Source organism: Nocardia sp. PLKS1-43 (assembly GCF_059510335.1).
The window spans coordinates 1-57,671 of sequence record NZ_JCAJZQ010000012.1; the positions used below are offsets into that span (position 1 = coordinate 1).

Consider the following 57,671-nt stretch of genomic DNA (forward strand, 5'->3'; position numbering starts at 1 on the left):
GTTCAGCCCTCGAAGCGCATGGCCGAAGGCCGAGTCTCGAGGGCTGAACGACGAGCCTTAAAGCGCCGAAACCCGGCCGGAGCGAAGCGGAGGCCAAAAATCCAGCCGAAAATCCAGCAAAAATTACCGAGCGCGGCGGCCCAGTGGGACTCGTAGCACGGCGTCGGTGCCCACGTCTGCACCCGGATGCAGCCCGATCGAACCGCCCAGTTCGGCGGTGACGAGCGTGCGGACGATCTGCAGGCCCAGCCGGTCCGACCCCTCGAGGCTGAAACCGTCCGGGAGCCCGCGGCCGTCGTCGCCGATGATGACGTCCAGCCAGCGTGCCGAACGTTCCGAGCGGATAGTCACGGTGCCGTTCTCACCGGCGTCGAAGGCGTGCTCGATGGCGTTCTGCACCAATTCGGTCAGCACCATCACCAAAGGCGTAGCGCGTTCGGCGGAGAACACGCCGAGCGAGCCTTCCCGGCGCACCTTGATCCGCGCGGTGTTGACCGTCGCGACGTCGGCCATGATCGGCAGCAGACGGTCCACGACCTCGTCGAGATCGACCTCCTCGTCCACCGACATGGACAGCATCTCGTGCACCGAGGCGATCGAGGTGACCCGGCGCACCGATTCGGTCAGCGCGAGACGCGCCTCCTCGTTCTCGGTGCGACGCGCCTGCAACCGCAGCAGCGCGGCCACCGTCTGCAGATTGTTCTTCACCCGGTGGTGGATCTCGCGAATCGTGGCGTCCTTGGACAGCAGCGCGCGATCGCGGCGCTTGACCTCGGTGACGTCGCGCACCAGCACCGCGGCACCGGCCAGCTCACCGTGCGGGCGCAGCACCAGTGTGCGCAGCAGAACCGTCGCCCCGCGCGCCTCGACCTCCATCCGGCGCCCGGACTTGCCCGCCAATGCGGCCTGGATATCGCTGACGACCTCCTGGGCATCGAACGGGTCGGTGATCAGCGAACGTGTCGTCTGGGCCAGATCCTGGCCGTCCAGATCGGCCTGCAGCCCCATGCGGTGGTAGGCGGACAGCGCGTTCGGGCTGGCGTACCGCACGATGCCGTCGGTGTCGAGCCGGATGAATCCGTCCCCGGCACGCGGGCTCGAATGCGAACCGGTGCGATCCTCGAGGGTCGGGAAGGTACCGTCGGCCATCATCTGGCACAGATCGTCCGCACACGCCATGTACGCGCTCTCGAGATTGCCGCGAACCTTGGTGCGTTGCATCTCGATATCGCGTCCGAGCACCGCGATGACGTCCTCGCCGACGCGCACCGGAATCGCCTCCAGAATCACGTGCGCCGGATTCGGATGGTAGACGCCGGTCTGCTCCTCGTCGGTGTCCACGCGAACGATCGCACCGGTGCTCAGTGCCTGGAAGATGTGCGGATGGTCGGCATGGGAGGCCAGTGAGCCCACCAGATCCTCCGGATGCACGGTGGGCGCGGTGGTCGGGCGGCACTGGGCCACGCACACCACGTCGGCCCCGTCGGCGACCGGACCAACACCGACCCACAGTTGCAGGTCGGCGAACGACAGATCCGCCAGCAGCTGCCAGTCCCCCACGACGCGCTGCAGATGGTCCACCGCCGCACCCGGGAGGTCGGTGTGCTCGGCGAGCAGGTCACTGAGAGTGGACATGAACGAATTACGAGATCACTGCGATCAGGTCGCCCTTTTGCAGGACGTCACCCGGCTTGACATTGATCGAGGTGACCGTGCCGGGCCCCTCGGCGACCACGGGGATCTCCATCTTCATCGACTCCAGCAGGACCAGTGTGTCGCCCTCGGCCACGGCAGCGCCCTCCCGCGCGACGATCTGGAAGACGGTCGAGACCATCTCCGCGAGCACTTCCTCAGCCATGGCACCCTTCCGGAGTTCGACGTGATCGACCAGCTGACGATATAGCCAACCACACGTGGAACAATGTCTTTCGATCAGAAGGGAGAAATCATGGGAAAGCGTGGTCGTAAGAAGCGCAGCCGCAAGGGAAACGCGGCCAACCACGGCAAGCGTCCGAACAGCTGAGCCGGAATTCCGGCGTTGCCTTCGGCGCCGCGCGTTCGCGGCTCCGAAGGCTCGTCGTCCGAGCGTAGCTCGATGATTCGCCGGTTGTCCGCCGACGAGAATTCAGGACTCGGTAGAACTCTCGGTGATCGTGATCGATCGCCGGATCTCCACGGTCAGACGCTCACGCAGCGAATCCGGCGCGCGGTCGCCGCCGCACTTGCGGTTGAGCAGCCGCTTGAGCTTCTCCTCGAGGCCGTACGCGTCGATGCACGGTGAGCAGGTCTCCAGGTGGTGCTGCAACCGCTCGCGGGTGGCCTGATCGCATTCGCCATCGAGCATCAGCCAGACATCGGCGAGCACCGCCGTACAGTCCAGCTTCATATCCGCATCCCCCTCGGTACCCTGCTCGCTGTGCTCGTGCCCACTCACTGGGTGACCTCCTGACGCGCCCCGTCCCCCGCCTGGTTTCGATCGAACCCCCGCTCGTGGGCCACATCGGCGAGCAGCCCCTTGAGCTGCTTGCGCCCGCGATGCAGCCGGGACATGACCGTGCCGATCGGAGTGCCCATGATCTCGGCGATCTCCTTGTACGGGAAGCCCTCCACGTCGGCGTAGTACACCGCCATCCGGAACTCCTCGGGAAGTTCCTGCAGCGCGGCCTTGATGTCGTCGTCCGGCAGCGCCTCGAGCGCCTCCATCTCCGCCGAACGCAGACCCGTCGAGGTGTGCTCGGCCGTGGCGGCGAGCTGCCAGTCGGTGATCTCCTCTGTCGGGTACTGGGCGGGCTGACGCTGCTTCTTGCGGTAGGAGTTGATGTAGGTGTTGGTCAGGATCCGGTACAGCCAGGCGCGCAGGTTGGTGCCCTCGCGGAAGGACCGGAAGCCCTGGTACGCCTTGGCGAAGGTCTCCTGCACCAGATCCTCGGCGTCGGCCGGATTGCGGGTCATCCGCAGCGCCGCGCCGTAGAGCTGATCGAGCAGCGGGAGCGCGTCGCGCTCGAACCGCTGCGCCAGTTCGGCGGGGTCCGCGGGCGCGCCCGACTCCCGCGCCGCGTCGTCACCGCCCGAATCGCGAGTCTCGGCCTCACCGTCCAGGCGATCGGCCGCCAAATCGTCGTCGCTCGTCACGCCCATCCCTTCGATCGCCGTAGTCACAGAATCTACCGTGAGCGATGTGGGCAGCGAGAATCCGGTGACGGTAACCACCGGTATCGCGGTGAGCTCCGCGGACGACACGGTGCGCACGGGGCGTTCGTCGATCAGAACCGTCACCGGCAGACTCCTTCGGTTCTCACGGAATGGGATGCGTATGGCGTGCAACATGTGCGGGGGTCGCTGTGTTCCCGCGGTGTCGCAGCACACCGCTCGGCCGGCCCGGACGGGCCGTCCTAGAGTGACCGGCATGGCAGCCCCGACCCCCGCTATCCGTGCCGCGACCCAGGCCGAGGTCGCCCATCGCGTGCATACCTATCCGCACGACCCGCGCACCGATTCGTTCGGGGCCGAGGCGGTTTCGGCCCTGGCCGAACGGCTGGGCGTGCAGGCCGGGCAGATCTTCAAGACGCTGGTGATCGAGTTGTCCGGCGGATCGGGCGTATCCGGGCTGGCGGTCGCGGTGCTGCCGGTCCCGTCGACGCTCTCGCTCAAGGCCGCCGCGGCGGCGCTGGGCGCCTCGAAGGCGGTCATGGCCGACAAGTCCAAGGCCGAACGCACGACCGGTTACGTTCTGGGCGGGATCTCGCCGCTGGGGCAGAAGCGGGCGCTGCCGACGGTGGTGGACAGCTCGGCCCTGGAATGGGATCGAATGCTGTGCAGCGCCGGACGCCGCGGGCTGGAAATCGAACTCGCCCCGCGAGATCTCGTGCGGCTCACCAAGGCCGTCACCGCACCGGTCACCGCCGTCTGAACCCCGTCGGTGATCCGGACAACTCGGACAGCGTAGCCAGCTACCTGGGGCGATGGAATGTCACATCGCTCACCTTGCGAATCCGCCACATCCTGACACACACTTGCCAAGTACAACTAGTTGGAACTTTCAAGCAATTGGCTGTGTCAACCGCGTTGCGGTTCTCCGAGGAGGGCGTCCATGGACCACGACGAGGCGATCGACGTCATCGCTCTGCAACTGATCCGTCTGGGCCGAATCCGGGAGCGCACCAACGCTCAGATCGCGGCCGTCTCCGGAGGCGAGATCGAAGCCGCAGCTTACTCGATCATCTTCCGGCTGCTCTACGACGGCCCGATGCGCTCGGGCGCGCTGGCCGAACTGCTGTACTCCGACGCCTCCACGATCAGCCGCCAAGCCGCCGCTCTGGTCAAACGCGGGCTCATCGAGCGTCGCGCCGATCCGGCCGACGGCCGCGCCAGCGTCCTGGCCGTCACGGACGCCGGACGAGAACTGGCCGCGTCGCTGCGACAGCGCCGCAACGCCATGCTGGACAACGTCCTGAAGAACTGGAGCGACGAGGAACGCACAACCCTCGGGCAGATGATGCGACGCTTCGTCGACGACTACGAACAGGCGCGCGAGAGCATCCTCACCCTGCATCCGAAAGTTCCGCTGCCGGACAAGATGGCGGACGACCGCACCGGCGACGCCTAGCGCCGGGCTTGCCACGCGGGCCGGCCCGCTGGGAACACGCACGGCCACGGCGACGAATCGTGTCAATCACCGGCGTCACCGCGCGCAGTGCGTTTACTTGACGGGCCCGTTCCGTCGACCCGAGGATGTGATGCGCGTGTTCCACCGGAAATCCGTTCGCACCCTGATCATCGCCATGTCCGGCGGCGTGATTCTCACACTCGGCGCCGCCATCGCCGCCGCGGAGCCGCAGGGGAATCCCGACTATCCGCTCGGCGCACAGAACCAGCCCCCGGGACATCAGCAATCCGATGATCTCAACGACCAGGCCAAGCGAGCCGAGGACCTCGGCGGGGATATCGTCACGGACATGATCGATACGAGCGCGCATCTCACCAAGTGTGTCCTGAACCTGGTCGTGCCCAGCGTCCGCTGCGACTGATTCCGGCGGAGTCGGCGAATCACAGCAGGCTGATCTGACCGGGTTGCTCCTCGATCCCGCTCAGCAGCTCGGGCCCGTTATTGCGGACGCTGTTCACCAGAGGTGACACCTCCCGCACCACGATATCCGAAACCCGTTCCGGCCCAGGGGTTTCCAGGAGTTCATGCGGTGCGGGACGGTCCGGGTCCAGCCACGCGGACCAGTGTTCGCGCGGCATCATCAGCGGCATCCGGTCGTGGATCGCGGTCAGGTCGCCGACCGCGTCGGTGGTCAGGATCGTGCAGGACAGCAGCGGATCCATCTCCTCGGAGCGATCCCGCCAGATCGACCACAGACCGGCCATGTAGAGCGGCGAACCGTCGGCCCGGGACATGTAGTAGGGACGCTTGACCGCCTTGCCCTTGACCGTCGAGTCACCGTCCACGACCCACTCGTACCAGCCGTCCATCGGCACCAGGCAGCGGCGCTTCTTCACTCCGTCCCGGAACGAGGGCGCCTCGGCGGCGCGGTCCGCGCGCGCGTTGAACAGCGGCTTCCCCTTCGCGGGCACGCCCGGCTCGGCCGCCTTGGTCCATGCCGGGATCAGACCCCACCGCATGCGCCGGATACGCAGCCGCGCGGCGTCGCCGGGATGGTCGTGACCATGCCGCTCGACCACCGTCAGCACCTGATTCGTCGGCGCGACGTTGTAGTTGGGCGCGACGGGCGCATCGCCGGTCTCATCGATCGCATCGAGTTCGGCCGCCAGACGGCCCGGATTCACCGTGGTCGCATATCTGCCGCACATGCGGTCAATGGTACTGAGCCGCGAATACGCCGGAGCGGAGCGGAGGCCGATACAGTTGGCCGGAATTCCATGTGATGGCGGGTGACTTCATATCTAAGCTGTTCATATCTAAGCTATGAGAACTTCATGCAATCACTTTCTCACTAGGGGTCGCCGAAACATGTCCACCACCGAGCCGACAACCGCCCGACGGACCGTGCTGACCTCGGTCAACCCGGCCACGGGCGAGGTCATCGACACGCATCCGATCGCCGACGAGCAGGCCGTGGCCGCGGCGGTCGCCAAGGCCCGCACCGCCGCCGGCAGTTGGGGTGCGCTGAGTTATGCCGACCGCAAGCGGTATCTGCTGCGATGGGCCACCCGGCTGGTCGAGAAATCCGACGAGCTCTGCGATCTGATCCACGCGGAGAACGGCAAGACCCGCGACGACGCGTTCCTGGAATTGATGCTCACCCTCGAGCACATCTCCTGGGCCGCCAAGAACGCCGAGAAGGTGCTGAAGACCAAGAAGGTCTCCCCCGGCGCGCTGATGTCCAATTTCGGCGCGTACATCGAGCAGCGTCCCCTGGGCGTGGTCGGCGTGATCGGCCCCTGGAACTACCCGATCTACACCCCCAACGGCTCGATCGCCTACGCCCTGGCCGCGGGTAACGCCGTGGTCTACAAGCCGAGCGAATTCTCCACCGGCATCGGCAATTTCGTCGCCCAGGCCTTCGCCGAGGCGAATCCCGAACTGCCGGACGGAGTCTTCACCACCATCAACGGCTACGGCGAGACCGGTGCGGAGCTGGTGCGCGCCGATATCGACAAGATCGCGTTCACCGGATCGGCGGCCACCGGCAAGAAGATCATGGCGGCGGCGGCCGAACGGCTGACCCCGGTGCTGCTCGAATGCGGCGGTAAGGATGCGGTGATCGTCGCGGCCGACGCCGACGTCACCGCGGCCGCCGACGCGGTCGCCTACGGTGCGACGATGAACAGCGGCCAGACCTGCGCGGGCGTCGAGCGCGTCTACGTGGACGCCTCGATCCGCGACAAGTTCGTCGCGGAGGTCAAGCGGATCCTGACCGACGTGCACCCCGGCTCGGACGGCAAGGCCAGCTACGGCCCGATGACCATGCCGAGCCAGATCGATATCGTGCGCCGGCACATCGAGGACGCGCTGAACAACGGCGGCACCGCGGTGCTCGGCGGCCTCGACTCGATCAAGGGCCCGTTCATCGAGCCGGTCGTGCTGGTCGACGTGGACGAGAACTCCGCTGCCGTGCGCGAGGAGACCTTCGGCCCGACGGTCACCATCCGCACCGTGAAGAACATCGACGAGGCGATCGAGCTGGCCAACAACTCGACCTATTCGCTGGGTTCGACCGTGTTCTCCCGCAAGCACGGCCTCGAGATCGCCCGCCGGATCAAGGCCGGGGCCACCTCGGTCAACGCGGTGCTCGGATTCGCGGCGATCTCCGCGCTGCCCTTCGGCGGCGGCCGGGACTCGGGCCTGGGCCGCATCCACGGCGCGCCCGGCCTGCTGGAGTTCACCGCGCCGCATTCGATCGCGGTGCAGCGCTTCACGATTCCGGGTATGGCGTTGCTGAGCTACTCGCGCACGCAGAGCACGATGAAGCTGTTGCGCCGGGTCGTGCCGATCCTGCACGGACGGCACAAGTAGGCGGATTCGGGTGGCCGGTGGAAACCACCGGCCACCTGCGGTCCGGGCTATCATTTCGGCATGTCCGGCCCATCCGTCGAATCCAACCTCCCCGAGACCATGACCTGGGAGGAGCTGGAGCGTCTTCCGGAAGAGATCGCCGTGCAGATCGAGCTGTGGAATGGTCATGTGGTCTGGGCCAGACGGGGGCCCGGCGAGCATCAGATATTCACCGGACGCCTCTGGAGCGCACTCGAACGCTGCGCACGCAAAGACATGTCGACCCAGAACGAACACTGCTGGCGTGCCACTTTCGAGACCAACGTCTTCTTCGGTCGAACGGGGAAATCCGACTTCATGACCCCTGACTTCCTGGTGCACCGCTGCCTCGACGCGCCGTACCAGGATGTCCGATCGGGCGATGTCGTCCTGGTCGGAGAGGTTCTTTCCCCGTCCAACAGCGTCACGGAGATCGAGACCAAGCGTGCTCGTTATGCCGATGCCGGCATCCCTTGGTACTGGGAAGTCGAGCTGGCGGGTGACGTCAGCGCGATCAATACCGTGCGCGCTTTCGCACGCGAGACCCGCCCCGGACAACTCCCGGACGGAGTGCGAGCGCTGCACCCGTCCAACTACATCCTCGTCGGCGAATGGACCCATGCCGACGAGAACGGCGTGGAGATCACCCATCCGTTCCCCATCTCCATCCCGTGGTCCGAACTCGAGTTCTGAAAAAGCGGAGCCACGATCGGTGAAACCTCATAAGCCCGCGGCGATTTTCATGCCGCGGGCTTGTGCGTTTACTGCGAGTTCGTGACCATGCGCATCCCGGATCGGCCGATAGGCGAAGATGGTGGGGTGAGTCTCTGGCCAGCGCCCCATACCGAGCACCCCGTCCACGCGACCGTGACCCTGCCCGGGTCCAAATCCATCACCAATCGGGCCCTGATCCTCGCCGCGCTCGCCGATCGGCCCTCGACCATCGCCGGGGCGCTGCGCAGTCGCGACACCGACCTCATGATCGCGGCGCTGCGCGCGATGGGGGCCGAGATCAGCGGTGACGCAGATACTCTCGCCGTCACCCCCGCCGAGTTGACCGGTGCGTCCGTGGACTGCGGACTCGCCGGGACCGTCATGCGATTCCTGCCTCCGGTGGCGGCGCTGGCCCGCGGCGACGTCGCCTTCCACGGCGACGACCAGGCCGCGTTGCGGCCGCTGAGCACCATTCTGGACGCGCTGCGCGGGCTCGGTGTCGCCATCGACGGCGACACCCTGCCGTTCACGGTGCACGGCGCGGGCGCGCTGCGCGGCGGATCGGTGACCATCGACGCGTCGGGTTCCTCGCAGTTCGTCTCCGGACTGCTGCTGTCCGCGGCCCGCTTCACCGACGGACTCACTGTGCATCACAAGGGTGCGCCGCTGCCCTCGATGCCGCATATCGAGATGACCGTGCAGATGTTGCGGCAGGCCGACGTCGAGGTCACCGCGCCCACCGATCCGCGCCGCGAACAGGTCTGGACGGTCGCGCCCGGGCCGATCCACGGCGTCGACTGGGAGGTCGAACCGGACCTGTCCAATGCGACGCCGTTCCTGGCCGCGGCCGCGGTGACCGGCGGTGAGGTGACGATTCCGCACTGGCCGCAACTGACCACGCAACCCGGGGACGTCATCCGGGAGATCCTGGTGCGGATGGGCGCCGAGGCGCGCCGCGCCCACGGCAAGCTCGTCGTGCGCGGGCCCGAACGGCTGGCTGGGATCGATATCGATCTGCACGATGTCGGCGAACTCACCCCGACGGTGGCCGCCCTTGCGGCGCTTGCGGATTCGCCGTCGCGGCTGCGCGGGATCGCACATCTGCGCGGGCACGAGACCGACCGGCTGGCGGCGCTGTGCACCGAGATCAACCGGCTCGGCGGCAAGGTCACCGAGACCGATGACGGCCTGGCCATCGAGCCCACGCCGTTGCAGGGCGGGCCCTGGCACTCCTACGCGGACCACCGGATGGCCACCGCCGGGGCGATCCTCGGCCTGCGCGTGCCCGGTGTACACGTCGAGGATGTCGGCACTACCGCCAAGACCCTGCCGGATTTCGTAACCTTGTGGGAGACAATGCTTTCCGATGACGGCGCGAAACCTGCCGACGACGCGGCGGGGTCGGCGCACTGAGGCGGCGCGAGTACGACGAGTCCGATGTCCGGGTGCGCCCGGGCAGGGGCTCGCGTCCGCGCACCAAGAATCGGCCCGAACACCGGGACGCGCGCACGGCGATGGTCACCTCCGTCGATCGCGGCCGCTGGAGCTGCGTACTCGACGGGGATCCGGATCAGCCCATCGTCGCGATGCGCGCGCGCGAACTGGGCCGCACGCCGATCGTGGTGGGCGACCAGGTCGACGTGGTGGGCGATCTGTCGGGTAAGCCCGACACCCTGGCCCGCATCGTGCGGGTCGCCGATCGCGCGACGGTGTTGCGGCGCACCGCCGATGACACCGATCCCTACGAGCGGATCGTGGTCGCCAACGCCGAACAGCTGTTCATCGTCGTCGCCCTGGCCGATCCCCCGCCGCGCACCGGATTCGTCGAGCGCGCCATGGCCGCGGCGTATGCCGGTGGGCTGGAACCGATCCTGTGCCTGACCAAACACGATCTGGCCGCCGAATCCGAATTCGCCTCCGCCTTCGACGATCTGGACCTCACCATCGTCTACGGCGGCCGCGACGACCCCCTCGACGCGGTGCACGACCTGCTGCACGACAAACTCACCTGCCTGCTCGGACATTCCGGCGTCGGTAAGTCCACTCTCGTCAATCGCGTTGTCCCCCAGGCAGACCGAGCCGTCGGCGACGTATCGGGCGTCGGCAAGGGCCGGCACACCTCCACCCAGTCCCTGGCCCTGCCCCTCACCGGCGGCGGCTGGATCATCGACACTCCCGGCATCCGCTCCTTCGGCCTGGCCCACATCACCCCCGACGACGTCATCGCCGCCTTCACCGACCTGTCCGAAGCCATCGAGGACTGCCCCCGAGGCTGCACCCACCTCGGCCCCCCAGCCGACCCCGAATGCGCCCTGGACCTCCTCCCCGGCAAAGAACGCCGAGTGGCCGCCATCCGCCTCCTACTGGTCGCCCTCAACTCCAACGACCCGTGGGTCGTGGGCAACGGTTGACGCCTTCACCAGGCCGGCCAGGAACTCCTGGGTCTCCGGATCCACGGAGTGGATGACGACACCGCGCATACCTCTGGTGAGCAGCACCTTGTAGATGTTCCGCACCAGAACATCGAACTTCTCGTCAGGGACGGGATCCTTCTTCGTCCCCTTGAGCGCGGTGTCCTTGGATGCCGGTCGCACGGTGGTCAGATGTCCGTCGCGCACGACGAGATCCGGTCCGACGATGACACCGGACCAGTCGTATTCGAATCCCTGTGCGGTATAGATGCATCCGACCTGCCCGAAACCCCGCGGATCGGTCGCCCACAACGAACTCGGCGGAGCGTCACCGACGGCGCGGTCACCCCGGAGATTCCACGGCCGCGACCAGTCCCCGATCACGACATCGTCGACCAGTGTGCCGTCCTTGTTCGGAGAACTCCACGGCCAGCAGTAGCCGGCCGCCATCCGCGCGGTCATCCCCGCCGAATTCCGCTCTCGCAGAAAGTCTTCCATTTCACGCGGCGACGACGCGATCCGCACGTCGAACCTCGGGTCACCGAGCCACGGCGTGGGCCCGCCGACGCGAAGGTCGAGCAGTCTGCGCACCCACTCGTCGTATTCGGCGCTGCCACCGCACCGGAACTGACCATCCAGTTCGACATGGTGTACCAGATAGCCGGAACGTACCGCATGCTCCCGGATGGCCTTGACCGTCCCGATTTCGTCCGGGCGAACCACCTGATTCTCGTCGAGGAGAAATACCGGTACCCGGGCAACAGCCATCAGCTCGTCGATCTGGGGACGTTTCGTTCGCTTCGCCGCGGGAGTGAAGCGGTTCGTGGACACCTCTCGAACCCGATGCGCCTCGTCACAGATCAGGACGTCCAGCTCGTTCTTCTCGGCATCGGAGAAGTTGCGGAAGTATTTGAACAAGCCCTGTAGTTCCGTCGATCCCTTTCCGGGAAACTTGCGGAGCGATTCGGTGAATGCCAGGGAGCCTGTCGCGTGCCGCACGCGGTATCCGTCCCGGTGCAACTCGGCCAGCAGCGAGGCCGCGATGAGACTCTTTCCGCTGCCGGGCCCGCCGGTCACGATGACGATGCTCTTCTGATCGGCTCGCCTGGACGAGCGCACCCGATTCATCACCATCTCATATGCGAGTTTCTGGTGATCGAGCAGCGAATACCGCGTGGCCGCACGAAGTTCGGCGCCGGTAAAGCTGAAGAGGTTCTCCTTGCGCCGAATCGCGCTGCGCAGCAGTCGGTCCGCTGCTCCGGTGTCGGAATCCGGAGCGAACTGACTCTTCAGATAGGTCAAGAATTCGTCGTGCTGCTCGCCGGTGTACATCCGCCCGGCGTCCTCCGGCGGCCGCTCGCGCAGGGCGCTGATGGAATTCTCGGTCGCGTTGTGCAGGTAGGCAACTCCGTGCACGGCCTCCGGCCGATCGTGGAGCACCTCGACGTACTGGGTCAGATAGCCGCAATAGGCACTCACCTGATCGATCGGGTGCAGTTGCTCGTCCGGGATACCGGAGGCCCGCACGATGCGATCGCTGTGGTGTTCGAGCGTGGCGGCACTCCACTGCTTCAATTCGACCACCACGTAGTTGTCCGCACCGGTCTCCGGATGTAGACCGCTGAGAATCACGTCGGCCCTGCGGCTCGATTCCGGCAGCTGAAACTCGATGAGCATCTCGATCTGCCCGAGTCCCACCGCTTTCAGGTCCTGGGCGATCAGCGGCAGACTCACATCCCACGAGCGTTCTTCGGCGGAGGGTCGTTGCCGACGCGTACGTCCCAGATGCCGCGCGACCATCGCCGACAATTGTTGCTCGATGGACAGATCCAACACTTCTTGCACGGTCGATCGATACACCCGGCTCGACAACGAAACACCCCCGGCAGCACGAATTCTCGCGCGGTGGGGGCATATCCGAACCCTCGGAAGCCCGTCGGGCCGCAACCTGACGACGAAATATTAACGTACCGAAGGACTACGGCTACGGAGCCCCGCCGAGATGGTGTCCCGCAGGGTAATTCGCGTCATATCGGCGTGGAAGCGCTCCTGCGGGATCCACGGGCGATACACGACGCCGGCCGGGATCGATCCGGCCGACTCAGGAGGCGAACGGGGCGACGTCCGGGGTGCAGTGCGCTCCCGGGGGCGGAAGTTGGCCGTTTACAAGGTAATTCGATACGGCTCGGACACTGTTGCCATTTCACCGTCGACACCGGTCCGGCGAGGGCCGGCGCGGCCGAGACGACCGACCAGAAGACCACTGCGACAACGGCGATACCCGCGCCACGGCGTGCCCCCGGAACTTCGACACCTCGCGGAGCCTACTGAAGCGCGAAGCTTCTCGGCAGGGTTGGGCAGCTGGACGAGTACTCCCCCAACTCGTTTCACGGCTCCCGAAGGATGCCGTACAACGGGGCATTCCGGAAGTGTGTGACCCGGAACGGCCCGTCGATGCGTCGGCCCGAGAAAGCGAGAACGCCCGCTCCGGCGCCGGAGCGGGCGTCCGCGATATCCGCGAAACTACCGGCGGCGCCGGGACTTCGGGCCACGGTCGGCGCGACCCTCGTTGCGGGCGGCCTCGCGGCGTTCGCGACGGGTCATGCCGGTGTCCTCGGCGGTGCCGTACTCCTGGGCGGCGCTGCGGCGGGCGGCGTGGCCGTCCTCGTCCGGCCCCGAGTAACTCAGGCCGCGCGGGCTGGAGTTGTCGATTCCCCTGGCGCGCAAGGGAGCCGGGGCCGCGGTGCCATTGGTCTGCGGCGCGTCGACCAGAGCGCCGACCGGGGAACGCAGGCCCTGATCGATCGCGGCGGCGCCCTGCGGCTGCTGCGGCGCCTCGAACTCGAACTTCGCGTTGAACAGGTAGTGGACCGACTCCTCTTTCAGACCCTCGAGCATCTGGGAGAACATGTCGTATCCCTCACGCTGATACTCCACGAGCGGGTCGCGCTGGGCCATCGCACGCAGGCCGATGCCCTCCTTGAGGTAGTCCATCTCGTAGAGATGTTCGCGCCACTTGCGGTCGAGCACCTGCAGCAGCACCTGATGTTCGAGGGTGCGGGTACTGCCCTCGCCGACCAGGTCGTCGATCTCCTTCTCCCGCTGCTCGTAGGCGGCGTGCGCATCCTCGAGGACGGCGTCGAGCAGCTCCTCGCGGCTCAGCTCGCCGATCTCGCCGTCCTCGTTCTCGCCGGTCAGATCCTTGTAATCGATCGTGATCGGGTACAGCGACCGCAGCGCGGTCCAAAGCTTTTCCAGATCCCAGTCCTCGACGTAGCCGTCGGCGGTGGCGGCGTTGACGTAGGCGGTGACCACGTCGGTGATCATCTCCTGGACCTGACCGTCCATATCCTCGTCGCTGAGAATGCGCTGACGCTCGGCGTAGATGATCGTGCGCTGCTGATTCATCACCTCGTCGTACTTCAGCACGTTCTTGCGGATCTCGAAGTTCTGCTGCTCGACCTGGGTCTGCGCGCTCTTGATGGCCCGGGAGACCATCTTGGCCTCGATCGGCACGTCGTCGGGCAGATTCAGGCGGGTCATGATCGACTCGAGCGTCGCGCCGTTGAAGCGCCGCATCAACTCGTCGCCCAGCGACAGATAGAACCGCGACTCACCGGGATCGCCCTGGCGGCCGGACCGGCCGCGCAGCTGGTTGTCGATACGCCGCGACTCGTGCCGCTCGGTGCCCAGCACGTAGAGACCACCCGCCTCGCGCACCGCCTCGGCGTCCTCGTCGACCTCCTGCTTGACCTGTTCGAGGGCCGAGTGCCAGTGCGCCTCGTACTCCTGCGGAGTTTCGACCGGGTCCAGTCCCTGCCGGCGCAGCAGCAGGTCGGCGAGGATGTCCGGGTTACCACCGAGCACGATGTCGGTACCGCGACCGGCCATATTCGTAGCGACGGTGACCGCACCCGGCCGGCCCGCCTCCGCGACGATCTCCGCCTCTTTCTCGTGGTACTTGGCGTTGAGCACGTTGTGCGGGATGCCGCGCTTGGTCAGCAGTCCGGACAGATATTCCGAACGCTCCACCGAGGTGGTACCGATCAGGACCGGCTGCCCCCGCTCGTACCGCTCGGTGATGTCGTCGGCGACCGCGGAGAACTTGCCCTCCTCGGTCTTGTAGATCAGATCCGCCTGATCCTTGCGGATCATCGGCCTGTTGGTCGGAATCGGCACCACACCGAGCGAATAGGTCTGATGCAGCTCGGCCGCCTCGGTTTCGGCGGTACCGGTCATACCGGCCAGCTTGTCGTAGAGGCGGAAGTAGTTCTGCAGCGTGATGGTGGCCAGCGTCTGGTTCTCGGGCTGGATCTCCACGCCCTCCTTGGCCTCGATGGCCTGGTGCATGCCCTCGTTGTAGCGGCGGCCCACCAGGATGCGACCGGTGAACTCGTCGACGATGATGACCTCGCCGTTGCGGACGATGTAGTCCTTGTCCCGGACGAACAGCTCCTTGGCCTTGATGGCGTTGTTCAGGTAGCTGATCAGGGGTGAGTTGGCCGCTTCGTACAGATTGTCGATGCCCAGCTGATCCTCGACATACGCGACGCCCGTCGTGGTCACGCCGACGGTGCGCTTCTTCAGGTCGAACTCGTAGTGGAACCGGCCATCGATCTCCGACGCCCGCTGCTGACGCTCCTGGCTGGTCATCGAGGTGGTGTCGATGCCCTTCATCTCCGGCGCCATCCGCGCGAACTCGGTGTACCACTTGGACGCGGTGACATCGGCCGGGCCGGAGATGATCAGCGGCGTGCGGGCCTCGTCGATGAGGATGGAGTCGACCTCGTCGACGATGGCGAAGTTGTGCCCGCGCTGGACCAGATCGTCCTTCGAGTGCGTCATGTTGTCGCGCAGGTAGTCGAAGCCGAACTCGTTGTTCGTGCCGTACGTGATGTCGGCCGCGTAGGCCTCCTTGCGCTCGGCGGGGGTCATGCCGGACAGGATCACCCCGACCTCGAGGCCCAGGAACCGGTGCACGCGGCCCATCCACTCCGAGTCGCGCTTGGCCAGGTAGTCGTTGACGGTGACGACGTGCACGCCGTCGCCGGCGAGAGCGTTGAGGTAGGCCGGCAGCACACAGGTCAGGGTCTTGCCCTCACCGGTCTTCATCTCCGCGACGTTGCCGATGTGCAGCGCGGCCCCGCCCATCACCTGCACCTTGTAGTGCTTCTGGTTCAGCACCCGCGAGGACGCCTCGCGGGCCACCGCGAACGCCTCCAGCAGAGTTTGATCCAGGAAGTCCCGCTTGACCCGCTGGACGATGCGTTCCTGCTGCTCCTCGTCCTCGACGCCGTCGAGCGCCTCGGTGATGTCGTCGGCGAGGCGATCACGGAACTCGTCGGTCTTGGCCTGCAACTCGGCATCGCTGAGATCGGCGAACTCGTCCTCCAGGGCCAGGACCTCGTCTGCCAGCTTGGAGAGCCGCTTGACGGTGCGACCCTCACCAAAACGTAGCAACCTCGTCAGTGTCAGCGCAGGCACGGGTCTCGTCAGTCCTCTGGTCGGTGTTTGTCGTCTTGCGTTGCTTACATCCTGTAGTACCCCGCGCGGGCGGGATCCCCGATGCGCGGATGCGCAGCAAGGTTCATGGTAATGCGCGGCCCATGGTATGCGTCGCGCGGCGGAGCGAGCAGGACCGCCGGTCGGCGATGTGCGCCGACGTGCACGGCAACAAGTACGAGACCTCAGCGCAGGCGCAGCGCGCTCAGCCGCCAGTCGCCGCGTTTCAGGGTGATGCGGGCCGCGACCGCGAATCTGCGGCCGCCACGCTCGTACCCGCCGAAAACCTCCGCCGCATCCGCTCCGGCGGCCGCGACGCGCACGCTGACCAGCACAGCCGCACCCAGGCGGCGGTCGCCGTCACCGGTGCGCACCAGGGTCTGCACCGCCGCCACCACGGCGGGTTCGGCCAGCGGACGCAGCTGTGCCGCACTGCGGCGCCCGTCCAGCACCTCACATACCAGCCGTAGCGCTCGCTCAGCGAATTGCTTTGCCGCCGAATCACTTTCATCCACACGAACCGGCGACGCCGACCGCCCGCCGTGCGGTGATCGACGAGCCGTGCCGTACCTGCGGACCGCGCCCGCGCACGGCGCGGCCGCCGGTCGCACGGAACCGCCCGGCCGCGCCGGAATGCCCCCTGCGCACTCCAGCGGCGGCTCGAAGGCCGGCGCATCCGCCAGTGACCGATCCGAACCGGACATGGCGGAGTCGTTCCGAGGTCCGAACATTCCGTCTTCCCCCTATTTGTCGGGTCCCCTGGACACGAATCGAAATAGCATGGCATGCGCTCGACCGCCGGTACGGGATTTCCCGAAGCTATCGCGACATGTCCCATACACAGCGCCGAAACATTGGGTGCGGATCACAATGGAGCGAGCATCGAAAGGGGTATCGGTCAGCGTGATCATGAGACTGTCACCGCAGGACGCATCGTTCTACCGGCTCGAGACGAGCAGCAACCCGATGCACATCGGCTCGCTGGCGATCGTGCGCGCGACCGACGGGGACGGGCCCTGCGGACCACTGGACTACGACCGGCTGCTGGACCTGGTGACCAGCCGCCTGCCGCTGATCCCGCGCTACCGCCGCAAGGTGCGCGAGGTCCCGTTCGAACTCGGCCGTCCGGTCTGGGTGCAGGACAGCCGGTTCGACCCGACCTACCACGTGCGCCGCGCGGCGCTGCCCGAACCCGGTTCGGACGAACAACTGCTGGAGCTGGTCGCCCGGCTGTCCTCACGCCCGCTGGACCAGAGCCGCCCGCTGTGGGAGATGTACCTGATCGAGGGCCTGTCCGGGGACCGCGGCGCCATCTTCACCAAAACGCATTCGGCCCTGGTCGACGGCAGTTCGTCCTTCGAGATCGGTCATGTGATCCTGGACAACTCCCCGTCGCCGCGCGAGATCGCGGCCGAGGCATGGGTCTCCAGGCACGAGCCGGGCGAGGCGGAACTGCTGGCCATGGCGGTGGTCGATCTGGCCACCCAGCCCGCCGAGGCACTGGACGTGCTGCGGCGCGCCGGGGCCGACGCCTTCTCCTTCGTCGACGCCGCGGGCAAGGCGGCCGGGCGGATGGTCACCGCCGTGCGCACCGCCGCCAGCGGAACGCCCGTCAGCCCGTTCAACACACCCACCTCGCGCGATCGGCGTTTCGAGGTGGCGGCCACCGATCTCGACGACTACCGCACGATCCGCAGCGCCTTCGACTGCTCCATCAACGACGCCATCCTGGCCGTGGTGACCGGCGCACTGCGCATCTTCATCCAGTCCCGCGGCGAGGTGCTGACCGAATCGGCGGTGCTGCGGGCGGTGGTGCCGATGTCGGTCTACGTCGAAGGGCGGTACGGGGATCGGCCGCGGCCGACCAGCGAGGTCTCCTCGTTCCTGGTGGATCTGCCGGTGGGTGAGCCGAATCCGGTGATCCGCACATCACACATCGCGCATGCCACCGAACCGAATTCCCGGAATCGGCGCGGAGTCCGGGCGCGTACGCTCGTGCACATGGCGGGCTTCGCCCCGGCGAGCCTGCACGCGATGAGCGTGCGCGCGGCGAGTACGTTCGCCGAGCACACGTTCAATCTGGTGATCACCAACGCACCGGGTCCGCAGCGGCCGATGTACATCGGCGGCGCGCGGATGCTGGAGATGTATCCGGTATCGCCACTGCTGCGCAACCAGGCCACGAGCATCGGAATCACCTCGTACGACGGACGGGTGTTCTACGGGCTCAACGCCGATCGCGATGCGATGGCCGACATCGGCGTACTGTCCGCGGCGGTGCACGAATCCATGGAGGAGATGCTCGGTGCCTGCGTCCAGTGAAGCCGCGGCCGGAAAAGGCAAACTGCGGGTCTACATCCCGGCGACCGTCCCGATGCTGCGGGAACTGGTGACCGATCGTGAGATCCGGGCGATCAACGACACCGCGTTCGCCGTCACCCCGGCGTTGCGCGAGGCCTACGCCTCGGGCGACGACGAGGAACTGGCCGAGGTCGCGATGATCGAGGCGGGGCGGGCCGCGTTGCGCCTGCTCGCCCAGGAGCGCGAGGCCGCGCTGCTGGCCGACGAATCCGCCTCGGACCCGCACGACACGGGCACCGCGAGTCCGGGCGAGGACACGGCACCCGACGGCGCGGGCGACTATTCCGCCCCCGTCTACCGTCGTGCGGTGATCGCCGCCGACGTCACCGGCGCAACCCTGCGCGCCGACCTGGACGACGCCGTGGTCCGCCTGTCCGCCCCCGTCACCTACACCCAGATCGCCTCGGTCCACGTCGATCTGGCCGAGGCCGAACCGGCGATCGCCAAGGCGGTGGACGTCATCGACGCCGCCGACATGGGCGATGAGGACGCCGAATTCGTCCTCGGCGACGCCGAGGACCACCAGCTCGCCTGGTACGCCGCCCAGGAACTCCCTTTCCTGCTCGAGCTGCTGTAATTGCTGTGTTTTTGGCCTCCGCTTCGCTCCGGCGGGTTTTCGGCGCTGTAAGGCTCGTCGTTCAGCCCTCGAGACTCGGCCTTCGGCCATGCGCTTCGAGGGCTGAACGACGAGCCCGCGCCGAAAACCTTTGCGGTTGGTGTTGCTGAACCTATCGCTTCGCGGGCGACTCCCAGCCGGACGGAGACGCTTCGCCGCTGGGCGCGTTGGTTATCGCCTCGCTTCGCATCGGTTGGTTTTCGGTGGCCGGAGGGAAACGTTGCGCCGTCGGGACTCGGCCTTCGGCCACGCGCTTCGAGGGCTGAACGACGAGCCCGCGCCGAAAACCCTTGGAGTTGGTGTTGTTGAGTCTTTCGCTTCGCGGGCGAGTTTCAGCGGGACGCCAGGCGCTTCGCCGCTGGGCACGTTGACCTTTCGCCTCGCTTCGCATCGGGGGAGTTCCGATGGGTGGGGCGTCGTGAGTCGATTTCAGTTCGCGCGGCTTGCTGTCGGGCGAACTCCCACCGGGAACCTACGATGCCGTAACCTTGCTCGAAAGATGCGTTCCGCAGGGGTGCGATGATGCGGCGCGCGGGGCGCATCATCACCACGATCACAGGGAAATGAGCATTCGCACGATGGTCTCGAAATCGGTACAGGGCGTTCGGGCATGGCTGGAGGCCCCGGTCGCCGAGGCGAAGATGGCCGGTCGCACCCGGCTCAACGCGTTGCGCGGCATGGCTGCCCGGGTCACCACGCCGCTGCTGCCGGACGACTATCTGCATCTGATCAACCCGCTGTGGTCGGCGCGCGAGCTGCGCGGCCGGATCGTGGACGTGCGCAAGGAGACCGCGGATTCGGTCACGCTGGTGATCAAGCCGGGCTGGGGCTTCGACTTCAAATTCACCCCGGGCCAGTACATCGGCATCGGTGTCCTGGTCGATGGCCGCTGGCACTGGCGGTCCTACTCGCTGACCTGCCCGCCCGATTGGAGCGACGCCCCCGCCGACGGCCGCGCGGGCTCCCGGCAGCGGCTGATCTCGATCGCCGTCAAGGCGATGCCCGAGGGATTCCTGTCCAGCCATCTGGTCAACGGCGTTCCCGAGGGCACGATCGTGCGGCTGGCCGCGCCGCAGGGCGGCTTCGTACTGCCCGAGCCGGTTCCGCCGAAGGTGTTGTTCCTCACCGCGGGCAGTGGCATCACCCCGGTCATGGCGATGTTGCGCACGATGGACCGGCGCGGCGCCGTGCCCGACGTCGTGCACATCCATTCCGCGCGCACCGCCGAGGACGTGATGTTCGCCGAGGAATTGCGCCGGATGCACGAGCAGCACCCGGGTTTCACCTCACATGTGAACCTCACCGGTGAAAAAGGCAAATTCGACCTGGCCACCCTGGACGAGCTGTACCCGGACTGGCGCGAGCGGCAGACCTGGGCGTGCGGGCCGTTGCAGATGCTCAACGACATCGAAAACCATTGGGCGGCAGCGAAGGTCGGCGACAATCTGCACGTCGAGCGGTTCGAGGTGGAACGGTCGGCGGTCGGCGAGGGCGGCACGGTCACCTTCGCGCGCACCGGTCGCACCGTCGCGGTCGACGGGGCCACCACCCTGATGCAAGCCGGCGAGGACGCGGGCGTGCAGATGCCGTTCGGCTGCCGGATGGGCATCTGCCAGACCTGTGTGGTCACCCTCACCGACGGCCACGCACGCGATCTGCGCAACGGCGCCGAGCGCCAGGCCGGGGAGAAGATTCAAACCTGTATTTCCGCGGCGGCGGGTGACTGCTCACTCGACGTGTAAACGCTATTCACCGAAACCCGATACCCTCGGTGGCGGCATCCGGTGCAGCGCGTCCCGCGATCACCCCCATCCACGACGCGCCCAGCGAAGCGAGGCAACTCAGCACAGTGGCAATCACCGACATCAAGGCGTTCGCCCATCTGACGGAGACGGATATCGAGGCCCTGGGCCAGGAACTCGACACCATCCGGCGCACCGTCGAATCATCGCTGGGCGAGAACGACGCGAAATACATCCGGCGGTCCATTCGCGCGCAGCGCTTCCTGGAGACCGCGGGACGGGTCACGCTGTTCGCCGGCAGACGGCGCACGGCGTGGCTGGCCGGTACGGCCATGCTGGCGATTGCCAAGATCATCGAGAACATGGAGCTCGGGCACAACATCAGCCACGGGCAGTGGGATTGGATGAACGACCCGGAGATCCACTCCACCACCTGGGAGTGGGATATGACGGGCACCTCCGGGCAGTGGAAACGGGCGCACAACTATTCCCACCACACCTACACCAATGTGCTGGGCCGCGACGACGATCTGGGTTTCGGCATCCTGCGGATGACCCGGGACGAGCAGTGGCGTCCGATCCACCTCATCCAGCCGCTGGCGAATCTGCTGCTGGCCGCCAGTTTCGAATGGGGTATCGCCCTGCACGATCTGAAGGCCGAGAAATTGCAGCTCGGGGTGCCGCGCGCGGAACTGCTGTCCGAGCCGAACAAGGCATTTCTCCGCAAGGCCGGGCGGCAGGTGGCCAAGGATTTCGTGATCCACCCCGCGCTGACCGGCCCCGGGTGGAAGCGCACCATGCAGGCCAATGCGACCGCGAATCTGATTCGCAACCTGTGGGCGTACGCGGTGATCTTCTGCGGTCACTTCCCCGACGGCGCGGAGAAATTCACCGAGGAGCAGTTCGCAGGCGAAACCCGCGGCGAATGGTATCTGCGGCAGATGCTGGGCAGCGCGAATTTCACCGCGGGCCCGGCGATGGCGTTCATGAGCGGCAACCTGTGCTACCAGATCGAACATCACCTGTTCCCGGACATTCCCAGCAGCCGCTATCCGGAGATCTCGGTCCAGGTGCGCGAGCTCTGCGACAAATACGATCTGCCCTATACGACCGGCTCGCTGGGCAAACAGTATCTGCTGGCCTTCCGGACCATTCACAAGCTGGCCCTGCCGGACAGATATCTGCGGCGCACCGCCGACGACGCACCGGAAACCTCGTCCGAACGCAAATTCGCCGCGCTGTCCCTGCACTGGCCGAGCGCCGAAACCGTCGTCGATCCGGATACCGGCGTACGTCGCGGTCTGCGATCGGCGCTGGCCGAGGCGAAGGTGGCCTTGCGGGAGCGGGCCCGCCAGGAGAAAGCGGCCCTGCGCGAGGCCAAACTGGCCCTGCAGGAAAAGGCTCGCCAGGAACAGCAGGCGTTGCGCGAGGCCACCCAGGCGCTACAGGACAAGGCGCGCGAGGAACGGCGGCAACTGCGGCGACGAGCGTTGCGGGAGCGGGCACTGTGGCGGGTGCGTCGTCGGCAGCGCACGCGACAGGGCCGCTAAGCATATGCTGGTTACATTCACAATGCGGCGTACGCCACAGTTGTGAATCGATCCGGAGATAACCTACGGAGCCGTAACCTACGGTAGTGTAACCCCCATGGCGATCTCGGATGTCAAGGAATACGCGCACCTCACCCCTGAGGACGTAGAAGCGATCGGTGTCGAGCTGGATACCATCCGGCGGGAAATCGAAGCCTCCCGCGGACAGCGCGATGCCCGTTACATCCGCAATGTGATTCGGCTCCAGCGCGCGCTCGAGATCAGCGGGCGTGCGGTACTGTTCGCGAGTTTCCTGCCGCCCGCGTGGCTGGCCGGCGTCGCTCTGCTGAGCACGGCCAAGATCATCGAGAACATGGAAATCGGGCACAACGTCATGCACGGCCAGTGGGACTGGATGAACGATCCGGAAATCCACTCCGCGTCCTGGGAATGGGACAACGTCGGCCCGTCCGAGCACTGGAAGATCACGCACAATTTCCTGCACCACAAGTACACCAACGTCCTGGGCATGGACGACGACATCGGCTACGGCCTGCTGCGCGTCACGCGCGACCAGCGCTGGTCGCCGTTCTATCTCGGCCAGCCGGTGTACAACCTGCTGCTGCAGATGTTCTTCGAATACGGCGTGGCGATTCAGCACCTGGAACTGGGCAAGGTCGCCAAGAAGAAATGGACCCCGGACAGCCCCGAGCGCAAGCAGTTCGAAGAGGACCGCCGCCTGGTGTTGAAGAAGGTCGGCAAGCAGGTCGCCAAGGATTACGCGATCTTCCCGCTGCTGACCGGACCGGCGTTCCTCACCACGCTTTCGGCCAATATCGCGGCCAACATCATCCGCAATGTGTGGACGAATGCGGTGATCTTCTGCGGCCACTTCCCCGACGGCGCCGAGAAATTCACCAAGGCCGATATCGACGGTGAGACCCAGGGCGAGTGGTACCTGCGCCAGATGCTGGGCAGCGCCAACATCTCCGGCGGCCGCGTGCTGCATTTCATGACCGGCAACCTCTCGCACCAGATCGAGCACCACCTGTTCCCGGATCTGCCGAGCAACCGGCTCGCATCGATCGCGGTGCGAGTGCGCGCGCTGTGCGACAAATACGATCTGCCCTACACCACCGGTTCGCTGCCGGTGCAGTACGGCAAGTCGTGGCGCACCATCATCAAGCTCTCGCTGCCGAACAAATATCTGCGGCGTTCCACCGACGACGCGCCCGAAACCAGATCCGAGCGCGCCTTCGGCGGTGTCTCCGACATCGATCCGGTCACCGGACGCCGCCGCGGCCTGCGCACCGCGCTGAAGCAGGGCCGCAAGCGCATCGCCGAGGCCCGGCGCGCCGTGCCGATCGGCTGACGCCGCTGCGAGGCTCGAACACACCCCGTCCGACATCGGGCGGGGTGTTTCGTGAACCGGCCCGAGCGTCGCGGACAAGGGTTCGGCGCCGCCTGATTATTTGCCTCTGGTTGACTGGTGCCGACTCGGTCGGATGCGGGCAAGATTGGCGATGGTGTGGTTACTGAGCACGACATTTACGAAGTGATCCGGCGGCGGCGCGATGTGCGCGCCGAATTCACCGGCGAACTCCTCGACGACGCCACCCTGCTGCGGATCCTCGATGCGGCACACCGCGCGCCGAGCGTCGGCAATTCGCAGCCGTGGGATTTCATCGTCGTGCGCGACCCTGCCACGCTGGCCCGCTTCGCCGCGCACGTCGCGGACAAGCGCGTCGAGTTCGGCGAGTCGCTGCCGCCCGACCGGGCTCGGACCTTCGAGCCGATCAAGATCGAGGGCATCACCGAGAGCGGCACCGGCATCGTGGTGACCCACGACGACAGCCGTGGCGGCCCGCACATCCTGGGCCGGGCCACCGTGCCCGAAACCGGGCTCTACTCGACCATTCTCGCGATCCAGAACATGTGGCTGGCCGCGACCGCCGAAGGGGTGGGCGTCGGCTGGGTCAGCTTCTACGACGCCCCCTTCCTGACCGACCTGATGCATCTGCCGCCCGGCATCCGCCCGGTCGCCTGGTTGTGCGTCGGCCCGGTGCATGAATTCCAGGAGACGCCGGACCTCGAGCGGTTCGGCTGGCGGGACCGCCGACCGCTGAGCGAGGCCGTGCACTGGGAGCGATTCCCCAGCTGACCCGCCGGCCCGCCTACACCCGCGCGCTCTCCCGGGCAATATTCGGTGTCACAGAAGATCCGCCGACGGACATGCCGAGGGGCCGACGACTCGACGTCGTCGGCCCCGGAGTGGCGCGAAGCTGCTATGCCAGTCTGATCAGGCCGTAGTCGAAGGCGTGTCGGCGGTACACCACCGAGGGACGGTCGGACTCGCGGTCGTGGAAGAGGAAGAAATCGTGGCCGACGAGTTCCATCTGATAGAGCGCGTCATCCACGGACATCGGGGATGCGGGGTGCACCTTGGTGCGCACGATATGGCCCGGGCCGGCGTAATCGGCCGCATCCACTTCCTGCTCCTGCGACTGAGCGCCGTTCGTGGTGGCACGGCCCAGTGATTCGTCGACGAGGTCCGCGGTCGCCTCGGCCACCGAGACGGGGGTCTTCTCGCCGTAGTGCACCCGGCGACGGTCCTTGCTACGCCGCAGCCGACTCTCCAGCTTGTCCGTCGCCTGTTCCAGGGCGCCGTAGAAGCTGTCCGCACATGCTTCCGCGCGCACGATCGGCCCCTTGCCGCGTGCGGTGATCTCCAAGCGCTGACAGTTCTTGCGCTGTCTGCGATTGCGTTCGTGGAAGAGTTCGACATCGAACAGGTAGATCGACGGGTCGAAACGCTCGAGCCGGGAGAGTCTGTCCGCCACGTGAATTCGGAAATGATCGGGAACCTCGACGTTGCGGCCCTTCACCACGACGTCGGCGCTGGGGACTTTGGGCTGGGTCTCGGGTTCGGCTCGGTCGAAAGCGGTGGAATCAGCTGTCGCGCCGTAGCGGGCCGAGGCGTCTGCTTCTTTCACTGAAGGTCGTGAAGTCGTCACGCGTACCTCCCGGATCTGGCCACACACACGAGTCGTGTGCGGCGGGTTCAACTCGTGTCGAGAGGTGTGTGCGGCAGGCGATCAGCTGACACAGGCGGCGGTCGCGAGACTGGTTGCGCACACCGGAGAAGCTCGACACGAAAGTCGCTCGAGGCGCCACCTCCAACCTCTGGTACGGGGTGTCAGATCGCTCTGATGGCCACGCTATTACGCCAGCGACTAGTCCGCCAGTGTTCACGCAAATTTCGCCCGCTCAGACAGCGCAAGTCACCATGACAGCCCGGACACCGACGCCCGCGGCCGCCAGCACACGCACCGACTCGCCCGCCGTCGCTCCCGTCGTGAGGACGTCATCAACCAGTACTACCTCGGCGTTCACCGCCGACAGGGCAGCATGCAACGGCCCGGCACGAGCCGTGATCCGGCCCCGCAGATTGGCTCTGCGCTCCCTCGGACCCAGACCCACCGAATCCCGTACCGCACGATGCATTCGCAACGCCGGAGCGACCCTGCAATCAGGCAGCAAACCAGCCGCGACCCGGGCGACCCGGGCCACCGGATCGCCCCCTCGACGGCGTGCGGCCGACCGTTTGGTCGGCGCCGGAACAAGGACCAGCGACCGTCGTGGATCCCGAAGTGTAGCCAGCCCTCTGGCCAATGCCAACCCCAACGGCGACGCCAGATCCCGGCGTCCATGCTCCTTGACGGCGATCACCGCCCGGCGCGCCGCCCCGGCGTACCCGCCCAGCGCCCAGCACGGCACACCCGGATCGGTGCGCGGGCGCACCCGCACCGGCGCACCGGACAGACTCCGCGCGCATCCGGCGCACCACACATCCCCGTGTGCCCCACATCCCCCGCACGTGCGCGGCAGGATCAGATCCAGCAGCATCCGCATCGGCCCAGTGTGCCGGTCGTTTCCGGCGGCGCCAACAGGTTCGGGGTTCGCCCATGTACAGCGGGTGCGGCGATGGCCGCACGACCGTCCGCGATCAGCCCGGCAACACCGGCACGGCGTTCGTGCCCAATCCCTGCACCTCGCGCCAGAATCGGTCCGCGGCCGGATCGGTGGACTGCAACTGCATCACCGCACGCGAATCCGCGACGTAGAACGTATCGGCGGCGACGCTCACCAACCGCACCGGCGGGGTCAGGTTCTGACTCGACAACTGGGTCAGGTCCGAACCGTCGATGTAGACCGACTCCACCGGATTCACATCCCCCTCCCGGGCGATGACCAAGGTGTCCGGACTGGACCAGTCGATGGACAACGCGGTCGTGCTCAGATCCACCGCGACCGGCTGCGGCGAGACCAGCGAGTACTTCCCGTCCGGGTGGGCCACAACCACCGCCAGGTACACCTTGCCGCCGGCGATGATCGCCGCACGCGTGCCGTCGCGGGAGATGCGCAGATCGGTGATCGGCAGACGCGGCACCGGATCGGTGCTGTTCGGTTCGCCGACGGTCAGTGTGGAACTGTCGACATCCTGCCGGGACACATTGCCGGTGGCCCGATCGTGCACCACCCGGACGACCTTGTCGCCGTTGATGACCGTCCACACCGCGCCGCCATCGGACGTCCACGAGGGCCGGGTGAAACTATCGCCCTGCACCACCGAGAAGGTGGTGGCACCGTCGTAACTGCCGATCACCAGCGTGCGCCTGGGCTTGGGAGCGGGCTCGCCGCTGTCGGCGACCGCGGCGACCAGCTGCCCGTCATCGGACAATCCGACCGACTGCAGATTGTGCGCGGTACCGAAATATCCGGGGGTGGGAGTGATGCGCCCCTTGGCGGTGTCCACCGTGACCAGCGTGCCGTCCCGCAGCGCGTGCAGGCCGGTGCGATCGGCGGTGGGCGTCTTCGGATTCATCGCGTTGACGTCGTCCAGCGACCAGCCGGTATTCGCGTACCGGTCGTCGAGCGGCTTGCCGTCCGCGAGCAGCACGTACGGACCGAGGATGCCCGCACCCGCGAGCGTCAACACCACCTGCGCGGCCAGCAGCTCCTTACCGCGCGCGTCGAGCGCAGAGGCGCCGGCGAAGTCGATCCGCACCCCGCCCAGGCCCACCCCGACCCCGTCACCGGCGCCGTTGGCCTTGGTGATACCCCCGCGCAGGCTGATCGGCGCGGCCAGCACATTCCGCACTGCCGGTGCGAGGGACGGCTGCGCCCCTTCGGACAGCAGCGCCAGCAATCGCTGCGTGAGCTGGTCCTTGCTGGTGGAGACCCAGCGCAGATCCGGAACCATGCTGGTACCGGCGTTGTTCGCGAAATACAGCGAATAGCGGCGATAGGACTTGTAGAACGCGGCGCTTTCCACGACGACGCCCGGTTCCACCTGATTGATCCGCCATTCGTCGCCGACCTTCGTCAGCTCCACCCTGGTCTCATAGGTGTTGTCCTGGGCCCGGAACGACCCGTCCGCGCCCAGCTGACCGAGTTTGCGCGCCCGAATCCGATAGGTGGCGGTATCGCCGGTGAGCGATTCGCGCAGCGTATCCGGCGATTCCACGATCGCGGTGCCGGCGCTGTCGTCCCAGTTCAAGGACGCTGTCGGGGACAGGTACTGCCGCGCCTGCTGATGCCGGTCGGCCGGATTCGCGGTCGCGGTCAGGAAGTTGCGTACCAGCAGATCCGGGTCGTGTCCCGCGACCGGCGGCACAGGGCCGACGCTGGTGGGCGCGCGACCGATGGTCCCCAATGCCTGCGGCGCCGAGGAATCGGGCAGATTCGCACATCCGCTCAGTGCCAGCGCCGATACCAGTAGCAGACCGATCACCACACGTAATCGGCTCACCCCGGCCCGCTGCCAGGTGCGAGAACCTCGACTCATTTCGTTCCGTCTCCGGTATCGCTCAGTACGGACTTCTCCCCCGCCCCCGAGCTATCACCGGCCTCCCGCGACGGCCGCTCATCCGGATTCCGGCTCGTCCCAACCACATTCGCATCGTCATCGGACGATTCGGCCGCAGCGCCCGCGGCCGCGGCCTTCTCCCCGGCCACCGGCGTGATCGCCCCGGAGCCGGAGGCATCGGCCGCGGTGACCTCCGCCCCCGCCGCGGAATCCGCATCGCCCCCAGGCGTATTCGTCCCGGCTGGCGGCGAACCGCCCGCGGACTCGTCCGCAGCCGTGACAGCCGAACCCGCACCGCCCGCGCTCGGCCCCGCCTCGGACATCTCCGCCTCGGCGGCGGACAGTTCCTCCTCGGTCACGGGCGCATCCGCTTCGACCACAACGGAATCCGGCCCGATCGCCGGCGTATTCGCCTCGGCCGCAGCCGTATCGGCCGCCGCGGCGGTGTCCGCCCGTGCCACGGCCGCGGACGAACCAGCCGCGACCTCGTCGGCGGTCGCGTCCTCTCCCCATTCGTCCTGCGGCGAATCCGATGGCGCGGAGGGCAATTCGAGCGGTGCGCCGCGCCGCTTCGGCGGCTCGAGCGACAACGGACTCGGCCCGAGTTTGCGCCCGCGTACCAGCGGCAGGGTCAGCCGGAAGCTGGCGCCGACGCCGAGTTCACCCCATGCCTCGAGTTTGCCGTCGTGCAGATTCGCATCCTCGACGCTGATCGACAGGCCCAGACCGGTCCCGCCGGAACGCCGCATGCGCGAGGGATCCGAGCGCCAGAAGCGGTTGAACACCAGCTTCTCCTCGCCCGGCCGCAGACCGACGCCCTGATCGCGCACCACGATGCCGACGGCATTGGCATCGACGTCGCCGCGCATCCGGATCAACACCGGTTTGCCCTCGCTGTGGTCGATGGCGTTGGCCAGCAGGTTGCGCAGCACCCGTTCCACGCGGCGCGGATCGACCTCGGCGACCAGCGGCTCCTCCGGCAGATCCACGACCAGCTCGACGCTGGACTCCTTGGCCAGATGCCGCACCGTGGAGATCGCCGCCCGCGCGCACATCCGCACATCGAGCGATTCGACCTGCAACTCGGCCACGCCGGCATCGTGACGGCTGATCTCCAGCAGATCGTTGAGCAGACCCTCGAATCGGTCCAGCTCGGTGACCAGCAGCTCGGCGCTTCGAGCCAGTGCCGGATCGAGTTCGTCGCTGGATCCGTGGATCAGATCGGCGGCCATGCGCACGGTCGTCAGCGGCGTGCGCAACTCGTGGCTGACGTCGGAGGTGAAGCGGCGCTGTAGATTACCGAATTCCTCGAGCTGGGTGATCTGGTTCGACAGGCTCTCGGCCATCGCGTTGAACGATATGGCCAGTTTCGCCATATCGTCCTCACCTCGCACGAGCATCCGTTCCCGGAGCCGACCGTCGGCGAACCGGCCCGCGATCCGGGCCGCCGACCGGATCGGCAGCACGACCTGCCTGGTCACCAGTGCGGTGATCGCGGCGAGCAGCACCAGCAGTACGGCGCCGCCGATGAACATCGTCCCGCGCATGAGTCCCAGGCTGCGGTCCTCGTTGGTCAGCGGGAAGATCAGATAGACCTCGAGCGTCGGCACCTGTGTGCTCGGACTGCCGATGACCAGCGCCCGGCCGCGGTATCCGTCCGGATCCGACACCGTGGCGAACTGGTAGCTGACCTGATTCTGCTGTACGAATCGGCGCAGCTCGGCCGGCACCTCCTGCACCGGCCCGACCGAGATGTCCTGCATATTGTCGCCAACCATCTCGAGCGCGGAATTGAAATTGCCCGCCGTGCCGCCGGACTGGCCGCTGTTACCGCTCGACAGCGCGTTACGCGCGGCCTGCAGACTGGTCAGCTGGGTGCCCGAATCATGCGCGCCGGCCAGCTGATTCTCCACCGTCGTCCGGGCGCGACCCATTTCCTCGACGGCCGCGGCGATCTTGCCGTCGAGGAGCCGGTCGGTGATCTGACTGGTCAGTACCACCCCGAGGATGGTGATCACGATCAGCGACAGGGTGAGCGTGGATACGACGACACGCAATTGGAGCGAACGCCGCCACACGTGTCCCAGCGATTCGCCGACGGATTTGAACCACGCCACCATCGCTGCCAGCAACCGCTCGATGCGGTTTCTGGAGCGATCGATCACGGCGGTCCGGCCTTGTAACCCACACCGCGGACGGTCAGCACGATCTCAGGGTTCTCCGGATCCTTCTCGACCTTGGCCCGTAGCCGCTGCACATGCACGTTGACCAGGCGGGTATCGGCCGCGTGCCGGTAACCCCAGACCTGCTCCAGCAGAACCTCGCGAGTGAACACCTGACGCGGCTTGCGGGCCAGCGCCACCAGCAGGTCGAACTCGAGCGGAGTCAGCGAGATCTGCTGCCCGGCCCGGGTGACCTTGTGCGCCGGGACATCGATGACGATGTCGGCGATGGAGAGCAGCTCCGCGGGCTCCTCCTCGGTGCGCCGCAGCCGGGCGCGCACCCGCGCGACGAGCTCCTTCGGCTTGAAGGGTTTGACGATGTAGTCGTCCGCACCGGACTCCAACCCCAGCACGACGTCGACCGTGTCGGTCTTCGCCGTCAGCATGACGATCGGCACGCCGGAATCGGCCCGCAGCACACGGCATACGTCGATGCCGTTCATGCCGGGGAGCATCAGATCCAGCAACACCAGATCCGGGCGTAGCTCCCGGACCGCGGTCAGCGCCTGCGTGCCGTCGCCGACGGTGTGAGGGTCGAAACCCTCGCCGCGCAAGACGATCGTCAGCATCTCCGCGAGCGCCATATCGTCGTCGACGACCAGAATCTTCGGCTTCATAACTACTATGGTGTCATCTCTCCGGCTCGGGACGGGCAACCACGCCAACACTGGTACGTATCCGACGCCCATCCAACCCTATCGGGCAATAATTTTCGACAGACGCGCGGTCAGCGTGGCCGGATCTTCGTGCGGTGCATGACGCCACCACGGACCGTGCCAGTGTGTTTCGGCCATCACACGATAGACCTCACCGGTGCGTTCCTGCAGCGCTTTGTCGCGCTCGTACGCGTCCGGGGCACGGTCGCTGTCGAGTTCACCGCGGCGGCGGGCACGTTCGGCGGCGAGTTCGACCGGCACGGCGAGCAGCACATGTTCGTCGGGCACAGGCAGTTCGAAGCGGCCGAACTCCAATTCGGTGATCCAGGAGGCGATCTCACCGTCCGCGGATTGGCCGGTCCGGGCCGCGCTGTAGGCGATATTCGAGGCGACGTACCGATCGAGCAGCACGATATCGTTGTCCGCCAACAACTTCGACAACTCCTCGCGCGCGTCGGCCCGATCGAGCGCGAACAACAACGCCATCGCGTTCACCGACGCGGCGACATCCCCGTGCCGCCCCCGCAACGCCTCCGCCGCCAGATCCGCGTGCACCGATTTCCCGTACCGCGGAAAGGCCATGGTCCCCACCCGAGCCCCACGCCCGGTCAACTCACCGACCACGGCATCGATGAGCGTGCGTTTCCCGGCCCCGTCCAGCCCCTCCACCGCAACCAGAACACCCATGCGCAGCAGATTACCGCGCGTCCGGGGCGGAAAATCCGCACCCCACCCGAGCGCTCACCGGGTCAGCTCGTCCAGCCGATGCCAGTCGATCTCGATCGAAATGGGCGCGCCGACCACGGTGACCGTGTCGGCCCGATCGTGCTTCTGGTGCGGGCGGTACAGGCTCAGCACATGGTCGAGTACATGAGTCTCGATCGAGGTGACCCGGTTTTCGGAGATCCAGACGATCCAGTACCAGGGAATGCCAGCCTTCGCGTATTCGGCCAGTTTGTCGGTGGTATCGACACGTTCCGAACCCGGGGAGACCACCTCGATCACCAACTTGATCAGCGACGCGGGCAACGGTCGCAAGCCATCGGGGGCGCATGTGAACAGCGCGATATCCGGCCGCCGGATCGTCGCCCTCGGCAGCTCCCACAGCAATACGTCGAAGTCGGTGTCGACATCGAGACAGCCGTCGTTGTAACGGTCCACATGCGCCTCGGCGGCCGCTTCCACCAGATCCGCGATACGTCTCGCGGCCTTCTGGTGCGCCCGACGCGGCGATTCGGCGCGAACCGCCTCTCCATTGACGACCTCGACCAACCGGCAGAACTCTTCCGGCAATTGCCGCCAGGTCTCGAGGGTGATCGGTTCCGGCTGCAGGTTCTCTTCCCGCGCCCAATCGAGCAGTACGGACAACGTGCGCTCCCGGCGATAGGCGGATTACGGGTCGATACTATCCGGGCAACGACCTCGTCCCGCCGGATCGCCGATCCGGCGGGACGATTCAGTTCTCAGTAGCGGTAGTGGTCGGGCTTGTAGGGGCCCTCGACGTCGACGCCGATGTATTCGGCCTGGTCCTTGGTGAGCTTGGTCAGCTGACCGCCCAGGGCCTCGACGTGGATGCGGGCCACCTTCTCGTCCAGGTGCTTGGGCAGGCGGTAGACCTCGTTGTCGTACTGCTCGGGCTTGGTCCACAGCTCGATCTGGGCGATGACCTGGTTGGAGAAGCTGTTCGACATGACGAACGAGGGGTGGCCGGTGGCGTTGCCCAGGTTCAGCAGGCGGCCCTCGGACAGCACGATGATGGACTTGCCCGAATCGCCGAACGTCCACTGATCGACCTGCGGCTTGATGTTCAGGCGAGTCGCGCCCGAACGCTCCAGGGCGGCCATATCGATCTCGTTGTCGAAGTGGCCGATATTGCCCAGAATGGCCTGGTCCTTCATGGCCTTCATGTGGTCGAGCGAGATGATGTCCTTGTTGCCCGTGGCCGTGATGACGATATCGGCCTGGCCGATCGCGTCCTCGACGGTGACCACGTCGAAGCCGTCCATCAGCGCCTGCAGGGCGTTGATCGGGTCGATCTCGGTGACCTGCACGCGCGCGCCCTGGCCGGCCAGCGACTCCGCGCAACCCTTGCCGACGTCGCCGTAACCGCAGATCAGCACCTTCTTGCCGCCGATGAGCACATCGGTGCCGCGGTTGATGCCGTCGATCAGCGAGTGGCGGGTGCCGTACTTGTTGTCGAACTTGGACTTGGTGACCGAGTCGTTCACGTTGATCGCCGGGAACACCAGCTCACCCGCGGCGGCGAACTGGTACAGCCGCAGCACGCCGGTGGTGGTCTCCTCGGTGACGCCGCGCACGCTGTCCGCGATGACGCCCCACTTGTTCTTCTCGCTCTCGAACCGGTCGCGCAGCAGGTTCAGGAACACGGTGAACTCGGCCGAATGCTCCTCGTCGGCCGGCGGCACCACGCCAGCCTTCTCGAACTGCGCGCCGCGCAGCACGAGCATGGTGGCATCACCACCGTCGTCGAGGATCATGTTCGCCGGTTCACCGGGCCAGGTGAGCATCTGCTCCGCGGCCCACCAGTACTCCTCGAGGCTCTCGCCCTTCCACGCGAACACCGGCACGCCCTGCGGCTCGTCGACGGTGCCGTGCGGACCGACGACCACGGCGGCGGCCGCGTGATCCTGGGTCGAGAAGATGTTGCACGAAGCCCAGCGCACCTGCGCGCCGAGCGATACCAGCGTCTCGATCAGCACCGCGGTCTGCACCGTCATGTGCAGCGACCCGGAGATGCGCGCCCCCTTCAGCGGCTGCACCTCCGCGTATTCGCGACGCAGTGCCATCAGGCCGGGCATCTCGTGCTCGGCGAGTCGAATCTCCTTGCGGCCGAACTCGGCCAGCGACAGGTCCGCGACCTTGTAATCGATCCCGTTGCGGCTGTCGGCAGTCATCATGCTGCTCACTGCGGTCGTCATCTGCCTCTCCTGGTCGGCGTGTACGCAGAAGAGACTAGTACGAATCCTGCGTACACGGTACGCACGGTCGTTCACCAGCGAAATCATCGCCGGCGCGAGCGTCAGGCGGCGGCCGCGCGACCATCGTGAGCGGCCAGGATGCGCTGTCGTTTGCGCGGGGCGATATTGGCCCGGCCGATGTCACCGCCGTAGTGCGCCAACACCTTCGGGTCCATCACGTGCCGCCACAGCGGCGGCACCGCGGCCAGCAGGATCATCCCCGCATAACCCGCGGGCAGCTGCGGGGCCTCCTGGGAGCTGCGCAGCGTCTGATACCGGCGCCCCGGATTGGCGTGGTGGTCACTGTGCCGCTGCAGGTGGAACAGGAAGATATTGGTGACCAGCCGATCACTGTTCCAGCTGTCGGCGGGTGAACAGCGCGCCCACGTGCCGTTCGGCCGCTTGCCGCGCAGCAGACCGTAGTGCTCGACGTAGTTGACCGTCTCCAGCAGCCCGGCCCCGATCACCGCCTGCAGGAACAGATACGGCAGCATCTTCGGGCCGAACGCCGCGAGCAGGCCGAGATACAGCACCAGCGTCATCGACCATGCCTGCAGGACGTTGTTCCGCGGACTCCACCAGCCCAGCCCCTTGCGCTGCAGACGTTCCCGCTCGATGTGCACGGCCGAGCGGAAACCGCCGAGCACGCTGCGCGGCAGGAATTCCCACAGCGACTCCCCCAGCCGGGCGCTGGCGGGATCCTCCGGAGTGGCGACCCGGGCGTGATGCCCCTTGTTGTGCTCGACGTAGAAGTGGCCGTAACCGGACTGCGCCAGCGCCAGCTTCGCCAGCCACCGCTCCGAACGCTCGACCCGATGTCCCAGCTCGTGCGCGGCATTGATGCCGATCCCGCTGACCAACCCCAGGGTGGTTGCCAGCCCGATCTTGTCCAGGACGCTCAGCTCGTCGCGAGACCACAGATATGCCGCGATTCCGAGCCCGAACAGCTGGATCGGCAGGAACATATAGGTGCACCAGCGGTAGTAGCGGTCCTGGGACAGGACCTCGTAATCCTCGTCGCGCGGATTGCTGCCGTCCTCGCCGACGACCCAGTCCAGCACCGGAATGGCGATCAGCACGATGATCGGCCCGACCCACCAGAACACCCGCAATCCGGTGTGCAGCACCAACTGTGACGGCAACAGGGCACAGCCGGGCGCGATCAGCCCGAGCACCCACAGGTATCGCTTGGGGTCGGGCCGACCCGAGCGATTGCCAACCGATTGCACGTTTGCCCCGCTAATTGATTCTCTCGGACTATTGCCAGTAGATAGGTACAGACATTAGGACCGTTACACACAGTTTCCGGGCCCGTAAGTGGCGACCGTTACATACGTTCCGGTCCGTTATCGATCCATCCTTCACGTCCCGGCGATGACCGCATCCGGCGGGCAACATCGGCGCCACCCTTGCACGGTGCGTCATCCTCTCGTTCGAGCCTTGCATATCGTCAGCTTCGACCCGATGGCACACGCCGGGCGAGTCGACGCAATCGTTATACAACACAACACAATTCGGATAAATCCGGGACGATGGTAACGAACCGGCCGCCCGAACGCCGCACGATCGTGACCACTGCCCGTCGCCAGAAATATCACATTCGACGCCGTACCGCCGGACGCACCCGTAGCCGATCTCGCCCGGTGGAGAGCCGCGGCACAGCATGAGGTCGCGGCGAATGATCAGCCCGTCCCCGGCAGCCTATCCGGCAACCTCCGGCATCGCGGCAGGCGCCCGACGTTCCCGCCCTCATCGCCGCCAGACGTACCTCACCTGGGGGCGTCCGGCGCGGCCGTAGTCGGTCCGCCGCTCGACCGCGCCCGCCTCGGCCAATTGCTCGAGATAACGCCAGGCCGTCACCCGTGAAACGCCGACCTCGCGTCCGGCGTCCGTCGCCGAGAGCCCGTGGGGCGCGGCACGGATCGCCCGCGATATCTGCTCGAGCGTCGGCGGGGAGATGCCTTTCGGCACCGCTGCCTTCGGGTCCGGCGTACGCAGCGCGCCCAGCGCCCGATCGATGTCGTGCTGGGTCAGCGCCGACTCCTCGGCGGACAGTGCCGCCCGGAATTCCAGATAGCGCTCGAGCTTGTCCCGGAAGGCCGCGAACGGAAACGGTTTGAGGAGGTACAGCGCCACGCCGTGGGAGACGGCGGCGCGCACCATCGCCAGATCCCGGGCCGAGGTGATGGCGATGACGTCCGGGCGCGGACTCAGCCGGGACAGCGCCGCGGTCACCTCGAGGCCGCCGATATCGGGTAGCCCGATGTCCAGCAACACCAGGTCGATCGGCTCCTCCTCGGCCACGGCCCGGGTCGCCGCGCGAATCGCGTCCTGGCCGGTGTGGGCGATGCCGACCGGCGTGAAACCGGGTACCCGCCGGACATAGGAGTGGTGCGCCTGGGCGATGCGCGCATCGTCCTCCACGATCAGCACCCGGATCATCGCGGAATCCTCACCACCACAGCCGATTCGGGCGTCCGTTCCGCGCTCAGTACGCCGCCGTACCGGGTCACCAGCCGCCACACCAGTGCGAGCCCGAGCCCGTGGTGCTCGGACTTGGTCGAATATCCGCGTTCCACGGCGCTCGCGAACGCCTCCTGCGACATCCCGGGACCGCTGTCGGCGACCCGCACGAACAGTTCCGCTTCCCGTGCGCGCACGGTGACCTCGACCCAGGCGTCGGCGTCCCGGGCGACCGCGTCCAGCGCGTTGTCGATGAGGTTGCCGACCAGGGTGATCATGTCGTGCGCGCTCAGCGGCGCGGTGGAATCGAGCGCAGTGTCCTGTGCGACGGTGAGCTCCACGCCGCGTTCCATCGCCTGATCCACCTTGCCCAGCAACAGCGCCGCCAGCGCGGGCTCGCGCACCGCCTCGGTCAGCCGGTCGATCAGGGCCTGGGACAGGCGCAGTTCCGCGGTCGCGAATTCCACGGCCTCCCCGAAATGCCCCAGCTCCACCATGGTGATCACCGCGTGCAGCCGGTTGGCGGATTCGTGCGCCTGCGCGCGCAACGCGGCGGCCAATCCGCGGGCGGAATCCAATTCGCCCATGATGTCCCGTAATTCGGTGTGATCGCGGATCGTGAGCACGGTACCGAGACTGCGGCCCGACCAGGTGACCAGGTCCTGATTCACCACCAGCACCCGTCCGGCGGTCACGTGCATCTCGTCGCGCACCACGCCGGTGCCGAGGCGGCGCAACGATACCGGCAGATCGGAGCGGCGCACCGGCCCGGCCGGTAGCTCGAGCAGCCGCCGGGCCTGGTCGTTCACCACCGCGGCCTGCTCGGCGTCCCGATCGAACACCACCAGGCCCTCGTGAACCGAATGCAGCACCGCGTCATGATGTTCGTAGAGGGTACGCAGTTCGCCCGGGCCCAGGCCGTGCGTCTGCCGCAGCAGGCGCCGGCGCAGCAACAGGGCCCCGAGCACGGCGAGCAGCAGTCCGGCCGCCGCCGCGCCCAGAATCAACGGCAGCTGCGCGGCCACCTGATCACCGATGCGGGACCGGGTCACGCCCGCCGAGACCAGCGCGATCACCCGGCCGCCGTCGTCCTGGACCGGAGTCACCGAGCGGATGGACGGCCCCAGCGACCCGGTGTAGATCTCGGTGAACGTCTCACCGTGTAGCGCACGAGTGATGTTGCCGCTGAACGGTTTTCCGATCATCGCGGGATCGGTGTGGGTGTACCGGGTGCGGTCGGGAGCCATCACGACGATGAAATCGACCCCGGTCCGCCGCCTGATGCGTTCGGCTACCGGCTGTAGCTCCCGCGTCGGGTCGGGGGTACGAACCGCGGCCACCGTCGCGGGAGACTGCGCGATCGATACGGCGATGCCGGTCACCCGTTGCCGCGTCGCATCGTCCTGTTCGCGGCGCACCTGCCAGACCGCCAGCGCGGAACCGACCGCGATCACCGCGATCAGCACGACCAGTTGCACGACGAAGACCTGACCGGCCAGGGTCGTTCCCCGGCCACGCCGGAACCCGGCCCAGCCGCTCGCCCGCACGACACCTCCCGTGAACCGCGCCTCGTGAACGAAATGTACGCAATGGTGACCGCCGTCACCGTAGCCGCCAGGATTGGCTGCACGAACGCGTGGCCCAGCTCACGCCGGACCGGAGGCAACGATCGCCATGACCAATTCGACCGCGTCGCACCGTCGCGACCGCACCCACTGGCTCTACCTCGCCGTCATCGCGGCGGTCGTGGCCGGAGTCCTGACCGGATGGCTCGCACCGGAATTCGGGAAATCGGTGGGAAACCTGGGCACCATATTCGTCGACCTGATCAAGATGATGATCTCGCCGGTCATCTTCTGCACGATCGTGCTGGGTATCGGCTCGGTGCGCGCGGCCGCGCGAGTCGGCCGGATCGGCGGCCTGGCCGTCGTCTACTTCCTGATCACCTCGACCGTGGCGCTCGCGATCGGACTGGCGGTCGGCAATCTGCTGCATCCGGGCAGCGGGCTGAACATCCACGCGCACGCCGCCGATGCCGCGATCTACACCAAACAGGCCGAAGGCGCGGGCGGCACCTGGCATTTCCTGGAGAACATCGTCCCGACCTCGCTGCTGTCCGCGTTGACCGCCGGCAGTGTGCTGCAGACGCTGTTCGTCGCGCTGCTGGTGGGATTCGCGATCCAGGCGATGGGCGGCTCGGGTGAACCGATCCTGCGCGGTGTGTCGCTGGTGCAGAAACTGGTGTTCCGGATCTTGTCCATGATTCTGTGGCTCGCCCCGATCGGCGCGTTCGGCGCGATCGCCAACGTGGTCGCCGATACCGGGCTAGGCGCGGTGAAACAGCTTGCGGTACTGATGTTCGCGTTCTATCTGACCTGCCTGATCTTCGTCTTCGGCGTGCTGGGTGCGACGATGCGCTTCACCGCCGGGGTGTCGATCTTCCGCCTGGTCCGTTATCTCGCCCGCGAATACCTGCTGATCTTCTCCACATCCTCCTCGGAGTCGGCGCTGCCGCGGCTGATCGCCAAGATGGAACATCTGGGTGTGGAACGGTCCACCGTGGGCATCGTCGTACCGACCGGATATTCGTTCAACCTGGACGGCACCGCGATCTACCTGACGATGTCGTCGCTGTTCATCGCCGACGCGACGGGTAAGCCGATGTCACTGGGTGCGCAGATCGGCTTGCTGGCCTTCATGGTCGTCGCCTCCAAGGGCGCGGCCGGAGTGACCGGCGCGGGACTGGCCACGCTCGCGGGCGGCCTGCAGAGCCATCGTCCCGATCTGCTCGGCGGCGTCGGGCTGATCGTGGGCATCGACCGTTTCATGTCCGAGGCCCGCGCGATCACCAACTTCTCCGGCAACGCCGTCGCGACGGTCCTGGTCGCCACCTGGACCCGCACCATCGATCCGGAACGCGCTCGCTCGGTACTGAACCGGGAGCTGCCCTTCGACGAGTCGGCACTGGCCGAGGAACAGCCGGCCGAGTCGCCGGCAGCAGTCCCCGCCGAGAAGGATCTGGTATCCGCCTGAGGCCTCGAAGGCGTGTCGTCGACGCACCCGCTCCCCGAGCGTGGTGCGTCGACGCATAGTCAGCGCAACAGCAGATCGGAATCCTCCGGCAGAGCGTCCACCGGCCACCAGCGCAGATCGGTGGATTCCGGACTGCGAACCGGGACAGCGTCTTTCGGCGCCCGAACCTTGAACACCAGGTCCAGGTGACGGGTGGGTCGGCCGAGTGAGCAGGTGATGGGGTGGGCCTGCGCGCCGTAGAGCCCCGGTTCGATCGTCAGGCCGGGGATGCCCGATTCCTCGACGGCCTCGCGCAGGGCTGCGGACCGCACGGTGTCGTCGGATTCCTCGCAGTGGCCGCCGAGCTGGATCCAACGGCCGACGCGCGGATGCAGGGTCAGCAGCACCGCACGGTCGTCGTGGGAGAACACCATCGCCGAGGCGGTGATGTGCCCGGCGGCGTGCTCGCGCAGGCACCCGCGCGGAGCCGAGCCCAGGAACGCGAGCATGGCCTGGCGCAGGGACTGCTCCAGACCCGTTGCCGGAGACCAGGTTTCGAGCAGTTCGGTCGCCGATTCGTGCAGCGAGCTCGCGCTCATGGACGCCTTTCCTCGTAGAGATCCCGTGACTACAACTCGACCAGGCCGGTACCCGGGTCGCGCGGCTCGCGGGGGGCGAGCTCCTCGTCCGGGTATCCGATCGCGATGGCGCCCAGGGGATTCCACTCCGCGCTCAATCCGAGCACCTCGCGGGTGGCCTCCGGGGCGAAGATCGTCGACCCGATCCAGCAGCTGCCCACCCCCTCGGTGGCCAGGGCGACCAGCAGTCCCTGCACCGCCGCGCCGACGGCCACGGTGAACATGGTGGCCTCGGCGGCCCGCCGACGCTCGTCCGGATAGTCGTGCGCACCGTCGGGCAGGCAGAACGGAATGATCACCTCGGGCGCGTCGAACAGGATCCGCCCGCGCGCAACCCTCCGCTCGACACTGTCGGCACCGCGACCGTCACCGGTCAGGTCTTCGCGCCAGCGATCGGCCATCGTCTCGAGCAGCCGCGCCCGCAACGCGCGATCGCGCACCCAAACGAACCGCACCGGGCGAGTGTGATGCGGCGCGGGTGCGGTCAACGCCACCGAGACCGCGGTCCGGATCAGTTCCGGTTCGACCGGAGTGTCGGCGAATCGGCGCACCGACCGGCGCAACAGCAACGCCTCGTGCCGCCCTCTGTCGATCGCCTCGGCGGTGCCGAGCCAGAACAGATCGTCCTCGCCGCCGCGCAGCAGATCCGCGGCGCGCGAGCCGTCGTCGTGCGGGTCCAGGCCGCGCACCACCGCGACCGGAACGCCGCCGAGTTTGCCCTTGGCCAGATCCGCGGCGGCGGCCAGCTCGTCGGCGACCGCGACCTGGGTGACCTGCAGTTCGTTCCCCTGCCCGTCGACCGCGCCCGCGTAGTCGTGCAATACGCGCAGCCCGGCCGCGCCGATCGCCGCATCGGTCTGGCCGTTGCGCCAGGCGCGGCCCATCGTGTCGGTGACGACCACCGCGACGTCCACGCCGAGCCGCTGGGCCAGCGCGCTGCGCAGAGCCGCCGCGCTGGCGTCCGGATCGCTGGGCAGCAATACCAATTCGCCCTGTTCGACATTGGAACCGTCCACGCCGGAGGCGGCCTGCACGATGCCGAGCTTGTTCTCGGTGATCAGGGTTCGCCCCTTCTGGGCCAGCACCCGCACCGCCTCCGAACGCACCAGCTCCCGGCGCACGGCATCGCGCTCCTCGGGATCCTGTGGCGCGGTGACGATCCGGCCCTCCACCTTCGCGACGATCTTGCTGGTGACCACCAGCACATCGCCGTCGGCCAGCCAAGGCGCCTGTGCCGCAAGATGTTCGGCGAGGTCGTCGCCGGGACGGAATTCCGGCAGGCCGGGGACCGGGATGATGCGCAGCTCACCGCCGGGAGCGTGATCGCCGGCGTCGGAATGTACCGGCGCGCGCTGTGTGGATTCGATCACGGTTTCACCCCCGCGATATCCAACGCCTCGCGGGCCATTTCGGCGGTCGCGGCCGGATCGGTCATCAGCAGCGGCACACTGCGCACCTCCACGCCCGGAACGTCCGCGGTGTCGGTGGAGTGCACCAGCCAGCCATCCAAGATGCCGGTGTCCGAGCGGGCCCCGAAATGTCTGCCGATGGCCTCGGCGGTGGTCTCCACGCCCAGCACCGCGAGGCATTCGTCGGCCATGCCACGCAACGGCTTTCCGTCGATCACCGGCGACAGGCCGACGACCTTGGCCGTCGTGGTGCGCAGCGCGCCGCGAATTCCGGGAACCGCGAGGATCGCGCCGATGCTCACCACGGGGTTCGAAGGGGCCAGCAGAACCGCATCGGCCCGTTCTATGATCTCCGTCACACCTGGTGCCGGAGTTGCTTGATCCGCCCCGATTGTGACGAATCCATGGGTCTCCACGTCGGCTCGATAGCGTACCCACCACTCCTGAAAATGAATCGCGCGACGTTCGCCAGCGTTGTCCGGCTCACTGATCACGACGTGGGTTTCGCATCGGTCGTCGGTCGCGGGAAGAAGTTTCACACCGGGTTGCCATCGGTTGCACAACGCCTCGGTGACCGCGGAGAGCGGGTACCCGGCGCGCAGCATTTCACTGCGCACCAGATGCGTCGCGATATCGCGATCTCCGAGTCCGAACCAATCGGGCTGGGCGTGATATTTCGCCAACTCCTCCTTGGCGTGCCAGGTTTCCCCGACCCGGCCCCAGCCGCGTTCGGTATCGATGCCGCCACCGAGCGTGTACATGCAGGTGTCCAGGTCCGGGCAGATGCGCAGACCGTGCATCCAGACGTCGTCGCCGACGTTCACGATGGCCGAGATATCGGCATCGGGCAGTAGTTCGCGCACGCCTTGCAGGAACCGTGCGCCGCCGACTCCGCCGACCAGAACGGCAACACTGGTTCGCGCACCGGCATGCTCGGCAGCGGGCGCGATGTCCGCTTGTTCTCCAGTCACATCCGCATAGCCTATGCGTTGTCTCCGACGCTCCGTCGAGTAGCATATTTGCTGCTCATTTGCTACCAGACGGTCACCGAATGACCTCGAACCGGGTCGCGGATAGTAACGGAATTGTGTCGGCAGCTTGACCATCGCGCCGTCCGGCGTGTCTAATCACAGGCATGTCATTCCGGGCATGCGCGAGAGCTCAAGGCGCAGACCGCATTTCGAACGAATGTTCGAACGGGAATGACGAGCTCGGGGATGTCCGCGGGACAACGTCGCGGTGTTGGGCCGTCGGTGGGCAAATCGGGTCCGACGGATAAATCATTCTGCGCTAACACACAGTGAGGAGGCGGAGCGATGGCCGAGGAGCTGGCCCCGTCGGGCATTCCGGGTGGTGTATCGCAAACCGATTCCACAGCAGGCGCAGTTCCAGGCGTCTGCACCGACCGCTGGATCGACGAACGAGAGGGGGGAAGCATGGTGACCGGAATCGATTCCGACACACCGGCACAGCCGGACGGTCACCCGCAGCAGGGCGGCCAGTGGGCGCGCGCACAGCGCAAGCCCGAGCCGCCGCAGCTGAGCCTCATCGTCACCGACTTCGATGCGATGTTCGACACCATCGAGGAGCAGTGGCAGGAACGAGCCCTGTGCGCCCAGACCGATCCGGAGGCGTTCTTCCCCGAGAAGGGCGGCTCGACGCGCGAGGCGAAGCGGATCTGCATGGGCTGCGAGGTCCGGGACGAGTGCCTGGAATACGCACTCGCCCACGACGAGCGTTTCGGCATCTGGGGTGGACTGTCCGAACGCGAACGCCGCCGTCTCAAGCGCGGCATCGGTTAGGAGGCAGGGGGCGTCAGCCCTCCGCCTCCGCACGATTTCATTCCTCCGGATCGATGACGTCCGGATCCACGCCCAGATAGGTCGCGATCTGCTGGACCAGAACCTCCCGTAGGAGGTCGACCAGATCGTCCGGATCGTTGGCGCGCAATTCCAGGGGCTTGCGGAACAGCACGACGCGGGCGCGGGTGGCCGCGCCGCGCGAATCGACCCCCGCGGGAACCAGCCGGGACAGCGGCACCGCGCCGTCGGCCACGACCTCGTCCGGCCAGGTCACCGAATCCGGGTGCAGCGCACGAATTTTGGGCACGTCGTCCACCGCGATATCCAATTTGGTGAGCCGGTCGTGCCAGCGGCTGTCCAGTGGCGCGAACGCCTCGAGCACCAATCGGTCGAACTGCTGCCCGCGCGTGCGCCAGGCCGGGACCGTCGGCGGCAGCATCGGCCCGCGAATCCCCCGCCCGCGACGGATCACCGACCGTGCCGTCGGCGGCCGCCGCTTCCGTGAACGCGTCATAACCACGAGATTAGTCACCCCGCCGGACACCTGGGCGGGGAGGTGAAGGCGACAAACTGGTAGGCGGCATTCGCGCGTGTCTGTCGGCGCGACAGGCCCCGGAGGGTTACTCTCCTTTGCGTGATTCCCATGCGTCGTTGCTGCCGACCAGGCTGCAAGAACCCGGCCGTCGCGACGCTGACCTACGTCTACTCCGATTCGACGGCCGTCGTCGGCCCGCTGGCCACCGTCGCCGAACCGCATTCCTGGGACCTGTGCGAGACGCACGCCTCCCGGATCACCGCGCCCAAGGGCTGGGACATGGTCCGGCACGAGGGCGCGTTCTCCTCCAGCACTCCCGACGACGACGATCTGACCGCACTGGCCGAGGCCGTGCGCGAGGCCGGGATGCGCCGGCGGCCGCCGAGCGAGCCCGAACAGCGCGGCTACTCCGCCGACTATCAGCCGGCCCCGCAGCGACCGGCCCGTCCGGCGCGTACCGGCCGGCGCGGGCACCTGCGCGTACTGCCCGACCCGCCCAACTGAGTGGGCGGATCCGGGACGGAATATGTTCCCGCGCGGGGGGCCTATTAGGGTGTCATTCATGTCAGCATCGCGCAGCGATTCGATCAGGGGTGGCGGTCGGGCGACGGGTGGGCCAGTCGCTCGGTCTGCCGAATCGATAGAAGCAGTTGTCAAGGCTTATGACGTGCGGGGTGTGGTCGGAGAGCAGATCGACGAGGATTTCGTGCGCGACGTCGGCGCGGCCTTCGCTCGCCTGATGCGCGCGGAGCAGGCGACCCGGGTCGTCATCGGCCACGATATGCGCGACTCCTCCCCCGCGCTGTCCGCCGCCTTCGCCGCGGGAGTTCTGGCACAGGGTCTGGACGTGGTGCGGATCGGGCTGGCCTCCACCGACGAGTTGTATTTCGCCTCCGGACATCTGGGCTGTCCCGGCGCGATGTTCACCGCCAGTCACAATCCCGCCCGCTACAACGGCATCAAGCTGTGCCGCGCCAACGCCCTGCCCGTCGGGCAGGACACCGGGCTGGCCACGATCGCGGGCGAACTCGTCGAGGGAGTCCCGGCGTACGACGGCGCACCAGGTACCGCCACCGAGGAGAGCCTGCTCGACGCCTACGCCGAATTCCTGCGCGGGCTGGTCGATCTCGGCGGCATCCGCCCTCTGAAGGTCGCGGTGGACGCCGGGAACGGCATGGGCGGCTACACCGTGCCTGCGGTGCTGGGACCGGTCGAGGCGCTGACCGTCGATCCGCTCTATTTCGAACTCGACGGCACGTTCCCCAATCACGAGGCCAATCCGCTGGATCCGAAGAACCTGGTCGATCTGCAGCGGCTGGTCCGCAGTTCGGGCGCCGATATCGGACTGGCCTTCGACGGCGACGCCGACCGCTGTTTCGTGGTGGACGAGCGGGGCGAGCCGGTCTCACCGTCGGCGATCACCGCACTGGTGGCCGAGCGCGAACTGGCCAAGGAGCCCGGCGCGACCGTCATCCACAACCTGATCACCTCGCAGTCGGTGCCCAAGCTGGTCACCGAACTGGGCGGTACCGCGGTGCGCACCCGGGTCGGTCACTCGTTCATCAAGCAGCAGATGGCCGCCACCGGAGCGATCTTCGGCGGCGAGCATTCCGCGCACTACTATTTCCGCGACTTCTGGGGTGCCGATTCGGGCATGCTCGCCGCGCTGCACGTGCTGGCCGCCCTCGGCGGCGGTGACCGTCCGATGTCGGAGCTGGCGTCGTCCTACGCGACGTTCGCGGCATCGGGCGAGATCAATTCGACGGTGGCCGACGCGAAGGAGCGGACGATGGCCGTACTCACGGCATTCCAGGACCGGGCCGTCGCGGTGGATCGGCTGGACGGAGTGACCGTGCAGCTGCCCGACGAGGCCTGGTTCAATCTGCGCGCCTCCAACACCGAACCGCTGCTGCGGCTGAACGTCGAGGCACGTTCGACCGAGGAAGTAGACGCACTCGTGACCGAGATCCTGAGCATCGTGCGCGGCTGACTGGAATAGTGGAATCACAGGGCGCGTATTCGCCCCCGGCTTATCACTCCGTACGGACAGGTTCTCCCGGCCTGGTGACTCGATGAGGGGAGGTGGCAACGCCCGATGATCGCAGGGACACCGGTTCTCGACCTCGATGACGTCGCCTCACTGGAGGCCGCCGATTCCGGGGGGACATTGCGTTCGGCCGCTTCCGGCGGCGCACAGGTGCGCGCCACCGCGGCGGCCGTCGGCGAAGGCGTGCTGACGCGATTGGGCGATATGCGCCCGCGCAGCCTCGTGATCCTCACCGGCGCGGGTCGCGCCGCGCGGGCGGCCGGCCTGCTGACGGCCTGCCTGGGCGATCGGGCCGCACTGCCGATCGTGCCCGTCACGACGATCCCGCAGTGGGTGGGCCCGCTGGACGTGGTGCTCGTCGCCGGCGACGACGCGGGCGATCCGCGCGTGATCGGCGCGATCGACCGCGCGCTGCACCGTGGCGCCGAGGTCGTCGTGGCCGCACCCGACGAGGGCCCGCTGCGCACCGCCGCCGCCGGACGCGCGGCCATGCTGCCGCCGCGCGTGCCCGTACTGGACCACAATCGGCTGCTGCGTTATCTGGCCATCGGCATCGCGGTGCTGCAAGCCATCGATCCGATGCATATCGGCCCGCTCACACCGGATCTCGAGGCCTTGGCCGACGCGCTGGACGCCGAGGCCCTGCGCGACGGCCCCACCAACGAGGTCTTCCACAATCCGGCGAAGACCCTGGCCTCGCGGATGCAGCAGCGCAGCGTCCTGCTGTCCGGGGATTCCCCGGCCGCCACGCAGGTGGCCGCGCACACCTGTGAGGTGCTGCTGTCCGCCGCCGGGCAGATCGCCGCCGCCGCCGACCTGGCGCAGGTGGCGGCCGCGCACAACCTGATCTCCGCGGCCGCGGGTGCGGCCGCGCCGGGATTCGATCCGCTGTTCCACGACGAGCAGCTGGACGGCCCCGCTCCCGTGCAGCGCGTGGGCCTGTTCGTGGTCAGCGCCGACGCCGATCAACTCGCCGCGCATCGTCGCCTGACCATCTTCGGTGCCGGATCCGGCCTGATCGACGCCGAGTTGGTGAATGTCGACGCCGAGCTGATCGCCGGACAACCCGGTGAGCAGAACCCGCGAGCCGTGCGGCCCGGCAGCGAGCTCGAACAGCTCGCGGTGCTGGTCCTGCGGCTGGAGACGGCCGCGGCCTATCTGCGCCTGCTCGCCGGCCCCGCGACACCGGCCGACCGCTCTGCCCACTACGACGGGGGCCATTTCTAGTGCACGAACTCGTTGGTGCGTTGCGTTCCTATGCCTGGGGCTCACGCACCGTTCTGGCAGAGCTGTGCGGACGCCCGGTGCCCTCGGCGCATCCCGAGGCCGAACTGTGGTTCGGCACGCACCCGGCCGATCCGGCGCAGGTGCACATCGACGGACGCACCGAATCGCTGCTCGAACTCGTCGCGGCCGATCCGCAACGTCAATTGGGCTCGGTCGCACCGGAATTCGGCGGGCGTCTGCCGTTTCTGCTGAAGATTCTGGCGGCCGAGGAGCCGCTGTCGCTGCAGGCGCATCCCAGCGCCGATCAGGCCCGCGCCGGATTCGAGCGGGAGAATCTGCAACGGGTGCCGCTGGATTCGCCCATGCGCAACTACCGCGACGACAGCCACAAACCCGAATTGGTGGTGGCGCTGAACCGATTCGAGGCGCTGGCCGGGTTCCGCGATCCGCACCGCACGGTCGCGCTGCTGACCGCACTGGCCGTCCCGGAGCTGACACAGTACATCGAACTGCTTGCCGCGCAACCGGATTCGTCGGGCCTGCGGACGGTGTTCACCACCTGGATCACCCTGCCGCAGGCCATGCTGGACACGCTGCTGCCCAAGGTGCTCGACGGCTGCGTGACCTATCTGGCCGACGGCAACGACGAATTCACCCCCGAGGTGCGCACGGTTCTCGAACTCGCCGAGGCGTATCCCGGCGATGCCGGTGTGCTGGCCGCGCTGCTGATCAACCGGATCACCCTCGAGCCCGGACAGGGCCTGTTCCTGGCGGCCGGCAATCTGCATGCCTATCTGAACGGGGTCGGCGTGGAGATCATGGCCAACTCCGACAACGTGCTGCGCGGCGGCCTGACCCCCAAGCACGTCGACGTGCCCGAACTGCTGCGGGTGCTCGATTTCGAGCCGCTCGCGCTGCCCATCGTGACACCGGAACCGGTGGATGAGAATTCGTTCCGATACCGCACGCCCGCACCGGAATTCGCGCTGCGCCGGTTCGAGCTGGCGGCCGGGGCCGACCCGACCCCGATTCCGCGCACCGGACCGGGCATCATCCTCTGCACGGCCGGGGCGGTGCGGTTGCTGCAGGGCGTCGACGATCTGGTGATCACTCCCGGCGGGGCGGCCTGGATCTCGGCCGCCGACACCAACATTCGCGCACAGGCGGTCGACGGGCCGGCACAGCTGTTCTGCGCCTGCGTCGGGGGCGAGTAGTGCTCCCGACCGGATGTCGGACCGTTCCGGTAGGGTTTGCGGACAAATCGGACACACAGCGAGCTGGTCGACGAAAGGGCAAGGGCGACAGGTATGTCTGCGAGTGGCGGTAAGAAGGCGATCTTCGCTGCACTCAGCGCGAACGCGGGCATCGCAGTCGCCAAATTCGTCGGCGCGCTGATCACCGGCTCCGGATCAATGCTGGCCGAGGGCGTGCACTCGCTGGCCGACACCGGAAATCAGGGATTGCTGCTGCTCGGTCAGAAGCGGGCCGAGCAGGAGGCCGACGAACTGCATCCGTTCGGCTACGGACGCAACCGCTACTTCTACTCCTTCGTCGTGGCGCTGGTGCTGTTCACGCTCGGCTCGATGTACGCGATCTGGGAGGGCATCCACAAGATCCAGCATCCGGAGGAGCTGAGTTCACCGATCGTCGCGGTCGTGATCCTGGCCATCGCGGCGGTGCTGGAGGGCTACAGCTTCGCCACCGCGATGCGGGAATCGGCGACGTTGCGGGGCAACACCGGATGGTGGCGGTTCATCCGCAACTCCCGCAATCCGGAACTGCCGGTGGTGATGCTCGAGGACAGCGGTGCGCTCATCGGCCTGCTGATCGCCCTGATCGCCGTGCTCCTGACCATGATCACCGACGATCCCATCTGGGACGGCATCGGCACCCTCGGCATCGGCGTCCTGCTGGGCTTCATCGCCGTCGTGCTGATCGTGGAGATGAAGAGTCTGCTCATCGGCGAGGGCGCGACCCCGGATCAGGTCCGCGCGATTCGCGAGAACCTCGTCGACGGCACCCGCATCGATCGCGTCATCCATCTGCGCACCGAATACCTCGGTCCCGAGGAGCTTCTGGTCGCGGCCAAGGTCGCGATCGTGCCGGGCCTGGAGATCCGCGATATCGCCACCGCCATCGACGCCGCCGAGGAACGTGTCCGCACCGCGGTACCGATCGCCCGCCTCATGTACATCGAACCCGATCTCTACCGCACCCAGCCCGCTTAGGGCGCGTCGCGACAACGCAGCATTCCGGTGCTCGTCGCCGAAGGCCCTGATCAGCGACGTTCCCGTACCTTCGCCGACTCGATCGCGCGGTGGACGAGCGCCTCGCACCGCGCCTGGCGTCCGCCCGGTACGCGGAGCCGAGTTCGGCGACCGGATCAGTACTATCCAGCGGTACGCCGCAGGCCCGGCATGAGGCCGTCCGCGGTGTACTGAAATCAGCATCAGGAATGACCATCGAAGCGCTACACGCGCACATGCGCGACCCGAAGAGCTGAGAACCATGGCCGATCCGACCTACCCGGCATGTGGGGTCCAGTTGAGCGAAGACTGGCGCTAGCGAGCGCCGGTGACGAAACCCGTTGCTATGGCGGTTGATTCGCAGGATCGGTGGATGCCGGCGAGCGTGTGGTGGTTGCATGTCGTTTTGTGGGTGATTAGCGACCCTATCGGCGGGAAGCCAGCGCAGGCCAACCTTCAGGAAGGCCGCCTCGATATGGGCCGCACCGTGTTCCACGGCCGCAAGGGCGAACTCACCCGCGCCTACCTCGACGGCATGGAAAACCAGGGCTACCCGGCCCGTGACGAGGACGCCGCCCGACTCTCGCCGTTCACCCGCCGCCATATCCGCCTCGACGGCCACTACAGCTTCCACCTGCCCGACCTGGGCCGTAGCACCGACCGTTGCGCGATCCGGACGCCCCGGACGAAGACGATCGAATCGGCTGAGGATCTACCGCAGCAGTATCCAGCGACCGCCATGTCAGCGGACTGGAGCGGCCCGACGCCGAAGGTGCTGCTGAAGTGTTCGTTGAGCAGGTAAACGGTAATGAGGCCGGGCGCGGCACCCGGGCCGGCATTCCTGGGTGGTTGACGATGTTATGCACCGCATCGCCGAGGTACGCACTGCATGTCTACTGGTCGAAAGAGTTCTTCGGATTAATAATATCGCCTATAGTCGGACCGCCGGTCGAACCACTGCCTTTGGAATCGTTTGTGCTATTTTCTGGTGAGCTGGGCTCGCCGATGGCATTTCCGGCCTCCGGAGGGGGCCCGGCATGGGGGGTGCCGTAATATTCGTTCGGGTCGGCTGTCATCCCAGACTTGGAATCGGTCCCCCTAACACCGAAGTCACGGTCGGCGGCCTTCTCGGCGCCCATGGTCGCGTCCTGAGCGGACGACAGCGCGGTGAGCCGCGGCTTCCGGGTCCCATGAAAAGGTGTATTCTGCAAGAGTTCCCGGCCGATTGGCATGCCCCGGGAATCTTTCATCGCGTAAATCGCCTGGGCCGACCGGACACCTGCAGGTGAGCCTTCCAACTCTGTCAACAACCCGGACAGCAATTTGTGGTCACTGGGCGCAAGTGGCTGCTCCAGCATCCTTCGAACATGGTCGGCCATAGTCGCTATATGTGTGGGGAAAGCCTCATGGCCTCTGTCCCAGTCGTATCCGACGCCCACCCATGGACGACCGCCGTTCGGTAGCTGTCCATAGACATGGATACTGTCGACTTGGGAAAGCCGGGGGTCGTCCAGCACTCGATCGAAAGCCTTCAAGAACCCCTTTCCTTGATACTCTTTGTCCTCGTAGTGATCGTATAGTTTGACCTCCCTCACTTGGGCCTCGATTTTTCCGCGCTTCATGACAAATGCCGTGTACGTATGCCCGATTTTCCTGCGGCCGTCGAACACCCAGCCTTCGACCGTGATACCTTTCCTGTCCCGAAAGCTACTGGACGTCCGCCTTGCGTCCTGCAATTTCCAGCGGAATGGAAGGCCAGGAGTCTCCTCCATCCAGCGGAAAGCCTCCTTCAAGTTCGCAGATTCACCAGTCAGCAGCTCGCGGAGGTGATGAGGCGTTTCGGCTCGATCGACATCAGGTGCGCGCCTGCTGATGTTAGCTACCGGCCGATCAGAACGACCGACGGCGTGAAGATCGCGAGGGGACTCCCACCGGTGTTCGGATGTTCTCAGCCCCTGACCTGCTTTCTCGATCTCGAGCTGGCCGCGCTCGTCGGCGTTGCCGAGTCTCTGCCTTCGCACGCGCACTTCCTCGGCCAGGTCACCCAAGGTGTCGTGCAGGTGGGGACCTGTCCGGCGGCTGAGCAGTTCGACCATGTCGTCCGCCATCCGCTTCAACTGCTGTAGTACCTCCTCCCCAGGCACACCCGTCATCGCCAGCCGCCGCCACCGCGCACGCCGGAGTTGAGCGCGGATCTCATCTGCCAATCACCAGGCCGCTCGCCGACGAGCCGCCGGGTCGCTGTCGGCCTGATACTGCCGTAGCCCGGCGTCGGAGACTCGCGCGTATTCGGCGAGGCTGCGCACCGAGGTATGACCCGACAGTTTCATCAGCACCGGTGTCGACGCGCCCTGTTCGGCGGCGTGGGTCAGTCGAGAGTGCCGCAACTGGTGCAGCGTGTACGGGCCGCCGTCGAAACGTTCGGTGTGGGTCTCGAACAACTCCGCCGCACGCCGATACGACAAGCGGCCCCGCCCGGTCGAGGGATCGATATCGTTGCGGGCCACCGAGGATCGCGCTTTGCGGTCGGTGAGGAACACCGGACCGGATTTACGTCCAGCGAGCAACCGCGGCAGCAACCGCGCGGTACCGGTCTGCCACGCGATGAGCCCGCGCGCCCCGCCCTTGCGGGTCACCACCGCGCACCGGTTGGCCGTGTCGAGGTCGGGCACATCGAGCATCAGTACCTCCTCGGCGCGTGCGGAGGATTCGTAGAGCAGGTGCCACGGCACCCGTTCCCGCAGCGGCGCATCCGATTCCAGGATCTCGGTGACCCGCTCCCGGCTCAACGCTTTGCTGCTGTCCGGCGCCGCGAACCCGCCCCATCGACGACCTCTGACCAGTACCGCAGACAGTTTCCCGAGTCACCCCCGCTCGAACGGTACATCGCGACAGGACGACTCCGACACTACCGCACATAGTGTGCGGCTATCTGCGGTAGGTGCTCAACGCCAGTTTTCGTTCTGCTGGACCCCACACGCCTACCCGACCCGGAACACCGCGCTGCTGTTGGTCGACCCCTACAACGATTTTCTCTCCGAGGGCGGCAGGATCTGGCCCCGGGTTCAGGCCGTCGCGGAAGGCAGCGGCCTGCTGGACAATCTTCGTGCGATCACCACGGCGGTGCGTGCGGCGGGTATTCGCGTGTTCATCGCGCCCCATCGCCGCTGGGAACCCGGCGACTACGAGGACTGGGCCTACCCCAATCCGACCCAGCGCGACATCATGGGCCGGCACTCCTTCGCCCGCGGCGAATGGGGTGGAGAATGGCACCCCGATTTCGCACCACGCCCCGGAGACGGTGTCGATTGCGTCTGTTCGGCCGAAGCTCCACGCCACGGTGGCAAACCGCGGACGGTGCGGGATCGACGGAAGCCGCTCAGCCGGAGACCTGAGCGGTCCCGGCGGCGAGGGTGAGTGGGTCGGTGCGGATGCCGAAGCGGGTGCGCAGAGCGTGCGACGCGGCGTGCAGTCCGGACATGCCGTGGACGCCCGGACCGGGCGGAGTGGAGGCCGAGCAGATGTAGACGCCGGGGAGCGGGGTGGAATACGGGTTCCAGCGGGGAGTCGGGCGCAGCACGATCTGGCGTGCGCTCATCGCACCCGCCGAGATGTCGCCGCCGATGTAGTTCGCGTTGTAGGACGGCATCTGCGCGGCGGTGCGGACGTGCTGGGCCAGGATCAGATCGCGGAAACCCGGTGCGAAGCGCTCGATCTGGGCGATCACCTCGGCGCTGACGTCACGCGGGGAGCCGTTGGGTACGTGCGCGTAGGCGTACAGCGTGTGATTGCCCCGCGGCGCACGGGAATCGTCGACGACACCGGGCTGGATGAGCAGTACGTACGGTCGATCGGCATGACGTCCGGCGGCGACCTCCCGCTCGACCGCCAGCGCCTCGGCTCGGGTGCCGACCAGATGCAGTGTCCCTGCCAGCGCACAGTCCGGCGACTGCCACGGCACCGGGCCCGACAGCGCGAAATCCACCTTGCACGCCGCGCCGCCGTAGCGCACCCGCGACAGCTGGGCGGCGTAGCGGGCGGGCAGGCGGTCGCCGCCGATCCGCAACAGCTCCGCGGGCGCGGTATCGAGCAGAATCGCTCGCGCATCCCGCAATTCGTCGAGCGAGTCGACGCGGTGACCGGTGGCGATGCTGCCGCCCGACGCTTCGAGATCCGCTGCCAGCGCATCGACGATGGCTCGACTGCCGCCGCGCGGAATCGCCCACCCGACGACGTGCGCGAGAGTGCCGAGCAACAGCGCGACCCCCGCGGCGGAGAACGCACGCGGCGGAACGATCGCGTGCGCCGCCACCCCGGTGAAGAGCGCGGCGGCGGCATCCTCTCGAAAACGCAAGTCCCACAACGGCGAAGCCTGCTCCAGAACCCGTCTGCCGAAGCGCACACCGGTGACCGCGTCCAGCGGCGGATGACGAGTGTCGGACATCGCCAATGCCACCACTTCACGCCAATCGCGCACCAGCGGACCGAACAGCCTCCCCCACGACGCACCGTCACGTCCTAGATCGGCCACCGTGCGATCCAGGTCGAGCCAGGCCAGACCGGCCTTGCCGCCATCGAGCGGGTGGGCGTAGGAAATCTCGGGAGTGAGCAGTTCCACCCCGTGCGCGGCCAGATCGAAAGCGCGGAAGAACGGTGAGGCCACCGCCATCGGATGCGCACCCGCGCATTCGTCGTGGTGGTAGCCCGGGAGCGTCGTCTCGGCGGTGCGACAGCCGCCGCCGAGTGTGTCCGCGGCCTCGAACACCCGCACATTCAATCCGGCGTGGGCGCAGATCACCGCGGCGGCAAGACCATTCGGCCCGGATCCGACAACAGCGACGTCCATGATCACCATCGTAGGCGCGCGAGACTCAGTGATGTGTCCAGTCGGCGACCAGGAGGGCGAGACGCTGGTCACGGAACTCCGGCCGCAGTCTGCCGTGCTGCTCGAGCGTCGCCAGGCCGTGCAACGAGGCCCAACCGACCTCGGTGAAGGTCTCCACGTCGTGTTCGCCCGCGAAGGGCGCGAATACGGCCGCCAGTTCGGCGAACGCGTCCTGCAGCGCCTGCGGCGCACCCTCGCCGAAGGTCAGATCCACCTTCTGCACGAACATCGCGTCGTACAGGGCGGGACTGTCCCGGGCGAAGTCGAGATAGCCGTTCGCGACGGCGGTCAGCGCCTCTTCCGGGGTCCGCGCGGCGGTCCGCAACGCTCTGGACCGAACGGCCATCTCGGCACAACCCTGTTCGGCGACCGCGGCCACGATCGCATCGCGACCGCTGAAATGGCTGTACAAGACGGGCTGGCTGTATTCGATCGCCTCGGCCAACCGTCGTACGGTCACCGCGTCCCAGCCGTTGGTCTCGGCGATCTCCCGAGCGGTGTCGACGATCAGCTGATGCCGTTCGGCTCGTTGCCGTTCGCGGCGCGTCTGGGTACTCATAGCCAAATCCTAGCATTGCTAGACAATATAGCCAGACACAATCTAGCAGCGCCACCTCACTTAGCAATGCTAGATTTCGGAGCGGCCGCCGGGGGCGCACTGCTCATGCGCGAGAGCAGGACCACGCCAACCCGGGCCGGGCGGCGTAGCGGTCGCCCGCGACGATCGACGGGCGAGATCGGCTGTGGCCCTCGGCCGATGACCGGCCACACGAGAACGACGCGACGTCGAGCGGCGCGCACCGGCCGGGCAACGATTCGTTGCGGCTCTCGCCCGGCCGGTGCGGCGAATTCCTAGACGTCAGTGGAGAATCGGATCCCACCGTCGGGCAGATCGACGCCGGGCCAGATGCGGGCCCCGCGCAGAAGTTCGCAGCGGGCGCCGACATTCGCGCCGTCACCGATCACGGCGTCCCGGACCAGGGCGCGCGGGCCGATGCGAGCACCGAAGCCGATGATCGAACGTTCCACTGTCGCACCGGCTTCCACGCGCGCACCGTCGAACAGCACCGCGCCGTCCAGGCGCGCGCCGGCGCCGACCTCCGCGCCCCGGCCGACGACCGTACCGCCGATCAACAGCGCACCGGGGGCCACACCTGCCCCGGGATGCACCAGCGACTCACCGCGCTGGCCCGGCAGCGCGGGCGACGGCGCGATGCCGCGCACCAGATCCGCCGAACCGCGCACGAAATCCTCGGGCGTGCCCATATCGCGCCAGTACGAGACGTCCACGTGGGCCTGGATGTGCGCCCCCTCCGCCAGCAGGGACGGGAACACCTCGCGCTCCACCGACACCGGACGCCCGGTCGGGATCTTCTCGATGTACTCGCGACGGAACACGTAACAACCGGCGTTGATCTGGTCGGTCGGCGGATCCTGGGTCTTCTCCAGGAACGCGGTGACCCGGCCCGAATCGTCGGTGGGCACACAGCCGAAGGCGCGCGGATCGCTCACCCGCACCAGATGCAGTGTCACATCTGCGTTGGTCGCGACATGGGTGTCGAGCACCGCGCCCAGATCCGTGCCGCCGAGTACGTCGCCGTTGAACACCAGTACGGTGTCCGCGCGCAGTTTGGGCAGGACATTGCGGATACCGCCGCCGGTACCCAGCGGCTCGGTCTCGGTGACGTACTCGAGGTCGAGCCCGAGTTCGGAGCCGTCCCCGAAATGTTCCTCGAACACCTCGGCCTTGAACGAGGTGCCCAGCACCACGTGCGTGATGCCCGCGTCGGCGATCCGGGCCAGCAGGTGGTGCAGGAACGGCAGGCCCGCGACGGGCAGCATCGGTTTCGGCGCGGAGAGCGTCAATGGCCGTAGACGGGTGCCCTGACCGCCTACCAGGATCACCGCGTCGGCCGTCGCGCTGAGCCCGGGGTCGGGCTCGGCGGTGGGGCCATTCGACACAGTCGTGTCCGCCATCAGTCTCCCCTTGTCAGGTTCGGTCCACGCGGGCGTGGGTGGAAATCGTCGCGCTAACGCTGTGCGTCACGTTCGCGCAGCGCAGATCGAACCGCAAGCCTGCAGCGAATCGCAAGTCCGGCCTTGAGAGCCCACCGCAAAGGCGCCTGCCACCAGTGCGGATGCCGATCGGCCTGGAAACGATATGCCGACGCGTGATGGGCGGGCAACATCGTTTCCGGATTGCGCCCGGCCGCATGGCCCTTCGCATGTGTGACCTCGGCCGCCGGCACGAAGACGTTGTGCCAGCCCGCGCGACCCATCCGGTCGCCGAAATCGACATCCTCCATGTACATGAAGTACCGGGAATCGAAGCCGTCGATACTGTCGAACGCGGCGCGGCGCACCAGCAGGCACGAGCCCGAGAGCCAGCCCACGGTACGTTCGGCGATCTGCTCGTTCTCCTGGCGGTACCGGCGCGTCCAGGGATTGCCCGGCCAGATGCTGCCCAGGATGGCGTGCCCGGCCCCGTCGAGCACGCCGGGCACCGATCGCGCCGACGGGTACACGCTGCCGTCCGGTTCGCGCACCAGCGGGCCGATCGCCCCGGCGCGCGGCCAGCGCTGTGCGGCCTCGAGCAGGACGTCGATCGAATCCGTGCCCCAGCGGATGTCCGGGTTGGCGATGACGACGTACTCGATCTCCGGGTCGATCTCCGCGACGGCCCGGTTGATCGCGCCGCCGTAACCGATATTTCCTCCGGTGCGTAGCAACCGGACATGTTCGTTCGCCTCGGCCGCGAGTTCGGGAGTTCCGTCGTTCGAACCGTTGTCGGCCAGGATGACCTGCGGCTTCTCACCGGTCGCGGTGGCCAGCGTACTGATGAAATGCTCGAGGTGCTCGCCGGGCGAATAGGTCACGGTGACCACGACCAGACGGGGTCGAGGAGTCGTCTCACCGTCGTGCCGTTCTACTGCATCCGAAGAGTTCACCGGTGCAGCCTACTGGTCCGGGCGGGCCAGCGCGTCGTCGAGTGCGAGCCGCCAATCGCGCAGCGGGGTCAATCCCGCCTCGATCCAGGCGCGGTTCGACAACACCGAATATGCCGGGCGCGGTGTGGAACTCGGGTATTCCGCACTACTGCACGGACGCACCCGGTCCGGATCCGCACCCACCCCGGCGAAGACCGCGCGGGCCAATTCGAACCAACTGGCCCGGCCGGCGTTGGTGGCATGCAGGATCGGCGCGATGCCGTCCGCACCGGCGGTGACCGATCGGACCAGTTCGAGCAGGCCCGCGGCCAGGTCCGGAGCGAAGGTGGGCGAGCCGATCTGGTCGTCCACGACGGTGACG

General features: G+C 67.1%; 52 protein-coding genes and 1 pseudogene (1 of these 53 running past the window's edge). 23 read left to right on the forward strand and 30 right to left on the reverse strand.

What is annotated here, in order from left to right:
- Window positions 1-123: 123 nt before the first annotated feature.
- The gene (locus AC5WS7_RS31475) at window positions 124-1,635 is read right to left on the reverse strand and encodes a sensor histidine kinase (protein ID WP_495958243.1); all 1,512 of its coding nucleotides are present in this window, start codon (window positions 1,633-1,635) and stop codon (window positions 124-126) included.
- A 7-nt stretch (window positions 1,636-1,642) separates the two neighbouring features.
- Window positions 1,643-1,858: a biotin/lipoyl-binding carrier protein gene (locus tag AC5WS7_RS31480; RefSeq protein WP_495958244.1), complete on the reverse strand. Its 216-nt coding sequence runs from the start codon at window positions 1,856-1,858 to the stop codon at window positions 1,643-1,645.
- A 90-nt stretch (window positions 1,859-1,948) separates the two neighbouring features.
- Between AC5WS7_RS31480 and AC5WS7_RS31485 the strand changes: the two genes are divergently transcribed.
- Window positions 1,949-2,023, forward strand: coding sequence for a 50S ribosomal protein bL37 (locus tag AC5WS7_RS31485; RefSeq protein WP_110293457.1), 75 nt, complete (start codon window positions 1,949-1,951; stop codon window positions 2,021-2,023).
- Between the two features lie 102 nt (window positions 2,024-2,125).
- Here AC5WS7_RS31485 and rsrA read toward each other — a convergent pair whose 3' ends face one another.
- Window positions 2,126-2,386, reverse strand: a complete 261-nt coding sequence (gene rsrA / locus AC5WS7_RS31490) for a mycothiol system anti-sigma-R factor (protein ID WP_495958430.1) — start codon at window positions 2,384-2,386, stop codon at window positions 2,126-2,128.
- A gap of 44 nt (window positions 2,387-2,430) precedes the next feature.
- Window positions 2,431-3,138: a sigma-70 family RNA polymerase sigma factor gene (locus AC5WS7_RS31495; protein WP_495958431.1), complete on the reverse strand. Its 708-nt coding sequence runs from the start codon at window positions 3,136-3,138 to the stop codon at window positions 2,431-2,433.
- A gap of 268 nt (window positions 3,139-3,406) precedes the next feature.
- On the opposite strand from AC5WS7_RS31495, the gene ybaK reads away from it, so the two are divergent.
- The 3 genes from ybaK to AC5WS7_RS31510 all read left to right on the forward strand — a co-directional run bounded on the left by ybaK (window position 3,407) and on the right by AC5WS7_RS31510 (window position 5,027).
- Entirely contained in the window at window positions 3,407-3,910 is a 504-nt protein-coding gene (ybaK, locus tag AC5WS7_RS31500; RefSeq protein WP_495958245.1) for a Cys-tRNA(Pro) deacylase, read from the forward strand.
- A 180-nt stretch (window positions 3,911-4,090) separates the two neighbouring features.
- Window positions 4,091-4,606, forward strand: coding sequence for a MarR family winged helix-turn-helix transcriptional regulator (locus tag AC5WS7_RS31505; protein ID WP_495958246.1), 516 nt, complete (start codon window positions 4,091-4,093; stop codon window positions 4,604-4,606).
- A 130-nt stretch (window positions 4,607-4,736) separates the two neighbouring features.
- On the forward strand, window positions 4,737-5,027 hold the full coding sequence (locus tag AC5WS7_RS31510; RefSeq protein WP_495958247.1) for a hypothetical protein: 291 nt from the start codon (window positions 4,737-4,739) through the stop codon (window positions 5,025-5,027).
- 19 nt (window positions 5,028-5,046) lie between these two features.
- Here the strand turns inward: AC5WS7_RS31510 and AC5WS7_RS31515 are convergent, their stop codons facing one another.
- Window positions 5,047-5,814, reverse strand: coding sequence for an SOS response-associated peptidase (locus AC5WS7_RS31515; RefSeq protein ID WP_495958248.1), 768 nt, complete (start codon window positions 5,812-5,814; stop codon window positions 5,047-5,049).
- Window positions 5,815-5,974: 160 nt separating this feature from the next.
- On the opposite strand from AC5WS7_RS31515, the gene AC5WS7_RS31520 reads away from it, so the two are divergent.
- The 4 genes from AC5WS7_RS31520 to rsgA all read left to right on the forward strand — a co-directional run bounded on the left by AC5WS7_RS31520 (window position 5,975) and on the right by rsgA (window position 10,623).
- Complete coding sequence (locus AC5WS7_RS31520) at window positions 5,975-7,480, forward strand: aldehyde dehydrogenase family protein (protein WP_495958249.1); 1,506 nt, start codon at window positions 5,975-5,977, stop codon at window positions 7,478-7,480.
- A gap of 60 nt (window positions 7,481-7,540) precedes the next feature.
- Entirely contained in the window at window positions 7,541-8,191 is a 651-nt protein-coding gene (locus AC5WS7_RS31525) for a Uma2 family endonuclease (RefSeq protein WP_495958250.1), read from the forward strand.
- An 87-nt stretch (window positions 8,192-8,278) separates the two neighbouring features.
- The gene (gene aroA, locus AC5WS7_RS31530) at window positions 8,279-9,625 is read left to right on the forward strand and encodes a 3-phosphoshikimate 1-carboxyvinyltransferase (RefSeq protein WP_495958432.1); all 1,347 of its coding nucleotides are present in this window, start codon (window positions 8,279-8,281) and stop codon (window positions 9,623-9,625) included.
- Window positions 9,622-10,623, forward strand: coding sequence for a ribosome small subunit-dependent GTPase A (rsgA, locus tag AC5WS7_RS31535; protein ID WP_495958433.1), 1,002 nt, complete (start codon window positions 9,622-9,624; stop codon window positions 10,621-10,623). Before aroA ends, rsgA begins: the two co-directional genes overlap by 4 nt.
- Here the strand turns inward: rsgA and AC5WS7_RS31540 are convergent.
- The 3 genes from AC5WS7_RS31540 to AC5WS7_RS31550 form a co-directional block, all read right to left on the reverse strand.
- The gene (locus tag AC5WS7_RS31540) at window positions 10,573-12,468 is read right to left on the reverse strand and encodes a DNA/RNA helicase domain-containing protein (protein ID WP_495958251.1); all 1,896 of its coding nucleotides are present in this window, start codon (window positions 12,466-12,468) and stop codon (window positions 10,573-10,575) included. The two genes, rsgA and AC5WS7_RS31540, sit on opposite strands and share 51 nt — an antisense overlap.
- Before the next feature lie 678 nt (window positions 12,469-13,146).
- The gene (gene secA, locus AC5WS7_RS31545) at window positions 13,147-16,107 is read right to left on the reverse strand and encodes a preprotein translocase subunit SecA (protein WP_495958252.1); all 2,961 of its coding nucleotides are present in this window, start codon (window positions 16,105-16,107) and stop codon (window positions 13,147-13,149) included.
- A 203-nt stretch (window positions 16,108-16,310) separates the two neighbouring features.
- Entirely contained in the window at window positions 16,311-16,856 is a 546-nt protein-coding gene (locus tag AC5WS7_RS31550) for an Rv3235 family protein (protein ID WP_495958253.1), read from the reverse strand.
- Window positions 16,857-17,028: 172 nt separating this feature from the next.
- Between AC5WS7_RS31550 and AC5WS7_RS31555 the strand changes: the two genes are divergently transcribed.
- The 6 genes from AC5WS7_RS31555 to bluB all read left to right on the forward strand — a co-directional run bounded on the left by AC5WS7_RS31555 (window position 17,029) and on the right by bluB (window position 24,534).
- On the forward strand, window positions 17,029-18,447 hold the full coding sequence (locus AC5WS7_RS31555) for a WS/DGAT/MGAT family O-acyltransferase (protein ID WP_495958254.1): 1,419 nt from the start codon (window positions 17,029-17,031) through the stop codon (window positions 18,445-18,447).
- Window positions 18,448-18,499: 52 nt separating this feature from the next.
- Complete coding sequence (locus AC5WS7_RS31560; protein WP_495958434.1) at window positions 18,500-19,063, forward strand: DUF6912 family protein; 564 nt, start codon at window positions 18,500-18,502, stop codon at window positions 19,061-19,063.
- A 602-nt stretch (window positions 19,064-19,665) separates the two neighbouring features.
- Window positions 19,666-20,844, forward strand: a complete 1,179-nt coding sequence (locus AC5WS7_RS31565) for a ferredoxin reductase (RefSeq protein ID WP_495958255.1) — start codon at window positions 19,666-19,668, stop codon at window positions 20,842-20,844.
- 107 nt (window positions 20,845-20,951) lie between these two features.
- Entirely contained in the window at window positions 20,952-22,394 is a 1,443-nt protein-coding gene (locus tag AC5WS7_RS31570; RefSeq protein WP_495958256.1) for a fatty acid desaturase family protein, read from the forward strand.
- Window positions 22,395-22,491: 97 nt separating this feature from the next.
- Window positions 22,492-23,745 (forward strand): fatty acid desaturase family protein, encoded by a 1,254-nt coding sequence (locus tag AC5WS7_RS31575; protein WP_495958257.1) that lies wholly within the window; start codon window positions 22,492-22,494, stop codon window positions 23,743-23,745.
- Between the two features lie 156 nt (window positions 23,746-23,901).
- Window positions 23,902-24,534, forward strand: coding sequence for a 5,6-dimethylbenzimidazole synthase (gene bluB / locus AC5WS7_RS31580; protein ID WP_495958258.1), 633 nt, complete (start codon window positions 23,902-23,904; stop codon window positions 24,532-24,534).
- 124 nt (window positions 24,535-24,658) lie between these two features.
- Here bluB and hpf read toward each other — a convergent pair whose 3' ends face one another.
- The 11 genes and pseudogenes from hpf to AC5WS7_RS31635 form a co-directional block, all read right to left on the reverse strand.
- Window positions 24,659-25,261 carry a ribosome hibernation-promoting factor, HPF/YfiA family gene (gene hpf / locus AC5WS7_RS31585; protein WP_495958435.1) on the reverse strand — a complete coding sequence of 201 codons (603 nt, stop codon included), beginning with the start codon at window positions 25,259-25,261 and terminating at the stop codon, window positions 24,659-24,661.
- 379 nt (window positions 25,262-25,640) lie between these two features.
- Entirely contained in the window at window positions 25,641-26,285 is a 645-nt protein-coding gene (locus tag AC5WS7_RS31590) for a ComF family protein (protein ID WP_495958259.1), read from the reverse strand.
- Window positions 26,286-26,379: 94 nt separating this feature from the next.
- Window positions 26,380-28,221 carry an MtrAB system accessory lipoprotein LpqB gene (gene lpqB / locus AC5WS7_RS31595; RefSeq protein WP_495958260.1) on the reverse strand — a complete coding sequence of 614 codons (1,842 nt, stop codon included), beginning with the start codon at window positions 28,219-28,221 and terminating at the stop codon, window positions 26,380-26,382.
- A 440-nt stretch (window positions 28,222-28,661) separates the two neighbouring features.
- Window positions 28,662-30,407: pseudogene (mtrB, locus tag AC5WS7_RS31600) on the reverse strand (MtrAB system histidine kinase MtrB); the annotation flags it as partial.
- A complete protein-coding gene (mtrA, locus tag AC5WS7_RS31605) occupies window positions 30,404-31,081 on the reverse strand; it encodes an MtrAB system response regulator MtrA (protein WP_067675951.1) in 678 nt (225 codons plus the stop codon). The pseudogene mtrB and the gene mtrA, both read right to left, overlap by 4 nt.
- 78 nt (window positions 31,082-31,159) lie before the next feature.
- Entirely contained in the window at window positions 31,160-31,807 is a 648-nt protein-coding gene (locus tag AC5WS7_RS31610; protein WP_495958261.1) for a dTMP kinase, read from the reverse strand.
- 54 nt (window positions 31,808-31,861) lie between these two features.
- Complete coding sequence (locus tag AC5WS7_RS31615) at window positions 31,862-32,488, reverse strand: Uma2 family endonuclease (RefSeq protein WP_495958262.1); 627 nt, start codon at window positions 32,486-32,488, stop codon at window positions 31,862-31,864.
- A 95-nt stretch (window positions 32,489-32,583) separates the two neighbouring features.
- On the reverse strand, window positions 32,584-34,059 hold the full coding sequence (ahcY, locus tag AC5WS7_RS31620) for an adenosylhomocysteinase (RefSeq protein ID WP_495958263.1): 1,476 nt from the start codon (window positions 34,057-34,059) through the stop codon (window positions 32,584-32,586).
- A 101-nt stretch (window positions 34,060-34,160) separates the two neighbouring features.
- Window positions 34,161-35,327 carry an alkane 1-monooxygenase gene (locus AC5WS7_RS31625; RefSeq protein ID WP_495958264.1) on the reverse strand — a complete coding sequence of 389 codons (1,167 nt, stop codon included), beginning with the start codon at window positions 35,325-35,327 and terminating at the stop codon, window positions 34,161-34,163.
- A gap of 520 nt (window positions 35,328-35,847) precedes the next feature.
- Window positions 35,848-36,540, reverse strand: a complete 693-nt coding sequence (locus AC5WS7_RS31630) for a response regulator (RefSeq protein ID WP_495958265.1) — start codon at window positions 36,538-36,540, stop codon at window positions 35,848-35,850.
- The gene (locus AC5WS7_RS31635; RefSeq protein WP_495958266.1) at window positions 36,537-38,108 is read right to left on the reverse strand and encodes a sensor histidine kinase; all 1,572 of its coding nucleotides are present in this window, start codon (window positions 38,106-38,108) and stop codon (window positions 36,537-36,539) included. The genes AC5WS7_RS31630 and AC5WS7_RS31635 overlap by 4 nt, the downstream gene beginning before the upstream one ends.
- Window positions 38,109-38,235: 127 nt before the next feature.
- Between AC5WS7_RS31635 and AC5WS7_RS31640 the strand changes: the two genes are divergently transcribed.
- Window positions 38,236-39,594, forward strand: coding sequence for a cation:dicarboxylate symporter family transporter (locus tag AC5WS7_RS31640; RefSeq protein ID WP_495958267.1), 1,359 nt, complete (start codon window positions 38,236-38,238; stop codon window positions 39,592-39,594).
- Window positions 39,595-39,653: 59 nt separating this feature from the next.
- On the opposite strand, the gene AC5WS7_RS31645 is transcribed toward AC5WS7_RS31640, so the two are convergent.
- From AC5WS7_RS31645 to cofD, 3 genes are read right to left on the reverse strand one after another with little or no spacing between them, the layout of a single operon-like run.
- Window positions 39,654-40,172: an NUDIX hydrolase gene (locus AC5WS7_RS31645; protein ID WP_495958268.1), complete on the reverse strand. Its 519-nt coding sequence runs from the start codon at window positions 40,170-40,172 to the stop codon at window positions 39,654-39,656.
- A 29-nt stretch (window positions 40,173-40,201) separates the two neighbouring features.
- A complete protein-coding gene (locus tag AC5WS7_RS31650) occupies window positions 40,202-41,581 on the reverse strand; it encodes a coenzyme F420-0:L-glutamate ligase (RefSeq protein WP_495958269.1) in 1,380 nt (459 codons plus the stop codon).
- Complete coding sequence (gene cofD, locus AC5WS7_RS31655) at window positions 41,578-42,591, reverse strand: 2-phospho-L-lactate transferase (RefSeq protein WP_495958270.1); 1,014 nt, start codon at window positions 42,589-42,591, stop codon at window positions 41,578-41,580. Before cofD ends, AC5WS7_RS31650 begins: the two co-directional genes overlap by 4 nt.
- A 597-nt stretch (window positions 42,592-43,188) precedes the next feature.
- Here cofD and AC5WS7_RS31660 point away from each other — a divergent pair.
- Entirely contained in the window at window positions 43,189-43,422 is a 234-nt protein-coding gene (locus AC5WS7_RS31660) for a WhiB family transcriptional regulator (RefSeq protein WP_040827503.1), read from the forward strand.
- A 37-nt stretch (window positions 43,423-43,459) separates the two neighbouring features.
- On the opposite strand, the gene AC5WS7_RS31665 is transcribed toward AC5WS7_RS31660, so the two are convergent.
- Complete coding sequence (locus tag AC5WS7_RS31665) at window positions 43,460-43,936, reverse strand: metallopeptidase family protein (protein WP_495958271.1); 477 nt, start codon at window positions 43,934-43,936, stop codon at window positions 43,460-43,462.
- Window positions 43,937-44,065: 129 nt separating this feature from the next.
- Here AC5WS7_RS31665 and AC5WS7_RS31670 point away from each other — a divergent pair, with 129 nt between their 5' ends.
- The 6 genes from AC5WS7_RS31670 to AC5WS7_RS31695 all read left to right on the forward strand — a co-directional run bounded on the left by AC5WS7_RS31670 (window position 44,066) and on the right by AC5WS7_RS31695 (window position 50,279).
- A complete protein-coding gene (locus AC5WS7_RS31670; RefSeq protein ID WP_067900832.1) occupies window positions 44,066-44,461 on the forward strand; it encodes a DUF3499 domain-containing protein in 396 nt (131 codons plus the stop codon).
- 58 nt (window positions 44,462-44,519) lie between these two features.
- A complete protein-coding gene (locus tag AC5WS7_RS31675) occupies window positions 44,520-45,947 on the forward strand; it encodes a phosphomannomutase/phosphoglucomutase (RefSeq protein ID WP_495958272.1) in 1,428 nt (475 codons plus the stop codon).
- Window positions 45,948-46,052: 105 nt separating this feature from the next.
- Window positions 46,053-47,231 (forward strand): tobH protein, encoded by a 1,179-nt coding sequence (locus tag AC5WS7_RS31680; protein ID WP_495958273.1) that lies wholly within the window; start codon window positions 46,053-46,055, stop codon window positions 47,229-47,231.
- Entirely contained in the window at window positions 47,231-48,445 is a 1,215-nt protein-coding gene (gene manA, locus AC5WS7_RS31685; RefSeq protein ID WP_495958274.1) for a mannose-6-phosphate isomerase, class I, read from the forward strand. Before AC5WS7_RS31680 ends, manA begins: the two co-directional genes overlap by 1 nt.
- A gap of 93 nt (window positions 48,446-48,538) precedes the next feature.
- Window positions 48,539-49,459 carry a cation diffusion facilitator family transporter gene (locus tag AC5WS7_RS31690; protein ID WP_495958275.1) on the forward strand — a complete coding sequence of 307 codons (921 nt, stop codon included), beginning with the start codon at window positions 48,539-48,541 and terminating at the stop codon, window positions 49,457-49,459.
- 346 nt (window positions 49,460-49,805) lie between these two features.
- The gene (locus AC5WS7_RS31695) at window positions 49,806-50,279 is read left to right on the forward strand and encodes a hypothetical protein (protein ID WP_495958276.1); all 474 of its coding nucleotides are present in this window, start codon (window positions 49,806-49,808) and stop codon (window positions 50,277-50,279) included.
- Window positions 50,280-50,370: 91 nt separating this feature from the next.
- Here AC5WS7_RS31695 and AC5WS7_RS31700 read toward each other — a convergent pair whose 3' ends face one another.
- Both AC5WS7_RS31700 and AC5WS7_RS31705 read right to left on the reverse strand, forming a co-directional pair.
- Window positions 50,371-51,585: a hypothetical protein gene (locus AC5WS7_RS31700; protein WP_495958277.1), complete on the reverse strand. Its 1,215-nt coding sequence runs from the start codon at window positions 51,583-51,585 to the stop codon at window positions 50,371-50,373.
- A 99-nt stretch (window positions 51,586-51,684) separates the two neighbouring features.
- The gene (locus tag AC5WS7_RS31705) at window positions 51,685-52,266 is read right to left on the reverse strand and encodes a tyrosine-type recombinase/integrase (protein WP_495958278.1); all 582 of its coding nucleotides are present in this window, start codon (window positions 52,264-52,266) and stop codon (window positions 51,685-51,687) included.
- A gap of 133 nt (window positions 52,267-52,399) precedes the next feature.
- Between AC5WS7_RS31705 and AC5WS7_RS31710 the strand changes: the two genes are divergently transcribed.
- A complete protein-coding gene (locus tag AC5WS7_RS31710) occupies window positions 52,400-52,894 on the forward strand; it encodes a cysteine hydrolase family protein (RefSeq protein WP_495958279.1) in 495 nt (164 codons plus the stop codon).
- Here the strand turns inward: AC5WS7_RS31710 and AC5WS7_RS31715 are convergent.
- The 5 genes from AC5WS7_RS31715 to rfbD all read right to left on the reverse strand — a co-directional run.
- The gene (locus AC5WS7_RS31715; RefSeq protein ID WP_495958280.1) at window positions 52,857-54,323 is read right to left on the reverse strand and encodes a phytoene desaturase family protein; all 1,467 of its coding nucleotides are present in this window, start codon (window positions 54,321-54,323) and stop codon (window positions 52,857-52,859) included. The genes AC5WS7_RS31710 and AC5WS7_RS31715 overlap by 38 nt on opposite strands.
- A 25-nt stretch (window positions 54,324-54,348) precedes the next feature.
- Window positions 54,349-54,921 (reverse strand): TetR/AcrR family transcriptional regulator, encoded by a 573-nt coding sequence (locus AC5WS7_RS31720; protein WP_495958281.1) that lies wholly within the window; start codon window positions 54,919-54,921, stop codon window positions 54,349-54,351.
- A 293-nt stretch (window positions 54,922-55,214) separates the two neighbouring features.
- Window positions 55,215-56,339 carry a mannose-1-phosphate guanylyltransferase gene (manB, locus tag AC5WS7_RS31725; RefSeq protein WP_495958282.1) on the reverse strand — a complete coding sequence of 375 codons (1,125 nt, stop codon included), beginning with the start codon at window positions 56,337-56,339 and terminating at the stop codon, window positions 55,215-55,217.
- A 53-nt stretch (window positions 56,340-56,392) separates the two neighbouring features.
- Complete coding sequence (locus tag AC5WS7_RS31730) at window positions 56,393-57,310, reverse strand: glycosyltransferase family 2 protein (RefSeq protein ID WP_495958283.1); 918 nt, start codon at window positions 57,308-57,310, stop codon at window positions 56,393-56,395.
- A gap of 9 nt (window positions 57,311-57,319) precedes the next feature.
- A protein-coding gene (gene rfbD, locus AC5WS7_RS31735) for a dTDP-4-dehydrorhamnose reductase (RefSeq protein WP_495958284.1) crosses the window boundary here: on the reverse strand, window positions 57,320-57,671 show its 3' end. 485 nt of this gene lie beyond the right edge of the window; 352 of the gene's 837 nt are visible here — the last part of the coding sequence; its start codon lies off the right edge, out of view — the gene reads right to left on this strand; the stop codon is at window positions 57,320-57,322.

Coding starts and splice junctions, on each gene's coding strand:
- AC5WS7_RS31475 (WP_495958243.1), bottom strand. CDS start 1,635: ATGTCCACTCTCAGTGACCTGCTCGCCGAGCACACCGACCTCCCGGGT.
- AC5WS7_RS31480 (WP_495958244.1), bottom strand. CDS start 1,858: ATGGCTGAGGAAGTGCTCGCGGAGATGGTCTCGACCGTCTTCCAGATC.
- rsrA (WP_495958430.1), bottom strand. CDS start 2,386: ATGAAGCTGGACTGTACGGCGGTGCTCGCCGATGTCTGGCTGATGCTC.
- AC5WS7_RS31495 (WP_495958431.1), bottom strand. CDS start 3,138: ATGGGCGTGACGAGCGACGACGATTTGGCGGCCGATCGCCTGGACGGT.
- ybaK (WP_495958245.1), top strand. CDS start 3,407: ATGGCAGCCCCGACCCCCGCTATCCGTGCCGCGACCCAGGCCGAGGTC.
- AC5WS7_RS31505 (WP_495958246.1), top strand. CDS start 4,091: ATGGACCACGACGAGGCGATCGACGTCATCGCTCTGCAACTGATCCGT.
- AC5WS7_RS31510 (WP_495958247.1), top strand. CDS start 4,737: ATGCGCGTGTTCCACCGGAAATCCGTTCGCACCCTGATCATCGCCATG.
- AC5WS7_RS31515 (WP_495958248.1), bottom strand. CDS start 5,814: ATGTGCGGCAGATATGCGACCACGGTGAATCCGGGCCGTCTGGCGGCC.
- AC5WS7_RS31520 (WP_495958249.1), top strand. CDS start 5,975: ATGTCCACCACCGAGCCGACAACCGCCCGACGGACCGTGCTGACCTCG.
- AC5WS7_RS31525 (WP_495958250.1), top strand. CDS start 7,541: ATGTCCGGCCCATCCGTCGAATCCAACCTCCCCGAGACCATGACCTGG.
- aroA (WP_495958432.1), top strand. CDS start 8,279: ATGCGCATCCCGGATCGGCCGATAGGCGAAGATGGTGGGGTGAGTCTC.
- AC5WS7_RS31550 (WP_495958253.1), bottom strand. CDS start 16,856: ATGTTCGGACCTCGGAACGACTCCGCCATGTCCGGTTCGGATCGGTCA.
- AC5WS7_RS31560 (WP_495958434.1), top strand. CDS start 18,500: ATGCTGCGGGAACTGGTGACCGATCGTGAGATCCGGGCGATCAACGAC.
- AC5WS7_RS31565 (WP_495958255.1), top strand. CDS start 19,666: ATGAGCATTCGCACGATGGTCTCGAAATCGGTACAGGGCGTTCGGGCA.
- AC5WS7_RS31575 (WP_495958257.1), top strand. CDS start 22,492: ATGGCGATCTCGGATGTCAAGGAATACGCGCACCTCACCCCTGAGGAC.
- AC5WS7_RS31590 (WP_495958259.1), bottom strand. CDS start 26,285: ATGCGGATGCTGCTGGATCTGATCCTGCCGCGCACGTGCGGGGGATGT.
- lpqB (WP_495958260.1), bottom strand. CDS start 28,221: ATGAGTCGAGGTTCTCGCACCTGGCAGCGGGCCGGGGTGAGCCGATTA.
- mtrA (WP_067675951.1), bottom strand. CDS start 31,081: ATGAAGCCGAAGATTCTGGTCGTCGACGACGATATGGCGCTCGCGGAG.
- AC5WS7_RS31610 (WP_495958261.1), bottom strand. CDS start 31,807: ATGGGTGTTCTGGTTGCGGTGGAGGGGCTGGACGGGGCCGGGAAACGC.
- ahcY (WP_495958263.1), bottom strand. CDS start 34,059: ATGACGACCGCAGTGAGCAGCATGATGACTGCCGACAGCCGCAACGGG.
- AC5WS7_RS31630 (WP_495958265.1), bottom strand. CDS start 36,540: ATGATCCGGGTGCTGATCGTGGAGGACGATGCGCGCATCGCCCAGGCG.
- AC5WS7_RS31640 (WP_495958267.1), top strand. CDS start 38,236: ATGACCAATTCGACCGCGTCGCACCGTCGCGACCGCACCCACTGGCTC.
- AC5WS7_RS31645 (WP_495958268.1), bottom strand. CDS start 40,172: ATGAGCGCGAGCTCGCTGCACGAATCGGCGACCGAACTGCTCGAAACC.
- AC5WS7_RS31660 (WP_040827503.1), top strand. CDS start 43,189: ATGTTCGACACCATCGAGGAGCAGTGGCAGGAACGAGCCCTGTGCGCC.
- AC5WS7_RS31665 (WP_495958271.1), bottom strand. CDS start 43,936: ATGACGCGTTCACGGAAGCGGCGGCCGCCGACGGCACGGTCGGTGATC.
- AC5WS7_RS31670 (WP_067900832.1), top strand. CDS start 44,066: ATGCGTCGTTGCTGCCGACCAGGCTGCAAGAACCCGGCCGTCGCGACG.
- AC5WS7_RS31675 (WP_495958272.1), top strand. CDS start 44,520: ATGTCAGCATCGCGCAGCGATTCGATCAGGGGTGGCGGTCGGGCGACG.
- AC5WS7_RS31680 (WP_495958273.1), top strand. CDS start 46,053: ATGATCGCAGGGACACCGGTTCTCGACCTCGATGACGTCGCCTCACTG.
- AC5WS7_RS31690 (WP_495958275.1), top strand. CDS start 48,539: ATGTCTGCGAGTGGCGGTAAGAAGGCGATCTTCGCTGCACTCAGCGCG.
- AC5WS7_RS31700 (WP_495958277.1), bottom strand. CDS start 51,585: ATGGCGGACGACATGGTCGAACTGCTCAGCCGCCGGACAGGTCCCCAC.
- AC5WS7_RS31715 (WP_495958280.1), bottom strand. CDS start 54,323: ATGGACGTCGCTGTTGTCGGATCCGGGCCGAATGGTCTTGCCGCCGCG.
- AC5WS7_RS31720 (WP_495958281.1), bottom strand. CDS start 54,921: ATGAGTACCCAGACGCGCCGCGAACGGCAACGAGCCGAACGGCATCAG.
- manB (WP_495958282.1), bottom strand. CDS start 56,339: ATGGCGGACACGACTGTGTCGAATGGCCCCACCGCCGAGCCCGACCCC.